Source organism: Halomonas marinisediminis (genome assembly GCF_004347715.1).
GTDB classification, from domain to species: Bacteria; Pseudomonadota; Gammaproteobacteria; order Pseudomonadales; family Halomonadaceae; genus Halomonas; species Halomonas icarae.
The window spans coordinates 55,738-100,671 of record NZ_SLTR01000013.1 but is presented as its reverse complement, the minus strand read 5'-3'; the positions used below and the strand labels follow the sequence as shown (position 1 = coordinate 100,671).

The 44,934-nt window shown below is 65.0% G+C and carries 43 protein-coding genes and 3 tRNA genes (1 of these 46 only partly in view); 21 read left to right on the top strand and 25 right to left on the bottom strand.

Annotation, left to right across the window (positions count from 1 at the left end; all coding sequences use genetic code 11):
* Positions 1-104: 104 nt before the first annotated feature.
* Entirely contained in the window at positions 105-2,867 is a 2,763-nt protein-coding gene (gene polA / locus E0702_RS10890; RefSeq protein WP_132043727.1) for a DNA polymerase I, read from the bottom strand.
* A 153-nt stretch (positions 2,868-3,020) separates the two neighbouring features.
* On the opposite strand from polA, the gene E0702_RS10885 reads away from it, so the two are divergent.
* The 3 genes from E0702_RS10885 to speA all read left to right on the top strand — a co-directional run bounded on the left by E0702_RS10885 (position 3,021) and on the right by speA (position 6,337).
* On the top strand, positions 3,021-3,314 hold the full coding sequence (locus E0702_RS10885) for a DUF2782 domain-containing protein (protein WP_132043725.1): 294 nt from the start codon (positions 3,021-3,023) through the stop codon (positions 3,312-3,314).
* Between the two features lie 144 nt (positions 3,315-3,458).
* Entirely contained in the window at positions 3,459-4,418 is a 960-nt protein-coding gene (locus E0702_RS10880) for a homoserine kinase (RefSeq protein ID WP_132043723.1), read from the top strand.
* A gap of 8 nt (positions 4,419-4,426) precedes the next feature.
* The gene (gene speA, locus E0702_RS10875) at positions 4,427-6,337 is read left to right on the top strand and encodes a biosynthetic arginine decarboxylase (protein ID WP_132043741.1); all 1,911 of its coding nucleotides are present in this window, start codon (positions 4,427-4,429) and stop codon (positions 6,335-6,337) included.
* 110 nt (positions 6,338-6,447) lie between these two features.
* On the opposite strand, the gene E0702_RS10870 is transcribed toward speA, so the two are convergent.
* The 4 genes from E0702_RS10870 to E0702_RS10855 form a co-directional block, all read right to left on the bottom strand.
* Complete coding sequence (locus tag E0702_RS10870) at positions 6,448-7,110, bottom strand: fumarylacetoacetate hydrolase family protein (protein WP_132043721.1); 663 nt, start codon at positions 7,108-7,110, stop codon at positions 6,448-6,450.
* Between the two features lie 123 nt (positions 7,111-7,233).
* A complete protein-coding gene (thpD, locus tag E0702_RS10865; RefSeq protein WP_132043719.1) occupies positions 7,234-8,235 on the bottom strand; it encodes an ectoine hydroxylase in 1,002 nt (333 codons plus the stop codon).
* A 168-nt stretch (positions 8,236-8,403) separates the two neighbouring features.
* Positions 8,404-9,897 (bottom strand): MFS transporter, encoded by a 1,494-nt coding sequence (locus E0702_RS10860; protein ID WP_132043717.1) that lies wholly within the window; start codon positions 9,895-9,897, stop codon positions 8,404-8,406.
* 109 nt (positions 9,898-10,006) lie between these two features.
* A complete protein-coding gene (locus E0702_RS10855) occupies positions 10,007-11,011 on the bottom strand; it encodes a GlxA family transcriptional regulator (RefSeq protein ID WP_132043739.1) in 1,005 nt (334 codons plus the stop codon).
* A gap of 101 nt (positions 11,012-11,112) precedes the next feature.
* Here E0702_RS10855 and tmpA point away from each other — a divergent pair, with 101 nt between their 5' ends.
* From tmpA to E0702_RS10800, 11 genes are all read left to right on the top strand, one after another.
* On the top strand, positions 11,113-12,231 hold the full coding sequence (gene tmpA, locus E0702_RS10850) for a 2-trimethylaminoethylphosphonate dioxygenase (protein ID WP_132043715.1): 1,119 nt from the start codon (positions 11,113-11,115) through the stop codon (positions 12,229-12,231).
* Positions 12,228-12,827 carry an HD domain-containing protein gene (locus E0702_RS10845; protein WP_132043713.1) on the top strand — a complete coding sequence of 200 codons (600 nt, stop codon included), beginning with the start codon at positions 12,228-12,230 and terminating at the stop codon, positions 12,825-12,827. Before tmpA ends, E0702_RS10845 begins: the two co-directional genes overlap by 4 nt.
* Positions 12,827-14,428, top strand: coding sequence for a 5-guanidino-2-oxopentanoate decarboxylase (locus tag E0702_RS10840; RefSeq protein ID WP_132043711.1), 1,602 nt, complete (start codon positions 12,827-12,829; stop codon positions 14,426-14,428). Before E0702_RS10845 ends, E0702_RS10840 begins: the two co-directional genes overlap by 1 nt.
* A 39-nt stretch (positions 14,429-14,467) precedes the next feature.
* Complete coding sequence (locus E0702_RS10835; protein WP_132043709.1) at positions 14,468-15,406, top strand: glycine betaine ABC transporter substrate-binding protein; 939 nt, start codon at positions 14,468-14,470, stop codon at positions 15,404-15,406.
* A gap of 11 nt (positions 15,407-15,417) precedes the next feature.
* A complete protein-coding gene (locus E0702_RS10830; protein WP_132043737.1) occupies positions 15,418-16,146 on the top strand; it encodes a class II aldolase/adducin family protein in 729 nt (242 codons plus the stop codon).
* A 25-nt stretch (positions 16,147-16,171) separates the two neighbouring features.
* Positions 16,172-17,398, top strand: a complete 1,227-nt coding sequence (locus tag E0702_RS10825; protein WP_132043707.1) for a pyridoxal phosphate-dependent aminotransferase — start codon at positions 16,172-16,174, stop codon at positions 17,396-17,398.
* Positions 17,395-18,198, top strand: a complete 804-nt coding sequence (locus E0702_RS10820) for an ATP-binding cassette domain-containing protein (protein ID WP_132043705.1) — start codon at positions 17,395-17,397, stop codon at positions 18,196-18,198. The genes E0702_RS10825 and E0702_RS10820 overlap by 4 nt, the downstream gene beginning before the upstream one ends.
* Before the next feature lie 32 nt (positions 18,199-18,230).
* Positions 18,231-19,004, top strand: a complete 774-nt coding sequence (locus E0702_RS10815) for a transporter substrate-binding domain-containing protein (RefSeq protein ID WP_165927515.1) — start codon at positions 18,231-18,233, stop codon at positions 19,002-19,004.
* Between the two features lie 79 nt (positions 19,005-19,083).
* Positions 19,084-19,791: an ABC transporter permease gene (locus E0702_RS10810; protein ID WP_132043703.1), complete on the top strand. Its 708-nt coding sequence runs from the start codon at positions 19,084-19,086 to the stop codon at positions 19,789-19,791.
* A gap of 2 nt (positions 19,792-19,793) precedes the next feature.
* The gene (locus tag E0702_RS10805; RefSeq protein WP_132043701.1) at positions 19,794-20,534 is read left to right on the top strand and encodes an ABC transporter permease; all 741 of its coding nucleotides are present in this window, start codon (positions 19,794-19,796) and stop codon (positions 20,532-20,534) included.
* Positions 20,534-21,979, top strand: a complete 1,446-nt coding sequence (locus tag E0702_RS10800; protein WP_132043699.1) for an aldehyde dehydrogenase family protein — start codon at positions 20,534-20,536, stop codon at positions 21,977-21,979. The genes E0702_RS10805 and E0702_RS10800 overlap by 1 nt, the downstream gene beginning before the upstream one ends.
* Before the next feature lie 86 nt (positions 21,980-22,065).
* Here the strand turns inward: E0702_RS10800 and E0702_RS10795 are convergent, their stop codons facing one another.
* Both E0702_RS10795 and E0702_RS10790 read right to left on the bottom strand, forming a co-directional pair.
* Positions 22,066-23,643 (bottom strand): DNA topoisomerase III, encoded by a 1,578-nt coding sequence (locus E0702_RS10795; RefSeq protein ID WP_132043697.1) that lies wholly within the window; start codon positions 23,641-23,643, stop codon positions 22,066-22,068.
* Between the two features lie 252 nt (positions 23,644-23,895).
* Positions 23,896-24,816 carry a LysR substrate-binding domain-containing protein gene (locus tag E0702_RS10790; protein ID WP_132043695.1) on the bottom strand — a complete coding sequence of 307 codons (921 nt, stop codon included), beginning with the start codon at positions 24,814-24,816 and terminating at the stop codon, positions 23,896-23,898.
* Positions 24,817-24,931: 115 nt separating this feature from the next.
* Between E0702_RS10790 and E0702_RS10785 the strand changes: the two genes are divergently transcribed.
* Genes E0702_RS10785 through E0702_RS10775 form a run of 3 tightly spaced genes read left to right on the top strand, consistent with a single transcriptional unit; the run spans position 24,932 to position 28,570 of the window.
* On the top strand, positions 24,932-26,161 hold the full coding sequence (locus E0702_RS10785) for a M20 aminoacylase family protein (RefSeq protein ID WP_132043693.1): 1,230 nt from the start codon (positions 24,932-24,934) through the stop codon (positions 26,159-26,161).
* A gap of 53 nt (positions 26,162-26,214) precedes the next feature.
* Positions 26,215-27,627 (top strand): YfcC family protein, encoded by a 1,413-nt coding sequence (locus E0702_RS10780; protein WP_240721717.1) that lies wholly within the window; start codon positions 26,215-26,217, stop codon positions 27,625-27,627.
* A gap of 4 nt (positions 27,628-27,631) precedes the next feature.
* Positions 27,632-28,570, top strand: coding sequence for a glutaminase (locus E0702_RS10775; protein ID WP_132043691.1), 939 nt, complete (start codon positions 27,632-27,634; stop codon positions 28,568-28,570).
* A gap of 250 nt (positions 28,571-28,820) precedes the next feature.
* Here the strand turns inward: E0702_RS10775 and E0702_RS10770 are convergent, their stop codons facing one another.
* From E0702_RS10770 to E0702_RS10700, 15 genes are all read right to left on the bottom strand, one after another.
* Positions 28,821-29,243 (bottom strand): single-stranded DNA-binding protein, encoded by a 423-nt coding sequence (locus E0702_RS10770; protein ID WP_132043689.1) that lies wholly within the window; start codon positions 29,241-29,243, stop codon positions 28,821-28,823.
* A gap of 18 nt (positions 29,244-29,261) precedes the next feature.
* Positions 29,262-29,717, bottom strand: a complete 456-nt coding sequence (locus tag E0702_RS10765) for a DUF3158 family protein (RefSeq protein ID WP_132043687.1) — start codon at positions 29,715-29,717, stop codon at positions 29,262-29,264.
* An 88-nt stretch (positions 29,718-29,805) separates the two neighbouring features.
* The gene (locus E0702_RS21735) at positions 29,806-30,462 is read right to left on the bottom strand and encodes a DUF2857 domain-containing protein (protein ID WP_132043685.1); all 657 of its coding nucleotides are present in this window, start codon (positions 30,460-30,462) and stop codon (positions 29,806-29,808) included.
* Entirely contained in the window at positions 30,459-32,345 is a 1,887-nt protein-coding gene (locus E0702_RS10755) for a ParB family protein (protein WP_132043683.1), read from the bottom strand. The genes E0702_RS21735 and E0702_RS10755 overlap by 4 nt, the downstream gene beginning before the upstream one ends.
* A gap of 75 nt (positions 32,346-32,420) precedes the next feature.
* Positions 32,421-32,657, bottom strand: a complete 237-nt coding sequence (locus E0702_RS10750; RefSeq protein ID WP_027962012.1) for a hypothetical protein — start codon at positions 32,655-32,657, stop codon at positions 32,421-32,423.
* The gene (locus E0702_RS10745; RefSeq protein ID WP_132043681.1) at positions 32,650-33,030 is read right to left on the bottom strand and encodes a DUF7673 family protein; all 381 of its coding nucleotides are present in this window, start codon (positions 33,028-33,030) and stop codon (positions 32,650-32,652) included. Before E0702_RS10745 ends, E0702_RS10750 begins: the two co-directional genes overlap by 8 nt.
* Positions 33,027-34,430 (bottom strand): replicative DNA helicase, encoded by a 1,404-nt coding sequence (gene dnaB / locus E0702_RS10740; protein ID WP_132043679.1) that lies wholly within the window; start codon positions 34,428-34,430, stop codon positions 33,027-33,029. Before dnaB ends, E0702_RS10745 begins: the two co-directional genes overlap by 4 nt.
* The gene (locus tag E0702_RS10735; protein ID WP_132043677.1) at positions 34,417-35,283 is read right to left on the bottom strand and encodes a ParA family protein; all 867 of its coding nucleotides are present in this window, start codon (positions 35,281-35,283) and stop codon (positions 34,417-34,419) included. Before E0702_RS10735 ends, dnaB begins: the two co-directional genes overlap by 14 nt.
* A 137-nt stretch (positions 35,284-35,420) precedes the next feature.
* Positions 35,421-35,496: transfer RNA gene (locus E0702_RS10730), tRNA-Thr, on the bottom strand.
* A 94-nt stretch (positions 35,497-35,590) separates the two neighbouring features.
* Positions 35,591-35,665: transfer RNA gene (locus tag E0702_RS10725), tRNA-Gln, on the bottom strand.
* Between the two features lie 6 nt (positions 35,666-35,671).
* A tRNA-Phe gene (locus tag E0702_RS10720) sits at positions 35,672-35,747 on the bottom strand.
* A 60-nt stretch (positions 35,748-35,807) separates the two neighbouring features.
* The gene (locus E0702_RS10715) at positions 35,808-36,080 is read right to left on the bottom strand and encodes an oxidative damage protection protein (RefSeq protein WP_132043675.1); all 273 of its coding nucleotides are present in this window, start codon (positions 36,078-36,080) and stop codon (positions 35,808-35,810) included.
* Positions 36,081-36,106: 26 nt separating this feature from the next.
* Entirely contained in the window at positions 36,107-37,198 is a 1,092-nt protein-coding gene (gene mutY / locus E0702_RS10710; protein ID WP_132043673.1) for an A/G-specific adenine glycosylase, read from the bottom strand.
* Between the two features lie 52 nt (positions 37,199-37,250).
* A complete protein-coding gene (locus E0702_RS10705; protein ID WP_132043671.1) occupies positions 37,251-39,593 on the bottom strand; it encodes an AsmA family protein in 2,343 nt (780 codons plus the stop codon).
* Positions 39,590-40,051 carry an acetyl-CoA sensor PanZ family protein gene (locus E0702_RS10700; RefSeq protein WP_132043669.1) on the bottom strand — a complete coding sequence of 154 codons (462 nt, stop codon included), beginning with the start codon at positions 40,049-40,051 and terminating at the stop codon, positions 39,590-39,592. The genes E0702_RS10705 and E0702_RS10700 overlap by 4 nt, the downstream gene beginning before the upstream one ends.
* A 187-nt stretch (positions 40,052-40,238) precedes the next feature.
* Between E0702_RS10700 and hisB the strand changes: the two genes are divergently transcribed.
* From hisB to hisF, 4 genes are all read left to right on the top strand, one after another.
* Positions 40,239-40,832 carry an imidazoleglycerol-phosphate dehydratase HisB gene (hisB, locus tag E0702_RS10695; RefSeq protein WP_132043667.1) on the top strand — a complete coding sequence of 198 codons (594 nt, stop codon included), beginning with the start codon at positions 40,239-40,241 and terminating at the stop codon, positions 40,830-40,832.
* A 31-nt stretch (positions 40,833-40,863) separates the two neighbouring features.
* Positions 40,864-41,505: an imidazole glycerol phosphate synthase subunit HisH gene (hisH, locus tag E0702_RS10690; protein WP_132043665.1), complete on the top strand. Its 642-nt coding sequence runs from the start codon at positions 40,864-40,866 to the stop codon at positions 41,503-41,505.
* 119 nt (positions 41,506-41,624) lie between these two features.
* Positions 41,625-42,371, top strand: a complete 747-nt coding sequence (gene hisA / locus E0702_RS10685; protein ID WP_132043663.1) for a 1-(5-phosphoribosyl)-5-[(5-phosphoribosylamino)methylideneamino]imidazole-4-carboxamide isomerase — start codon at positions 41,625-41,627, stop codon at positions 42,369-42,371.
* A 2-nt stretch (positions 42,372-42,373) separates the two neighbouring features.
* A complete protein-coding gene (gene hisF, locus E0702_RS10680; RefSeq protein ID WP_132043661.1) occupies positions 42,374-43,147 on the top strand; it encodes an imidazole glycerol phosphate synthase subunit HisF in 774 nt (257 codons plus the stop codon).
* Positions 43,148-43,158: 11 nt separating this feature from the next.
* Here hisF and E0702_RS10675 read toward each other — a convergent pair whose 3' ends face one another.
* The 3 genes from E0702_RS10675 to mnmH form a co-directional block, all read right to left on the bottom strand.
* Positions 43,159-43,740: a YjaG family protein gene (locus tag E0702_RS10675; RefSeq protein WP_132043659.1), complete on the bottom strand. Its 582-nt coding sequence runs from the start codon at positions 43,738-43,740 to the stop codon at positions 43,159-43,161.
* Between the two features lie 147 nt (positions 43,741-43,887).
* The gene (locus tag E0702_RS10670) at positions 43,888-44,181 is read right to left on the bottom strand and encodes an MGMT family protein (RefSeq protein ID WP_132043657.1); all 294 of its coding nucleotides are present in this window, start codon (positions 44,179-44,181) and stop codon (positions 43,888-43,890) included.
* A 95-nt stretch (positions 44,182-44,276) separates the two neighbouring features.
* Positions 44,277-44,934, bottom strand: partial view of a tRNA 2-selenouridine(34) synthase MnmH gene (gene mnmH, locus E0702_RS10665; RefSeq protein WP_132043655.1) — the 3' portion only. Its footprint extends 431 nt past the window's final position; only the last 658 of its 1,089 coding nucleotides appear in the window; the start codon falls outside the window, past its right edge; its stop codon occupies positions 44,277-44,279.

The window sequence follows — 44,934 nt, the reverse complement described above, 5'->3', positions numbered from 1 at the left end:
ATCCCGAGGCACCACCCTCGGGAACAGCGCCAGTCAAGGCGCTGCGCGCCATGCCTGGCGCACCACCAGAAACGCCACCGCAGCAGCGGTGGCGTTTTTCATGGTCAGTGCGCCTCGTCCCAGTTGGCCCCACTCCCGGCTTCGACAATCAATGGCACATCGAGCTCGGCGGCGGCCTGCATGCGCGCCTTCACCTGCTCACTGAACGCCTCTACCCGGGCCTCGGCCACCTCGAACACCAGCTCGTCGTGAACCTGCATCACCATCCAGGCATCCATCTCCCCCTCCTGCAGCCAGGCGGCCACCTCGATCATGGCACGCTTGATGATATCCGCGGCCGTGCCCTGCATGGGAGCATTGATGGCGGTGCGCTCGGCGCCCTGACGGCGGGCACGATTCTGGGAGCGGATCTCGGGCAGATGAAGGCGCCGACCGAACACCGTCTCGACGAAGCCATCCTCGGCGGCCTGGGCGCGGATGCGCTCCATATAGTTCGCCACCCCGGGGTAGCGGTCGAAGTAGCGGTCGATATAGACCTTGGCCTGACTCTGTTCGGTATGCAGCTGCCGTGACAGCCCCCAGGCACTCATGCCGTAGATCAACCCAAAGTTGATCGCCTTGGCGCTGCGCCGCTGATCTGCCGTCACCTTGTCGAGTGCCACGCCGAACACCTCGGCGGCGGTGGCGGCATGGATGTCACGCCCCTCGGAAAACGCCGCCAGCAGTCCCTTGTCACCCGAGAGATGGGCCATGATGCGCAGTTCGATCTGTGAGTAGTCGGCGGCGACGATGCGATAGCCGGGCCGGGCGATAAAGGCCTGGCGGATCTTGCGGCCCTCCTCGTTCCGGATCGGGATGTTCTGCAGGTTAGGATCGCTCGAAGAGAGTCGCCCGGTGGCGGTGACCGCCTGGTGATAGCTGGTATGCAGGCGCCCGGTGGTCTTGTTGACCAGGCGCGGCAGCTTGTCGGTGTAGGTGGACTTCAGCTTTGCCAGGCCGCGATGCTCCATGATCACCTTGGGCAGCGGATAGTCCAGGGCCAGCTCCTCGAGCACCGCCTCGGCGGTGGACGGCGCCCCCTTGGGGGTCTTCTTGAGCACCGGGATCTTCTGCTCCTCGAAGAGGATCTGGCCCAGCTGCTTGGGAGAGCCGAGATTGAACTCACGGCCGGCCAGCTCATGGGCACGGGCCTCCAGCTCGTTGATTCTCGCCTCGAGCTCACGGCTCTGAGCGTGCAGGCGCTGCGGATCCAGGGCCACGCCGGTCAGCTCCATCCGCGACAGCACCGGGATCAGCGGCAGCTCGACCGTCTCGAGCACCTGGCGCAGACGCCCCTGCCGCTCGAGCCTTGGGCGCAGCTCGTGGTGCAGACGCAGGGTGATATCGACATCCTCACAGGCGTAGGGCGCCGCCTGCTCCAGGGCAACCTGGTTGAAGGTGAGCTGCTTGGTCCCCTTGCCGGCAATCTCCTCGAAGGGGATGGTCTTCTCGCCCAGATACTTGAGTGCCAGGGAGTCCATATCATGACGGGTGGCGGTGGAGTCGAGTACATAGGACTCGAGCATGGTGTCCTCGAGTGGCCCGGCCACCCGAATGCCATAACCGGCCAGCACCGAGATATCGTACTTGAGGTTCTGCCCGATCTTGGTTCTGCCGTTGTCCTCCAGCAGCGGCTTGAGGGCGGCAAGCACGGCGTCACGATCGAGCTGCTCGGGGGCGTCGAGGTAGTCGTGGGCCAGGGGGATATAGGCGGCCTCCCCCGCCTCCAGCGCCAGTCCGATGCCGACGATCTGCGCCTCCATGTAGTTCAGGCTGGTGGTCTCCAGGTCGAAGCAGAAGGCCTCGGCGCTCTGTAGCCGCTCGAGCCAGGCGTCCAGCTCGGCCTGCTCGAGAATGACATGATCCTCACGTGGTGCGCCGCCGGCGGCGTGCTCCTCGGCGACCTCCGGAGTGCTGGTGCCACCGGCGACGTCGTCAACGCCCTCGTCCCGGCCCTCCAACAGCTCGGACAGCCAGGCCTTGAACTCGAAACGGCGATAGAGCTCGAGCAGCGTCTCGCGGTCCGGATGGGCGAGTTCCAGATCATCGAGCCCCACCGGCAGTTCGCAGTCGGTCTTGATGGTCGCCAGCCGATAGGAGAGGAAGGCCTTGTCGCGGTGCTCCTCGAGCTTCTTTGGCAGGGTCTTGGCGCCACGGAAATCAAGCGCCTTGACCGCCTCCAGATCGGCATAGATGGTATCGAGCCCGCCCTGAATGCCTTGCAATAGACCCAGCGCCGTCTTCTCGCCCACCCCGGGGACACCGGGAATGTTGTCCACCTTGTCGCCCATCAGGGCCAGGAAGTCGATGATCAGCTCGGGGGGCAGGCCGAACTTCTCCTTGACACCTTCGACGTCCAGGGTCTCGTCCTTCATGGTGTTGACCAGGGTGATGTGGGCATTGACCAGCTGTGCCATGTCCTTGTCACCGGTGGAGATCACCGCATCGCGACCCGCCTCGGTGGCCTGGCGAGCCAGGGTGCCGATGACATCATCGGCCTCGACCCCCTCGATGCACAGCAGCGGCAGGCCCAGCGCCCTCACGCAGTCGTGCAGCGGCTGAACCTGATCGCGCAGCTCATCCGGCATCGGTGGCCGCTGGGCCTTGTATTCCTCGAACAACTCATCGCGAAAGGTCTTGCCCGGGGCATCGAAGACCACCGCCATGGGGCTGTTCGGGTAGTCCTTGATCAGCCGCTTGAGCATGTTGAGCACGCCCTTGATCGCCCCGGTGGGTAAGCCTTCCGAGGTGGTCAGCGGCGGCAGGGCGTGGAAGGCGCGGTACAGGTAGGAGGAACCGTCGACGAGAACGATGGGACTATCGGCCATGGAGGCATCCATTGAAGCTGAGCGGAGAGTGATTCTGATCAACCATGATACGCATAGCGCAGCCGTTTTGCCGCGCCCGGTGGGCGCGAAGGCAACGACCCCTTACACTGGGGACACACACCATCTCACCGCCCCGGCGGACCGGAGATCATCATGAACACACTTCCCTCACTTACCGCCGCGCTGCTGACCATGAGCCTGTCGCTCGCCGCTGCCCTGCCGGCCCTGGCCCAGCCCAATGATGAGCTGGCACCGGATATCACCATCCGCCAGGAGGAGGAGCGCATCATCCGCGAGTACCGGATCAATGGGGAGCTCTATGCCATCGAGATCCGCCCCTCCAGCGGCCCCTCCTACTACCTGGTCGATCGCGACGGTGATGGCAACTTTGAACGCCAGCAGGGCGATCGCATCGCCGTGCCCGAATGGGTTCTGCAGACCTTCTGAATGATGAAAGCCGCTATCGCCGGTAACGCGAGAGGCGCCGGGGACAAGCCTCGAACGGTTCAATCCCCTGGCGGTTCGGCGAAGCGTGCATCACACTCGCAAGTCGCTACAATAGGCGGCTTGGCATACCCGGGTAAGAGACACATGGCCGTATTCACACCGCTGACCGAGTCCCAGATCGAGGCCTTCCTGAGCCGCTTCGACGCCGGCTCACTGGTCTCCCTGGAGGGCGTTCCCGCCGGCACCGAGAACAGTACCTTCTTCGTCACTACCGACCAGCGGGAGCTGGTGCTGACCCTGTTCGAACAGGGTGAGCATGAGGAACTGCCGTTTTTTGTCGAGCTGCTCGATTACCTCGATGAGCATCGCCTGCCGGTGCCCGGCCCCCTGCATGACCGTGAGGGCGTGGCTTTGCATAGCCTGGCCGGCAAGCCGGCACTGCTGTTCCCGAGGCTGCCCGGCAAGCACCCGCTCGATCCGAATCTGGCCCAGTGCCATGAGCTGGGCAGCGTGCTGGGACGCCTGCACGCCATCTCACAGCACTTCACCGGCCATCGCCCCAACCCACGCGATCTCCACTGGCTGGTGGCCCTTCACCCCAAGGTACATGGCTATCTTTCTGCGGCGGATCAGACGCTGATGAAGGATGAAGTGGAGACCTATGAAGATGTCTTCAATGGCGTTATCGAGCTGCCACAGGGGGCACTGCACGGCGATCTGTTCCGCGACAATACCCTGTTCGATGGTGATCGTCTGGGTGGCATCATCGATTTCTACAATGGCTGCACCGGCGACCTGCTGTTCGACCTGGCCATCGTCATCAACGACTGGGCCTGCAACGCGGACGGCAGCCTGAATGCCGAACGCCATGACGCCATCCTCGCCGCCTATCAAGCACACCGTCCGCTGACGGCGGCCGAGCGCGATGTCTGGCCGATGATGCTGCGCATGACCGCGCTGCGCTATTGGCTCTCGCGCCTGCTGGTGGTCTATGTGGACCCGCCGGCTCACGACCTGACGCCTCACGACCCCGAACGCTTTCGCACCATTCTCAAGGCGCGTATCGAGCAGCCTGCCCTGCCCCTACCGGAGGCAAGCCGATGACCCTACCCATGGCCAGTGCCAGCGGTCCCGCCCGGCGCGCCCGGCGCGTCTGGAACATCGACCAGTGGGGCAGCGGCTACTTCGATGTGGATGATGCCGGCCATGCCCTGGTGCGCCCCCTGGGCAGCGAGGCCGAGGGCCCGACCCTGCCGCTGAACGACCTGGTGAGCGAGCTCAAGGCCGCCGGCCTGCGCCTGCCGGTGCTGGTACGCTTTATCGATATCCTCCACGACCGGGTCGAGCAACTCTGCCACGCCTTCGATACCGCCATGCAAGAAGAATCCTTCGGCGGCGGCTATACGGCGGTCTACCCGATCAAGGTCAACCAGCAGCGCCGAGTGGTGGAGGAGATACTCGCCACTCCCGAGCGCGGTCGCGACCGGGTGGGGCTGGAGGCCGGCAGCAAACCGGAGCTACTCGCCGTGTTGGCGCTCTCCGGCGACGGTCCCTCTCTGATCGTCTGTAACGGCTACAAGGATCGCGAGTATGTGCGCCTGGCGCTGATGGGCGAGAAACTCGGCCACCGTGTCTATCTGGTGGTGGAGAAGCTTTCGGAACTGCCGCTGATCCTCGAAGAGGCCTCGGCACTCGGCGTCACACCACGCATCGGACTACGCGCCAGGCTAGCCTCCGTAGGACGCGGCCGCTGGCAGAACACTGGCGGTGAAAAGTCCAAGTTCGGCCTCACCGCCAGCCAGATCCTCGAGGTGGTGGAGCGACTGCGCGAGGCCGATGCCCTGGCCAGCCTGCAGCTGGTGCACTTCCACCTGGGCTCGCAGATCGCCAATATTCGTGACATCCAGCGCGGCCTGCGCGAGTGTGCGCGCTTCTACCAGAGCCTGGTGGAGCTGGGCGCCCCGGTGGATACCGTGGATGTGGGCGGCGGCCTCGGCGTCGACTACGAAGGCACCCGCTCGCGCAGCTTCTGCTCGGCCAACTACTCGATGCTCGAGTACGCCCGTAATGTGGTCTACGCCTTCCGCCTGGCCTGCCAGGAGAACGATCTGCCCCAGCCCCACCTGATCAGTGAGTCGGGCCGCGCGTTGACCGCCCACCACGCCGTCCTCATCACCAACGTGATCGGCGAGGAGCGGGTCAGCGATGCCTCTCCCGAACGCCGGGTCGAAGGCGACTCCCAGGTCGACGAGCTGTGGCGAGTCCACGACCTGCTCGGCGCCTCCCCCGACCAGCGCGGCCTGGTCGAGGCCTGGCATGACCTCGCCCAGGCCATGGGTGATCTGCATGAACGCTTCGTCATGGGGCTGACCGATATCACCGCCCGGGCCGAGGGTGAGGCGGTCTACTTCGCGGCCTGTGCCCGACTGCGCGCACGCCTGGACACGCGCAATCGCGTGCATCGCGAGATCGGTGATGAGCTAGCCGAGAAGCTCGCCGACAAGCTGTTCGTCAACTTCTCGCTGTTTCAGTCGGTGCCCGATGTCTGGGGGATCCAGCAGATCTTCCCTGTGATGCCGCTCACCGGACTCGACCAGGAGCCGGTACGCCGCGGGGTCATCCAGGACATTACCTGCGACAGCGACGGCCGCATCGACGGGTATGTGGATGGCCAGGGTGTGGAGACCACCCTGCCGCTGCCGGAGTGGCAGGAGGATGACGAGCGCCTGCTGGGCTTCTTCATGGTAGGCGCCTACCAGGAGATCCTCGGCGACCTGCACAACCTGTTCGGCGACACCGATTCTGTGGATGCCACCCTCAACGAGGATGGCAGCTGGAGCCTGAGCCATATCCAGCAGGGCGACCGTGTGGCCGACGTGCTGAGCTACGTCAACTTCGACGCCGAGGTGCTGCGCCGCCATCTGGCCGAACAGCTCGCCACCAGCGGCCTGGAAGAGGCCGAGCAGCAGCGCTTCCTCGACGATCTGTCCGAGGGGCTCTCCGGCTATACCTACCTGGAGTAGCTCGCCCCCTTCCGGAGACAGAACCAGAGACAGAGAGCGCCCCGTCGTTGATATCCACGGCGGCGCGCTTGTTCTCTGCGCTCTCACAACTTCCAACTTCTAACGTGCCCCTACTCCACCCGCGTGGTGACCTCCAGGCCACCGGTGAGGGTGAAGCGCAGCTCGGCACCGCTGACCAACGGGCCTACCCCGGCCGGCGTGCCGGTCAGCACCACATCGCCCGGCTGCAGGGTGAAGTGACGGCTCATTTCGGCCAGCAGGGTCGGAACGGGAAAGAGCATATCGGCCCCTTCGCCCTGCTGACGAAGCTCACCATCGATCTCCAGGGTAAAGGAGAGCGCGCTCCAGTTGGGTACCTGGGAGAGCGGCAGAAAGGATGACAGCGGGCAGGCGCCGTCGAAGGCCTTGGCGATCTCCCAGGGGTGCCCCTTCTCCTTGAGCCGCGACTGGACATCGCGCAGGGTCAGGTCGAGGGCCAGACCGATGCCTACCACGGCGCGCTCCGCGTCCCCGGCGGTCACGTAGCTGAGCTCCTCACCGATCAGTAGCGCCAGCTCCGTCTCGTAATGGACCTCACCGCGGGAGTGAGACGCCTCGATGGGCGACTCCAGTGGCACGGCGCTGGTGGCCGGCTTGATGAACAGCAGCGGCTCACTGGGCACCGGGTTGTCGAGCTCCCGGGCATGCTCGGCATAGTTGCGACCGACGCAGACGATCTTGCCAAGCCGCTCGGCATAGGCCTGTCCGTCGGTGAAGCGGGGCACAAAGCGCATGGCGCATCTTCTCCTTCTGTGAGTGTGCCGCGAACGCGACAGGCGCACAGTTTAGCGCAGACGGCGGCACACACTACACCGGAGCCGGCAGCGCGGCAGTACGATCGCAGATCGTAGCACCACTCAAGGCTGTTCCGGTGACCACGCCTCGTCGGGCTCATGGGCCAGAAAGCCCGGTCGCCGTCCGGGTGCCGCGAAGGGCGCCACACAACGGTTGTCGCGGCGGTTGTAGACGAAGAAGGCGTTGCTGCGCGGGTCTGGCGCCATATTGGCATTGGAGCCGTGCAGCACGTTGCAGTCGAACAGCAGCAGGCCGCCGGCAGCGCCGGTGGGCGCCTCGATACCATGACGCTCGACCAGCCGGGAGAGCGCCTCGCGGCTCGGCACCCCAAGCTCCTGATGTTTCAGCGACTGCTGGTGGTTGGCAGCCGGCGTCTCCCCGAGACAGGGAATGAACACCCGATGGGAGCCGGGAATCAGCATCAGCGGGCCATTGAAGTGATGGTTGTCGGTCAACACGATGGAGGCGCTGACCGCATGCATGGCCGGCATGCCATCCTCGGCGTGCCAGGTCTCGAAATCCGAGTGCCAGTTGAAGCCCTTGCCCTCGAAGCCCGGCTTGTAGTTGATGCGCGACTGGTGCACATAGGGCTCGCCGCCGATGATCTGGCGGGCACGCCCCACCAGGCGCTCGTCCTGGGCTAGTCGGGCGAAGCGTTCGGAGAGGAAGTGGATCGCGAACAGCGAGCGAATCTCCTTGCCGGAGGGCTCGGTGATGCTGAAGTCGCGGTTGCGGTAGTTGGGGTTCTCCAGCAGCACCGCCAGCTCTCGGCGCAGCTCCTCGAGCTCCTCGCCGGCGATGAAGTTGGGTTCGAACAGAAACCCCTTGCGGTCGAACTCGTCGAGTTGCTGCCGGCTCAGGGGGCCATCCTCGACACTCCCCTTTACCACCGCTTCTCGACGGTTGAGCCAGGGCATGTCGAAGGGCTCGGCGAGGCGCGTGGGATAGGGGTCATCCCCCGGGCGTGGCGCGCTCCTTACGCGGCTCTGGGGGTCCGGTGAATCGACGACATGATGCGGGTTGGTACTCTCCTGAAACCTGCGCTCGGATGTCTTGACTGACATTCAATCACCTCCTGTGAATCCGTGATCAATTTCAGCAAAACGCGCTGCCACGGCGAAACCGCCATGGCCGGCCTCGGGAAGAGGCCGTTTGAGGCTACCTTGGGATGGCCTCGAGGACTTTCAAGGCCTGCGGGGTGTGGGCGTCAACGAGGGGCTCTCACCGGATGCCTAGCTACGATGGGGGGTCTGCCAGGCTCTCGCTCGGTCGCGCTGGTCCTTGAACGCGACCCCGAGGGCGCCGAACATGACCAGCCCGATCAGGGCAAAGCCGAGCGACACGGCGATCGACCAGGAGGTTGCGCCAAGCGCTGCGAAGACCGCCGCCGTGATCACGGCGATGCCGATCGAGGTGCCGATACGCTGGCCGGTCTGCATGATGGCACCGGAGCTTCCCGCATATTGCAGGGGGACTTCTGCCAGGGTCAGCGTCTGGTTCGGACTGATCACGGAGCCCTGGGCCACCCCGATCAGCGATAGCGACAGCACCAACCACCACACGCTGAGATAGCCATCTTGATGCAGCAGGATGACGACGATACTCGCCGCAAGACCGGCGATGGCAAAAAACAGCCCACCAATGACCACCTTGCGGCCGTACCTCATCACCCGGCGACCGGCCCAGCGTGCCGCATAGGCGGAAATGAAGGCCGACGGCACACCGACCAGGCCGGCCTCGAGGGCAGACTTGCCGAGGCCCTGCTGCAGATACAGCGCCACCAGCACCCAGATGCTGGTCATGCCCGTGAAATAGAGCGTCATGATGAGCGCGCCGTTGGTGAAGCTGTGAGTGGAGAAGATATTCAGATCCACCATGGGGCTTCGCCCCAGGCGGGCATAGTAGCGCTCCCATCGCACCCAGGCCGCGACAAGCATGAGCCCCAGCGGCAGCAACAGCCAGGTAAGCGCCGAAGCGCGCGCCTCCATAAATGGAAACAGCACGGCGAAGACGGCGAGCCCCAGCAACAGGGAGCCAACGGGGTCCAGCTTGCGGGCCATATACAGGCTGGTACGCAGGGCACGCTGCGAGGCGCTTCCCGTCCTTCCCGGGACGCGATTGAACAGTGGCTTTGGAAACCAGGCAAAGGCCATGATGATGGTGGCAATACCGATAGGCACGTTGATCAGAAACGTCAGCCGCCAGCCCAGGTCAGCGCCGCCAAGCATGATCAGCAGGCCTCCAAGCACGGGGCCGATGCCTACCGATACTCCCACTGCACTGCCGAAATAGCCGAATGCCTTGGCACGCTCGGCGCCACGGAAGTACTGCTGAATCATGCCCACCCCCTGGGGATTCAGCAGCCCTGAGCCGACGCCCTGAACAAAGCGGGCAACGTTGAGCCAGGTGGCATCCGAGGCCAGCCCCGCGGCAATGGACGCCGCCGTGAATACCGCAACGCCGATAATGAAGATGCCGCCACGGCCCATGATGTCGCCGGCGCGGCCGGCCGGCACCAGTGCCACGCCGAAGGTCAACGCATAGCCGGAGAGCACCCACTGCAGGTCGGATTGAGTGGCTTCCAGCCCCTGCTGGATGGAGGGCAGTGCGACGTTGACGATGCTGACACTGATCAGTGACATGGCGATCGCGGCCAACAGCACCACCAGAATACGCCAACGCACCGAATCGGGAATGGCCTCGGCGCCTGCCTGACCTGAATCCATCTGACTCTGCACTTGCTCACAGCCTCCGTCCCTTGATCATCTGTGATGGCGCTCCAGCCACAATGACACCGTAGCACAGCCGGCGGGTACGCCCTTGCAGGGTCGGCTTTCAGCCCTGCCTGCGCTCTGCCGTCACACTGGGGGCCTCGCCGAACCGGCGACGATAGGCTCGCGTAAAGTGTGCCGGCTGGGTAAAGCCGGTGGCCAGCGCCGCCTCCGTGACCAGGCACTGGCTATCGGTGAGCAGCTGGCGGGCACGATCCAGGCGCATGCCCAGGTAACACTGCTGTGGCGTTTCCCCGAAATGGTGCCGGAACAGGCGCCCCAGCTGCCGCTGGGACTGCCCCACCATCCGGCAGAGTTCGGGGATCGACAGCGCCTTGCCGAGATTGGCCTCCATAACCGCCAGGGCACGGACCACCCCACGCGGCAGCTCACCGTAGCGTGGCTGCGGCTTTTCCCCCTCCCCACGGGGCCGCTGGTGGATCAGTTGAAGTCCGACAGCATCTGCCAGCGCCGGCCCATAGGCCTGTTCGATCCAGGTCAGCATCATGTCGATACCGGCGGCACCCCCCGACCCGGTGAGGCGCGTGTCATCCATTTCATAGCTGCCCCGACTGACCTCGAGGTCGGGAAACTCCTGACGGAACGCCGCAACACTCTCCCAGTGCAGTGCCACCCGATGCCCGGAGAGCACTCCCGCCCGGGCCAGGATAAAGGGGGCCGTGTCCAGACCGCCCAGCCATCCGCCATGGGCCGCAATGCGCCGCAATATGGCGCGATCCTGGAAACTGACCGTTGCTTCTGCATCGTACGACGACACCACCATCAGCCTCACCGCATCGTCCAGGGTGGCGATGGCGCCATCCACATCGATACGCACCCCATTGCTCGCCACGACCGCCTCGCCATCGGACGAGAGCAGCCGCCAGGCAAAGAGATCGCGGCCAAAGCGATTGGCCACCCGCAGCGGTTCCAGCAGGCAGAACAGGGTCAGCATGGAGAAGCGCGGCACCAGCCACACATTGAGCGTGTGCTCGGCCTGCTCCGGGGTCAGCAGGGGGGGCGAGTCGGGGCGTGGGTAGGGCCACAGCCCTTCGGCAGCATCCAACATGGCCAACATGGTCAACTTTATGGCCAATTTAATCAAGTCGCACGCCGCGGAGGGGCTTAGGGTAGAGGGCGACCTCTAGCACAGCCCGTGGAGATACCGCCATGACTCACGTCACGCCTCTTGCCAATCGCCGCCATCTGGCGATCGAGCATGACGGACACCAGCGCCAGTTCGCCGCCCTCTGGCTACGCGAGCGCAGCCCCGACGCCGACACCCTGGACCCGCGTACCGGTCAACGCCTGATCGAGGCGGCGGAGCTGCCGTTATCGCTGGCGATCGAGTCCGCGGAGGTAACCGATAACCGGCTCCAGCTGTGCTTCAGCGATGGGCATCGCACGGCCTTCGATCTCGACACGCTGTTCGGGGATATGCCCAGCGACCCTCCCAGGAGGCTGTGGGATGCCGCCGGCGCCCCGCTACCCCAGACCGACTTTGACGCGGCCCGCGAGGATGACGCGGCCCTTCTGGAGATGCTGGAAGCCCTCCATCGGGATGGCTTCGTGGTCGTCTCCGGGGTGCCGGCGCAGGTCGATGGGATGCAACCCCTGATCGACCGCATCGGCCCGCTGCGCCGCACCAACTGGGGTGGCATCGCCGACGTCAAGTCCGTGGCCAATGCCTATGACCTGACCATGACGCAGCGCGGCCTGGAGCCCCACACGGACAACCCCTATCGTGACCCCATCCCCGGCTACATCTGGCTGCACTGTCTGACCAATGCCGCCGATGGTGGTGACAGCACCCTGGCCGACGGTTTCATGGCGGCTCGCCTGCTGCGCGAGCGCGACCCCGAGGCCTACGCCACGCTGACCCGGGTCACGCCCGGCTTCCGTTATCACGATGCCGACACTGACCTGGAGAGCGAGGGGCCGTTGATCGAGCTGGACAGCCACGGCACTCCGGTGCGGGTACGCTACTCCAACCGCACCGAGCAGGTGCCTGCACTTCCCCCCGAGGAGCTCGAGGCCTATTACGCCGCACGCCAGGCCTTCTACCGGCTGATCAACGGTGAGGAGCTGACCCTGCACCTCAAGCTCGACCCCGGCCAGATGTTGATCATGGACAACTACCGCCTGCTCCATGGGCGTAGCGCCTTTCAGCTCGCCGGCGGCGTACGTCATATGCGCCAGGGGTATGTGGACCGGGACAGCACCGCCAGCCGACGCCGCACCCTGCGAGAGCGTCTCGCCACTTCACAGGTCAAGGGAGAGCCCGCATGAAACAAGCTCGCTTTCGAAACTTCGGTGAGGCCCAGCGCGACGAGTGGGCCCTGATCGACGCCCGTTTTCGCGACTATATCGACGATGCCCCGCGCCGGGTGCTGGCCCATCTGCACAACCTGGCGGGCGACCACCACGGTTACCCGGTGGATCGCTACGAACACTGCCTGCAGACCGCAACGCGTGCACTGCGCGACGGTGCCGATGAGGAGATGGTGGTCTGCGCCCTGCTCCACGACATCGGTGACGACCTGGCACCGACCAACCATGCCGAGGTCGCGGCGGCCATTCTCGAGCCCTTTATCGATCCGCTCAATGCGTGGATGATCCGTCACCACGAACTCTTTCAGGGCTATCACTACCGGCACTTCTTCGGGCAGGACCGTCACGCGCGAGAGCAGTACCGCGATCACCCGGCCTATGAGAGAACCGTGCGTTTCTGTGATGAGTGGGACCAGGCCAGCTTCGATCCCGACTACGACAGCCTCCCCCTCGAGCACTTCATCCCGATGGTGGAGAGGGTGCTCGGTCGAGTCCCCCGCGGCGGGCTTCCCGAGCCACTGCCCGAGGAGTCACTGTCCGAGGAGACGCCGTAATGAGCCAGACCTGTGCTCAGCAGCTCTTGAGCCTTCTCGAGGCGCATGGTGTCGACACCGCCTTCGGCATCCCCGGGGTACACACCGTCGAGCTCTACCGTGCGCTGGGCCAAGGCCGGATCCAGCATGTCACCCCCCGCCATGAGCAGGGGGCCGGTTTCATGGCCGACGGCTATGCCCGGGCCAGCGGCAAGCCGGCGGCCTGCTTCATCATCACCGGCCCGGGCATGACCAATATCGCCACCGCCATGGGCCAGGCCCTGGCCGATTCGGTACCGATGCTGGTGTTTTCCAGCGTCAATCAGCGCCATACCCTGGGGCGCGGCCAGGGGCGGCTGCACGAGATGCCTCACCAGAGTCAGACCCTGGCCGGCGTCAGCCTCTTCAGCCACACCCTCCTCGACCCGGCAGCACTGCCAGAGGTCCTTAACCGCGCCTTCGCGATCTTCGCCTCCGCACGGCCGGGCCCGGTGCATATCGAGATTCCGCTGGATGTGATGACCGCCCCGGCGCCGCAGGCACCTGCCGTTCCGGCACGGACCTTCCCCCCGGCCCCGGCCCCCGCCGCGCTGGAGATGGCCGCCGACTGGCTGGCTACCGCGCAGCGTCCGCTGCTGCTGCTCGGGGGCGGCACCGCGGCCTCGCCGAAGGCCGCCCGTCGACTGGTCGAGCACCTCGATGCCCCGGCCCTTACCACCATCAACGCCAAGGGTGTGCTGGGCCTCGACCACCCCCTCGATCTGGGGGCTACCGCGAGCCTGCCCGCCGCGCGCCGACTGGCCTCCCAGGCCGATGTGGTCGTGGCGATCGGTACCGAGCTGGGCGAAACCGATTACGACATGTATACCGATGAGGGCTTCCGGCTCGATGGCCGTCTGATTCGCATCGATATCGACCCCCAGCAACTGGGCCGTAACCAGGCCGCCGACCTGGCCATCCTGGCCGAGGCCGGCCAGGCGATGAACGGACTTCTCGAGCATCTGCCGGCAGCCACCCGCCGCGACGGTGCAGCCCGGGCCGACGCCGTACGCCACGAGCTGGCACTCGCCGAGGACCCGGAACTCGCCCCCTATGTGCCGCTCTATGCCACTCTGCGCGAGGTGCTGCCCGAGGCCATCCTGGTCGGCGACTCCACCGGCCCGGTCTATGCCGGCAACTTCCTGGCCTCGCTGCCGGCCCCGCGACGCTGGTTCAATGCCGCCACCGGCTTCGGCACCCTCGGCTACGGTCTGCCCGCCGCCCTGGGGGCCGCCCTGGCCCAGCCGCAACACCCGGTGGTGGCACTGGTCGGCGACGGCGGGCTCCAGTTCGTGCTCGGCGAGCTCGGCACCGCCCGCGACCTCGGTCGCGCCGTGGCCATGGTGATCTGGAACAATGACGGTTATGACGAGATTCGGCGCTACATGTCGATGAGCGAGGTGCCCCACCTCGGGGTCGACCTGGCAGCCCCGGACTTCGAGGCGCTGGCCACCGGCTACGCGTGCCGCTACCGGGGCGTGGGTGACCCCGCCACCCTGGGACAGGCCCTGGCAGAGCTCGATGCGGATGATTCACCCCTGCTGATCGAGGTGGATGCCACGGCCTGGGTCGCCGCCCTGTAACCCGTGACCGCTATCCAATAACACTTGAGGAGACCTGACATGCGTAAGACAACCCTAGCCACCAGCCTGGCTTTCGCCGGCCTGCTGCCTCTCTCGGCCCAGGCGGCGCAGGACGCCAACGAGGAGTTGCGCCTGATCGTGCCACCCTGGCCCGGTGTCACGGTCAAGTCAGAGATCTTCGCCCAGCTCGCCGAGCCCCTGGGGTACCGGGTCGACGCCCTGGAGGTCAGCTCCACGGTGGGTTACCAGGTCCTGCAGAGCGGCGAGGCCGACGCCTTCCTGGCCGGCTGGCTGCCCGCCCAGCAGGAGAGCTATGACGCCGCCATGGAGAATGGCGCCATCGTCGACCTGGGTAACAACGTCAATGGCGCGCGCATGGGCTTCACGGTGCCGGACTATGTCGCCGAAACCGGCCTCACCAGCGCCGAGCAGCTCGCCGACCCGGAGATCGCCGAGCGCTTCAACCGCAGCGTCTACAGCATCGAGAACGGCTCCACGGTCACCGACATGCTCAATGCCGCCATCGACGCCGACATCTACGGGCTGGGTGACTGGGAGGGCAAGCCCTCCTCGACGCCCGGCATGCTCAGCGAGGTGAAGGGGGCCGTCCAGGAGGAGCGCTGGATCATCTTCTACGGCTGGACGCCCCACTGGATGGTACCGGAGTACAACACCGTGATTCTCGACGACCCCGAGGGGGTCTACGGCGACGACAACGGTAGCAGCGACGTCAAGACCATCGTCTCCAGGGCCTACGCGGAGGCCAACCCCAACATGCTCAGGCTGCTCGATCAGTTCGTGCTCTCGGCCGACGAGCAGAGCGAGTTCATTCGCGCCTACAGCCTGGAAAACGGCGACCTCGAGGAGGTGGCTCACGACTGGCTGGTCAACCACCCCGAGCGCGTCGCCACCTTCCTGGAGGGCGTGACCACCCGCGACGGCGACAGCGCCCTGAGTGCGGTGGAGCAGAGCCTGTGAGCGGCCACCATATGGACGAACTCGCCATCCGTCGCGACCTGGCCGCCGCCTACCGGCTGATCGCGCTGGACGGCATGGACGATGGCATCTCCACCCATGTCTCCGCACGCCTGAGCGACGATCGCTTCCTGCTCAACGCCTTCGGGCTGCGCTTCGAGGAGGTGCGAGAGGACAACCTGGTCACGGTGAGTGGCGATGGCGAGGTGCTCGACGACCCCACCGGGCTGGGCATCAACCCGGCCGGCTTCACCATCCATAGCGCGCTCCACGCCGCCCGTCCCGGGGTCGAGTGCGTTCTGCATACCCATACCGTGGCCGGCGTCGCCCTGTCATGCCTGGAGGAGGGTCTGCTGCCGCTCAACCAGTGGGCGCTGCAGTTCCACGACCGGCTGGCCTATCACGACTATGAGGGCATCGCCCTGGACCTCGACGAGCGCGAGCGCCTGGCCGCCGACCTCGGTTCCCACCGCGCGATGATCCTGCGCCAGCACGGCCTGCTGACCTGCGGGCGCAGCGTCGGCGAAGCCTTCCTCGTGATGCGTGACCTGGAGCGCAGCTGCCAGGCCCAGCTGGCCGCCCAGGCCACCGGCCGACCGCTGCGGACGGCCTCACCGGCAATGGCCGAGCACGTCGCCCGCCAGTACGAGGCCTGGGCCGATAGCCCGGCAGGCATCGGTCGCGCCTGGCAGGCCGAGTGTCGGCGCCTGGCCGACCGCACACCAGACCCGCAGACCCTCTAGCCCGACCGACAATAACGAGATCGAGATGCGCTATTCCAAACTGACCGAACGAATCGCCGGCGAAGGCGCCGCGGCCTGGGATATCCACTACCGTGCCCTGGCGCGTCAGGCCAATGGCGACGATATCACCATCCTCTCGGTGGGTGACCCGGACTTCGATACTCCGGGTGCGATCGTCGAGAGCGCGGTGACCAGCCTGCGCGGTGGCGCCACTCACTACTCGGATGTGCAAGGCAAGCTGGCACTGCGACAGGCCATCGCCGACGACTACCGCCGTCAGGGGCTCGAGGTCGGCCCCGACAACCTCATCGTCACGGCCGGTGCCCAGTGCGGCCTCTACGCCGCCGCCCAGTGCCTGCTGGATCCCGGCGACGAGGTGCTGGTCCCCGAGCCCTGCTACGTCACCTACGAGGCGGTGCTGCGCGCCACCGGTGCCGAGATGGTACAGGTACCCATGGATGGCGAGGCGGGCTTCCGTCTCGATCCCGCCGCGCTGGAGGCGGCGATCACCCCACGGACTCGGGCTCTGCTGCTCAACAGCCCCCACAACCCCAGCGGGCAGCTGATCGACGCCGACACCTGGGCCGCCATCGCCGAGCTGTGCCGTCGCCACGACCTGTGGCTGATCTCCGATGAGGTCTACGCCGAGCTGATCTTCGAGGGCGAGCACCTCTGTCCCGCCGGACTGCCCGGCATGGCGGAGCGCAGTGTGGTGATCAGCAGCCTGTCCAAGTCCCACGCCATGACCGGCTGGCGCCTGGGCTGGGTGCTGGGGCCCGAGGCGCTGATCCAGCATCTGAGTCATCTGGCCCTGTGCATGCTCTACGGCTGCCCCGACTTCATTCAGGACGCCGCCTGCGATGCCCTGAAGACGCCTCCCCATGAGCTGGCGGAGATGCGCGAGACCTACCGGACTCGCCGCGATGTCGTCTGCGAGGCCCTGGCCGGGTGCCCGGCGGTCACCGCGGTCCGCCCACCGGCGGGCATGTTCATGATGGTGGATATCCGCGCCACCGGCCTCTCCTCTCAGGCATTCGCCGACCGCCTGCTCGATGAAGAGGGCATCTCGGTGCTTTCCGGCGAGGCGTTCGGCCCCTCGGCGGCCGGCTTCGTGCGCCTCGGCCTGACGGTGGACGCCGAGCGTCTCGCCGCTGCCAGCCGACGGCTGGCCTCCTTCGCGGAGCGCGCCCTGCGCGAGCGCGACCCGCATGCCCTGCCACCGACCCCGGCCTCGGAGGCCGATTGCCTATGACATCATCGCTCAATGCCGCTTTCCCTGACCGCACCACCACCGCGCCGGCGGTGGCGGTGGCGGCCCATCAACTGATCAAGCATTTCGGCGAGCTGGAGGTGCTCAAGGGCGTCTCCCTCGAGGTCGCCGAAGGCACCGTCACCTCCATCATCGGCGCCAGTGGCTCAGGCAAGAGCACCCTGCTGCGCTGCATGAACCTGCTCGAGCGCCCCGACCAGGGCGAACTGACCATCGCCGACGAGGCAATTCGCTTCACCCGCAACCCCGAGGGCGATATCACTGGACTCGATCGTCAACAGCTCCAGCGGCTGCGGGCCAAGGTCACCATGGTCTTCCAGCAGTTCAACCTCTGGCCCCACCTGACCGTGCTCGGCAACGTCATCGAGGCCCCCATGCGAGTCAAGGGACTCTCCCGCCGGCGAGCCACCGCGCTAGGTGAACACTATCTCGAGCGGGTCGGCATGGCCGACCGCCGCGATGCCTACCCCGCCTTCCTCTCCGGGGGCCAGCAGCAGCGGGTCGCCATCGCCCGGGCCCTGGCCATGGAGCCGCGCCTGCTGCTGTTCGACGAGCCCACCTCGGCACTGGACCCCGAGCGCGTCAACGAGGTGCTCGGCGTGATCCGCGGCCTCGCCGACGAGGGCCGCACCATGCTGCTGGTCACCCACGAGATGCACTTCGCCCGCGAGGTGTCGGACCAGTTGGTCTACCTCGACCAGGGCCTTATCGCGGCTTCGGGTACGCCGGAAGCCGTATTCGAGGATCCGCGCTGCAGTCAGTTCGTCGCCCCCGCCGCCTGATGGCGTTCCCACAATAACGACAGGAGACCCCCATGAAAGTCTCGATGATGATAGCAACCGCCATGACCGCCTTCGGCCTCGCCCAGGCCACCCAGGCCGCCGACCCGCTCAAGGTCGGCATCTCCGGCGAACCCTATCCGCCCTTCAGCTTCAAGGCCGCCAGCGGCGACTGGAGCGGCTTCGAGGTGGAGCTGGCCCGCGAGATCTGTGACGCCATGCAGCGGGAGTGCGAGATAACACCGACGGGCTGGAGCGGCATCATCCCCTCGCTCAAGGCCGGACACATCGACATGATCATGAACTCGATGTCGATCACCGAGAAGCGCCAGCGGGTCATCGACTTCACCCGCCCCTACTACTTCACGCCGGGTGCCTATGTCGCCGCCAGCGACCTTTCGCTGACACCCCCCGATGATCTCGACGGCCTGGTAATGGGGGTGCAGGCTGCCACCACCAACGCCACCTATGCGCGTCGCGCACTGCGCGACAGCGGCGTCGATATCCGCCTCTATGACCAGGCGGAGCAGGTCAACAACGACCTGCTCTCCGGTCGCCTGGATGTGATCCTCGCCGACCAGATCGCCATGGCCCAGTTCCTGGCCCGCGACGAGGCCGAGGAGTTCGAAATGAAAGCCACCGCACCTCACCACGCGGCCTACGGCGAGGGTGTCGGCATCGGCCTGCGCCAGGAAGACGACGAGCTTGAGGTGGCCCTCAACCAGGCCATCGCCGCGGTGATAGAGGACAGCACCTGCGCCAGCCTCTCCGAGCAGTACCTGGGCACCGACGTCTGCGTCTACGACTGAGCCGCCGATGCCGCTGTCCTTCCCCCGGCGCCGGCAGCGCCGGGGCACTCTAGTTGCGTGACCAAGGAAAACCTCGACCATGACTTCGATGACACCGGAGGGGCTGGTCGACTGGGCCGGCCCCATCCTGAGCGGGGCTCTGACCACGGTACAGATCGCCGTGCTGGCCTACGCCATCGGCCTGCTGCTGGGCCTGCTGGGTGCCGGCGCCAAGCTTAGCCCCTGGCCGCCCCTGCGCGCTCTGGCCACCGCCTACTCCACCCTGATTCGGGCGATTCCCGAACTGCTGCTGATCATCCTCCTCTACTACGCCGGGGCTCAGGCACTGGACGGCCTGCTGGCCCGCCTGGGCATGGAGGGCGCCGTTCAGATCACCGGCTTCGCCACCGCCGTCGGCGTGCTGGCCTTCGTTCAGGGTGCCTACATGACCGAAGTGTTCCGCGGCGCCATCCTGGCCATTCCGCGGGGCCAGCTGGAGGCCGCCGATGCCTTCGGCTTCTCGCGCTGGGACCGTTTCCATCGCATCGTGCTGCCGAGCATGCTGCCCAATGCCCTGCCCGGCATGTCCAACCTGTGGCTGATACTGATCAAGGACACCGCCCTGATCAGCGTGATCGGCTTCAATGAGCTTTTCTTCACGGTGCAGCAGGCCGCCGCCAGCAGCCGCGCTTACTTCCTCTTCTATGCCGCCGCCGGCGTCATCTATCTATTGATGACCGTCAGCTCGACGGCGCTGTTCGCCCGCCTCGAGCGCCATGTGCGCCGCGGCCAACCCACGGAGGCCTGAGTATGGACTTTTCCTGGCTGAGCGATCCCTTCTATCAAGGCTATCTGTGGGAAGGCTTCGTCAATACGCTATGGCTACTGCTGGTGTCGGCGGTGGGTGGCCTGCTGCTCGCCGTGGGGGTCGCTCTGGCCCGCCTGCGCGGCCCACGCCCCCTGGCCTGGCTGACCTGGGCCTTCACTACGGTGATCCGCGGCACGCCACTGCTGGTGCAGCTATTCTTCTTCTATTACGGCGTGGGCCGCCTGCTGGAGGGTGTGCCCGGCATCCGCGAGAGCGTGCTGTGGCCGCTGCTGCGTGACCCCTTCTTCTTCGGCGCCCTGACCTTCATCCTCAGCGTGGGTGCCTACTCCGGCGAGATCATCCGCGGCGCCATGCAGAGCGTGCCGCGTGGTGAGCTGGAGGCTGGCCGCGCCTTCGGGCTGTCCTCCTTCCAGGTTCTTGTCCGGCTATGGCTCCCCCGGGCCCTACAGCTCTGCCTGCCCACCCTTACCGGCGAAATGATCCTGCTGCTCAAGTCGATCCCGCTGGTCTCCACCATCGCCCTGATGGACCTGCTGCAGGCCGCCAATATCATTCGCGACGAGACCTTCCTGGTCTACGAGCCGCTGATGCTGATCGCCGGTATCTATCTCGCCACCACCGTCGTGCTGACGCTGACGCTTCGCCTGGTCGAGCTTAACTTTCCCGGCATGCGCCCGACCCGTCGACGCTGGCTGACCACGCACGGAACAGGAGTCCACTGATGCAGCGCCTGAACGAGCAGTTTATTGATAACCAATGGGTTCCCAGCCACGGCGATACCCGGCTGACGATCGTCGACCCTTATCACGAGACACCGCTGGGCGAGATAACACGCGGCGACCCCGCCGATGTGAACGCCGCCGTAGCCGCCGCTCGGCGGGCCCTTCCCGGCTGGCGTGCCACGCCGGCGGCCCGGCGCGGCGAGCGGCTCTCGGCCATCGCCGCGGGGCTCGAGCGGCGTCGCGAAACGCTGGCCACGCTATCGAGCCGCAACAACGGCAAGCCGCTGAGCGAGGCACGCCAGGACCTCGACGATGCCATCGACTGCTATCGCTACTACGCCGAAGCGGCGGCGGCCCTGGGCGAGCGCCAGGGCCGCCGCGAGGATGTCGGCCAGCCGGGACTGGCGGCCTATCGCTACTGGGAGCCGGTCGGGGTCGCCGGCCTTATCACGCCCTGGAACTTCCCCCTGGTCAGCAGTGCCTGGAAGCTGGCACCGGCACTCGCTGCCGGCTGCACGGTGGTATTCAAGCCCACGGAAGTAGTGCCCCTGCCGGAGCAGGTACTGTGCGAGATCGTGCTGGAGGCCGGCCTGCCACCCGGGGTGTTCAACCTGCTGAATGGCGATGGCCAGGGGATCGGCGCGCCCCTGAGTCAGCACCCCGGCATCGACAAGCTCTCCTTTACCGGCAGCAATCCTGTGGGCGAAGCCGTGATGCGGGCCGCCGCCAGCGGCGTTCGGCCGGTCTCGCTGGAGCTCGGCGGCAAGTCGCCGATCGTGGTCACCGAGGATGCCGACCTGGTCCTCGCCCGTGACCTGGTGATCGCCGGCATCTGTTACAACGCCGGCCAGATGTGCTCGGCCACCAGCCGCCTGATCGTTCACGAGCGCCTGGCAGACCGACTCTACGCTGCCGTCGATGCCGCCATGGCGGAGCTTCAGCCGGGAGATCCCCTCGCGGAAGGGACCACCCTGGGGCCCCTGGTCAACGCCGCTCAGCAGAAGCGAGTCAGCGACTATCTGGCCCAGGCCGAGGCGGAGGGGCTGCACAGCGAGACACCCGCCCCGCCCATGCCCGAGCGTGGATGCTTCGTATCGCCTCGGCTATATCGGGATGTTCCCACGACCAGTCGGCTGTGGCGGGAGGAGATATTCGGCCCCGTGCTCTGCGCGCGCCGGGTTGCCAGCGACGAGGAGGCGATCTCGTTGGCCAATGACAGCGACTACGGCCTTGCGGCCACCGTGGTATCGGGAGATCCGGACAGCGCCGACGCCATCGCCCGGCGACTGGAGGCGGGCAATATCTGGTGCAACAGCGACCAGCTGGCGCCCCCCCAGGGCAACTGGGGAGGCATGAAGCGCAGCGGCATCGGTCGGGAGCTGGGCCAGGAGGGCCTGGAGGCGTATCTCGAGACCAAGCGCATCACCCGTCCGGTTCCTCGCTGAACCTGGTGGCCCCTCGCGCCCTCTCGGTGCAGGGGGTGTGTCCTTCCGAAAATAGAGTCCTGACAGACAGAAGCCCGGGTGACTGATCACCCGGGACCCGACACGGTACCGATCCCAGCAGTCTCCTTGAGGCGGGCCTTCAGACGCTCATCTGTCACGAAGCGAGCTGCATGCTTCATGGCAGCGATCAGGGTGCCCTCGGTGAACGGCTTGGGTGGTGTCGTCTGCTTGGCCAGCACCTCAAGCTGCTGAGCCTGGCAGGACTCTCCCTCGCTCAGCACCGGCAGCGGAGTCGCTTCCCGCTCCTCCTCATCGCCCTCTCCAGCAGCCGCCCGGGGAAAGAGCACGCGCCATCCCTCCACACGCACCTGCCGCCCTGAGGCTACAAACACTTCCCCCTCCAAGCCTACCCGCACTTCGGTCTGATCATACGCGTGAGCCGGCAGAAACTGGGCCAGGTAGTGGCGACGAATCAGGTCATAGACGTTGCGCTCGGCATCGCTCAGCTTGGCCAGATCACATGCCGCCGTCGGGATGATGCCGTGGTGGGCAGTGATCTTGCTATCGTTCCAGACACGGCTCTTGCGATTCATGTCCAGAAGCTGGCGAAGCGGCGACAGCGCCTCGTCCGAGTACAGCAGCATCGTCACGATTCGGTCGGCATCCTCAAGCTGCGACTCCGGCAGATACCGACAGTCGGTGCGCGGGTAGCTTGTGGCCTTGTGGACTTCATAGAGTGACTGGGCAATATCCAGTACCTGCTGGGCGCCGTAACCAAAGCGTCGTGAGGCTTCCTGTTGCAGTGATGACAGATCCATCACCAGCGGCGCGGTCTCCTTCTTGCGGCTCGTTTCAAGATGGTTGACACTCCCCTGCTGCCCGGTAACTCGCTGAGCCAGCGACCGGGCGGCTGCCTCGCTGATACAGCGCCCTGCGACATCCTGGATCGAGGCGTCATGCGGCTGCCACTTCGCTTGGAAGGTGCCACTAGACGCCTGCAGATGCGCCATGACTTCCCAGAAGGGCTGGGGGACGAAGTTGGCAATCTCACGGTCGCGATCCACGACCAGCCGCAGCGCTGGCGTCTGCACACGTCCCACCGAGAGCACTCCCTGATGGCCCTGTCGCTGGGCCAGCACCGTGTAGGCCCGGGTCAGATTCATCCCGACCAGCCAATCGGCCCGGCTACGCCCAAGCCCAGCCAGGTAGAGCGGGTAGGTCACCTCGCCGGGCCTGATGCCGGCCAGCGCCTTGCGGATCGAGGCGTCGTCCAGGGCCGAGAGCCACAGACGGGTCACCTTCCCCCGATAGCCGCAGTAATCCAGCAGCTCACGGGCGATGGTTTCCCCTTCCCGGTCGGCATCGGTGGCCACCACCACTTCGGTCGCCTGGCTCAACAACTTCTTCACCACACCGAACTGCTTGCGGCCGCTCTTCTTGATCTCCATCTTCCAGGTCGAAGGCAAAATCGGCAGCGCCTCCAAGGACCAGCGCTTGAGCGCCGGGTCGTACTGCTCCGGCGGGGCCTGCTCGAGCAGGTGCCCGAACCCCCAAGTCACGACACACCCCTCGCCCTTCAGAAAGCCCCCGCTGAGCTGGCCGGCGCCAAGCACGCGGGCAATATCCCGGGCCTGCGATGGCTTCTCGCACAAGAATAGACGCATTGGCACACCTCCCTCAGAAGCGTGGAAGGCAGCATGGCAAGGCGATGGGTGCGAACGAAGAGAGAAAGGGAACGTCGACAACGAGGCTTTGCGCTAACGGAACGCCGTGCGGAAACACTGCTCGTGCGCTGCGCCCATGGCATTCCCCTCGTGCCTGGCATTGGGCTGAACGTACCGGCATTCGGAGACCCGTTGGTTTGTGTCAGGCTACCACGCCCGTGGGGTGGAGATTAGCTCGCTGAGCCAACTCACTCATTGACTCGATGGCCGGCGCGATAGGTTCAGCGCGGAGATATGGCGCCTGAACAGGGTCGCGAGCTGCTCGGCACCGGGGTGGAGGGGCACGCCGCGCAGCTTGAGCAACCCGATGGTATAGGCCGGAAAGGTGGCCAGGGTGTCGAAGCAGGCCAACCCACGGCCGGAAAGCGGATCGTCGACAAAGAACCGCGGGCCGAAGCCGATCAGATCAGTGCGTCGCATCAGCTCGACCATCATGATTGGAGAATCGCACTTCACCACCCGCTGCGAGATCGAGATGTCTTGAGCCTCGAGCCAGTCGATCAGCCGCTGTGCCGAGCTGCCGACCGCCAGGTTCAGCACCCAGCGCGCCTCAGCCATCTGCGACCAGTCGGTGGCACCCAGCAATGCGTGACCTTCACGCGCCATGGGTTCCGAGAGCAGCTCGGTCAGCGGTTCGAAGGTGATCTCGTGGGGTAGCTGATCCGCCTCGGCCACGGCGATGGCGAAGTCGATGCGTCCCTCCATTAGGCCCGGTAGCACCGTGCTCATCATGCCTTCCTCCAGGCTGAGGCTGGCATCAGGCTGCTCGCGCTCGAACTCCCGAAGCACGGCGGGCAGAGACGTGGTCGCGATTGCGGTGGTCACCGCCACCGTGACCTGCACGCCCGAGCCGCCGCGCAGCCAACGTATTTCATCCCTGGCCTTGTCCAGGGTGGAGAACGCCAGGCGCGCCCGTTTCAGTAGCACCTTGCCCGACGGTGTGAACTCGACGCCGCGGTAGCTGCGTATCAGCAGCTCCGATCCAAGGTCGGCCTCCAGTTCGCGCAGCGCGCGGGTCAGGGCGCTCTGACTCAGGTGCAGCGCCCTGGCGGCCCCTCGAATCGACCCTTCTTCGGCCACCTTCAGCAGGGCCCTCAAATGGTGGTTTTTCATCTCAAGTGAACACCTATGCGTGTCATCAAGTAGATTTTATCGTCTTTTCGATATCAGTCACCACTGACAACATCGGTTCTATTGACGCAAATTCCAATGCTAAGAGGCGAAGCCAATGACAGCCCATTCGACGATCACGCCAGATATCGACCAGATGCAGGCCTGCCGCCGCCATATCCATCAGCACCCTGAGCTCGGTTTCGAGGAGTTTGCCACCAGCCAGCTAGTGGCAGAGCGGCTGGAGGAGTGGGGCTATGAGGTTCACACCGGCATCGCCACTACCGGCGTGGTTGGAGTGCTGCGCTGGGGCGACAATTCGGGCCCGCGACTCGGCCTGCGCGCCGATATGGATGCCCTGCCCATCCAGGAGGAGACTGGCTTGCCCTGGGCCAGTCAGGTACCCGGCAAGATGCACGCCTGCGGCCATGACGGCCACACCGCCATTCTACTGGGTGCTGCCGAGGCCCTGGCCCGCCGGCATCGTGAGCAGGGGCTGCCCGGCAGCGGCACCCTGAACCTGATCTTCCAGCCCGCTGAGGAGCTGGGTGGCGGCGGTGGGGCTCTGTGCATGATCGAAGACGGCCTCTTCGAGCGCTTCCCCTGCGACGCCCTCTTTGCGCTGCACAATTTCCCCGGCAAGCCCGTGGGCCACCTGTGTTTCCGGGAGGGTGCCTTCATGGCTTCCTCGGACACGGTCACGCTGACCTTCATTGGCAAGGGCGGCCACGGGGCCCTGCCGCAGCTGGCCGCCGACCCCACTCTGCCAGCAGCTGCCACCGTGCTGGCACTGCAGAGCATCGTCGGGCGCAACGTCGATCCCAACCTCGTCTCGGTGATCAGCGTAGGCCGGATGCAGGCCGGCTCCAGCGCCAACGTCATTCCCAACAGCGCCGAGCTAGAGCTCAGCGTGCGTACCCTGGACCCCGAGGTGCGAGATACCCTCGAGCGCCGCATTCGCGCCCTGGCCGAGTCCCAGGCAGAGTCCTTCGACTGCCGCTGCGAGATCGACTACGTGCGCGGTTATCCGGTGTTGATTAACACCCCGGCCGAGACCCAGCTTGCCATCGACACCGCCCGAGAGATGTTCGGCGACGAGCGAGTCGAAGCGCCCACCGCGCCCCTTACCGGCAGCGAGGACTGCGCCTACTTTCTCGAGCAGGTGCCTGGCTGCTACTTCATCGTCGGCAACGGCGATAACGGCCACGACGAAGGGCTGCCCCTGGGACCATGCAGCGTGCACAACCCGCACTACGACTTCAACGATGACTGCATGGGACCCGCCGCCACCTTCCTGATGGGCCTGGTGTCCCGCTACTTCTCGCAGGGAACTTCCCGCTCCGAGTGATCCACAACCCACGACAACTCCAACGAGATCGCGCAGCGATCCAAAGGGTGACCATGAGCCAACAACAGTCCGATGACCGCAAGCCTGCTGCTTCCCGGAAACGTCAGTGGTTCCGTGAGTTTCCAGACCCCATGGTCCTGATCTTCATGGTGCTGGTGGTCGTCTATGCGATGACCTTCTTCGTGCCCGCCGGCGAATTCGCGCGGGAAGTGGTGAATGGCCGGAGCCGGGTAATTCCAGGCTCCTTCGAGTACCTATCCGATATTGCCAATTTGCACTTCTTCCGTGTCTTCGTGGCTATTCCCGAGGGCATGATCAACGCCGCCCAGTTCCTTTTCATCGTTTTCATCGCCGGCGGACTCTTCCACATCCTCAAGGGCACCGGGGCGCTGGAAAACGCCATAGGCATTGCTGCCTACAGGATGGGCGCGGGCAACAGCATCAAAAGCCGCAACCTGATTATCACCGCGGGCACCTTCATCTATGGCTTCTTTGGCATGGCTGTGGGCGCCGAGAACAACATTGCCCTGGTACCAGTCGGTGTGCTGATCGCCGCGGCCATCGGCTGCTCGCGCCTGGTGGGCGTGACCATGGCCGTGGGCGGTATCGCTATCGGCTTTGCGCTCTCGCCCATCAACCCCTACACCGTGGGGGTGGCACAGAGCATTGGCGAACTGCCGCTGTTTTCCGGCTGGTGGCTGCGCACCCTGATGATGCTGACCTGCCTGGCGACGCTTGCCGCCTATATCTGCCTGCGCGTGGTCAACATCGAGTTCAAGGACGACCAACCGGTGGAGATGAGTCGGAAGCTCAAGGACTACGCCCTGTCGCGCAACAACCTTGCCGTCCTCGGCATCTTCCTGGCCGGCCTGGTGATCATGCTTTTCGGCGTCTTCATCCGCGGCTGGTACATCAAGGAGATCGCCGGCAACTTCCTGCTCATGGCCATCCTGATCGGGCTGGCCAGCGGTCTCAGCGCCAACCAACTGGTCCAGCGGATGATGGAGGGCGCCTCCTCCGTGACCTCCGGCGCGCTGGTGATTGGTCTTGCCGCTTCGATCCAGGTCATCCTCAGCGATGCCCACATCATCGACACTATTGTTCACTCGCTTAGCGCCATCGTGGGGGACATGCCGGTGGCACTGGCCGCGGTGGTGGCCAGCGTCATCCAGGGCGTGATCAACCTGTTTATCCCCAGTGGCTCGGCCCAGGCGCTAGTGACCATGCCGATCCTGATCCCGCTGGCCGACCTCGTCGACATGAGCCGGCAGCTGATGATTACTGCCTTCCAGGTGGGCGACGGGCTGACTAACCTGTTCACTCCTACCGCCGGTGGCATCCTGGCCATGCTGGCCCTGGGCCGTGTTTCCTATGCCCAGTGGCTGCCCGTGATCCTGCCGATCATGGTGCCACTCTACGCTATGTGCTGGATTGCTCTGGTCGTGGCTCACTACATCGGTTACTGAGGCCATGCAATTTCTCGCCGACGCCGACCTCTCGCTTCCCCAGGCCCTTCGGGATATTCACCGGCTGGCCGTGGAGCAGCCCATCGAGGGCAAGGTAGCCGACTACATCCCAGCCCTGGCCACGGCCGACGCTATACGCTGCGGCATCGCCTTCGCCACCCTGGATGGGGAGGTCCATACCGCCGGCGATGCCGAGCTTCCCTTCTCGATCCAGAGCATCTCCAAGGTGTTCGGTCTGGTGCTGGCGATGCAGCGGATGGGCGACGGTCTGTGGCGCCGGGTCGGCATGGAGCCATCCGGTCAGCCGTTCAACTCCATCGTCCAACTGGAGTGGGAGCACGGTATTCCCCGTAATCCCTTCATCAACGCCGGCGCCATTCTGGTGGCCGATACCCTGGTCGCGCATTTTTCGTCCTCTCGCCAGGCCTTTCTCAGCTTCGTGAGACGCCTGGCAGGCAGCGAGTACTGCGACGTGAATGACGAGGTGCTGGCCTCGGAAACCCGCCACGGCAGCCGCAACGCCGCCCTGGCTTACCTGATGAAGAGCTTCGGCAACCTCGAGGCCGAGGTGGACGAGGTGCTGGCCCACTACTTCTTCCAGTGCTCGGTGGAGATGAGCTGCAAGGAGCTGGCCACTAGCCTACTGTTCCTCGCCAACCAAGGTATGCATCCGATCACCGGCGAAAAGGTAACCTCGCCGCGCGACGCCCATCGCGTCAATGCCATCCTTTCCACTAGCGGTATGTACGACCAGTCCGGCCAGTTCGCCTTTGCTGTGGGTCTGCCAGCCAAGAGCGGCGTCGGCGGCGGCATCGTGGCCATTGTTCCGGGCCACGGCGTTATCGCCGCCTGGAGCCCGCCCCTCAACAGGCATGGCAACTCCACCCGCGGGCTCTCGATGATCACCGAGTTAGCGAGCCGTCTTGGGCTGTCGATCTTCTAATCACACAACTAGGGCCAGCGTATATAGAGACTGATTCTGACTGCAGGCCAAAGCAGATCACTCGGGCCGCCTTCCACGGTTGAATATATACTCATTCTTACGGAGGTTCGTATCATCGAGACCAAAATTTGCCGACCTGGCTGTATTAGTATAACTGGTATCGTGCGCATGCCAGCCTGAATTATTGGCCTCTTGTCAGTCAGCTGGTCTTTTCCGTGAAAAAACTGGTGGCTTTACACAGCTAGCTCCCTTAGCCTTCCTGGTTCGCCTCCGGGCTACTGGCATGTTGCTCCTCAGGCTGCTGTTTCTGGGGGGCATCCATGATTACCTGAACCATCCGGTGAGGCAAAATAGCCACCCGCTCGGCAAGCACCTTGAATGCCGTGCGCTCCTCGCCGTTCTGCTCCCAGCTGTCCTGAACCATCTTGCCCATCACCACGATCCGCATGCCCCTCTGGTACAAGCGCGACCAGCGCTCGGCGTCACGATGCCACCATTCCACATCTGCCCAGAATCCACCGCGATCCACGATTTCCCCATCCTTTGGAACCAGGTTATCGAAGCGAACATTGAGCCTGAGCAGCATGCGGGGCGGCTGGTTGTCACGCACCGGAAAGGTCCTGACCTCAGGGTCCGTTCCGATATTCCCTTCACCGTAGAAGCGTGTCCCCATGAGTGTTCTCCTTGGTCGTTATCGCTGAAAAGAGACTGCGTGCTGGATATCTGTCAGCGCCTTGCTGATACGCTTGAGCGACCCGTTAATCGTGGCCGCCTTGGCGTTGAACACACAGCGTTCAACCTCCAGGTCGATGACGGACTGCCGCACCGCCTCGGATATATCGTCTCGTGACAAGAATGCTTCCAGAAGCCAAAGACCCATTCTCCTCTGCCTGTTATCGCGCCACTGTAGTGTTCTGGTAGGGACACCTGATTTTCCCCATGGGGTTAGCCAGAGTCCGGTCGATTTCAGCAGACTTCCATTTTCCTGAGAGGCCGTATCGATCGCCTCTTGTCGCGCAGCCCTCGCTGCCTCTTCCAGTTCATCACGCAGCCGAACCAGCTCCCCCTTACCCTTAAAGGGTTTTAAAAAACCCTTTGCGTAGCTGATGAATGCGTCATTGCCATAGCGATTCGATGCGATATTCACTCTGCCCCCTCATGCTCTTGCCGTGATTCCAGTGGAATCAGCCCTGGAGTCACCTTCCGACATCGCTGCCCAAGTGATGCCACTGGCATCACCCCGAAGCCCCCCTCCGGCACCGCTGCTCAAGTGATGCCACTGGCATCACCCCGGAGGCACTATCCGGCAACTCTGCCCAGGTGATTACAGTGGAATCACCCGGGGTGAGCGACACGCTACTCCTCAGCGGACGTTGCATGGTCACTCTCCTCTCCGTTGCCACGACCCGCAGGCCTGGCCTCCGCCAGCTTGGCAATCGGTGGCGCAAACTCGCTGCGCCGCTCGCCGGAGAGTACATCGTCGGGGAGTGAACCGAACTTCTCGATGGCATCGCCAGACGACCCTGGCGCGGTGCTATGCCTAGCAGCTGGCGACGAGTCGAGCAGTCGTTGCCGGTCAGGCCGAAGAAGGCTCCCATCATGCTGACACTGGCCCCCAGCCTCAGGCAGCGATCAATCAAGGTCTCACGATCCTGGTCACGATCGATGCGTGCCAGAACACCACGCAGGGCGGCATGGTCCACCGAAAAACGTGCCACCACCGGCCCTGCGCAGGCCAGCGAGTCGATATCGCTCGCTCTCAGCCGTCGCAAGGTGCGTAGCTCATCCTCGCTGAAACCGAGGGCCAGCGCTCGGCGCATATTGCCCTCCCGAAGAAACCCCATGACCTGACTGAGCAACGCCTGATTCAAGCTTGCAGATGAAGAACTCATGACTGGGTCTCCTGCTGTCCCTGAAGATGTTCACGAAGGCGGCGGATCAACCGCACCAGACGAAAGAAACGAAGCAGTACCGAGTCGTCCCAGACACTCTCATCGCCCTCTTCCCGATGGGTGCCAAGCAGCGCTCCCCATAGGGTGGCATCCGCGGGATACTCGGGATTGAGCTCACCGCGAAGGCTCGCCAGCGCCTGCCGGGCGATGCGTGAACGACGGTCGGCGGAATCCGGCAACGGGTTGAGGTCGAAGCCGATACTCTCGTCATCGGCGACCACCACATCGCTGCCGCCGAAGCCACCCCAACGCGCAATCACCTGCACCAGTTCACGGATACGAATACGCAAAGAGCGGGGCTCATCCTCTACCCCCTCGATAAACCAGACGTCGGCAATGGGTGGGGTAATCTCGCCGGAGAGTACCGGTGCCGCCAGAGGGGCCAGCTGCTCGAAGTCGAAGCTCGGCACCCCGAGCTCGCTGGCCAGATGGTGGCGATAGCCGCGCTTTCCCGGGCTCTCTTCCCAGCTGGACTGAGTCAGCCCCTCCAGACGGGCGCCCCGTTCAACTTCTGTCCGAGCGGCCCCCTCTGGCCAGTCGACCGCCTCCTCTGCGGCCGCGGCCATGAGTACAGGCCCAGGTTCCGAGACTGGCTCATCAAACTCAGGCATTACAGCGGCCTGCGATTCGCTCAGCCGCTTCTTTTCACGCTCCAGCGCGGCAACCTGCTCACGAAGTCGGAGCAACTCGGCACTCTCCACCCTCTCGCCATCGGCAGGCGCCTCTCTACCAAGAGTTCGCGGCGATGGCAGCTGCTCTACTTGTGGTTCAGAGCCAGGCACGGGCTTCTGTGCCTTCGACGCACTATCTGCAGAGGAATCGGCAGCGCTATCAGGTAGCGGTGGATAGAGTGAGGGCGGCTGGGCATCAGGATCGCGCATCTGCTGTAATTCAACGTCCAGGGCCTCGAAGGCTTGGTGCTCTTCCAGGTCCCAGCGGCGCTTGCGATAGGTGACGATATTGTCGAGCGTCAGTTCGCAGATGTTGAAATGGACCCCGGTATCATCCGACAGCATGCCGCACAGCCGATCCACCACGATGCTCCAGTTCATCTCGGTCTGGCCCTCGTCATCGAACCAGGCCATGGTCTGGTGCCAGGCTTCGGCAAAGCCTTCGGGTGCGACTTCTTCGGTACAGCGCTCCCAGATCAGCCGGCAGGCTTCCCGGTAGCTGATCAGTTTCTCGACCTGTGGCCGCCCCAGGCCGCTGTAAAGGGTATTGGGCAGTGTGGGCAGCAGGTGCTCGACGGTGTAGAGCATCTTGCTGATGTGACTCTGGGCAACCTGATAGCCATCCTCGGCAAGGCGCTTGACCAACTCACGCTGCGAGAGCGTGTCACTGCTCTCTTCCTCATACATCACCTTGGCATCCACCACGCCCTTGGCACGCTCGATCCAGAGTAGCTGGCCACGATTGTCGTTCTCGCTGAGATGCCCCGTCAGCATCTTCACTTCCGACTGCCAGGGTCTGTAGAGGGCATAGAAGGCATGGAAGTGCGAGTCACCGGTCTCCTCATAGAGCTCGCGCAGGATCTGCAGGCGGGTATTGCCTCCATCACAGATCGTGTATTGCTTCTCGCCCGGTCGCTGGGTGACAGGTGGCTTATGCTTGAGACCCGCAGCGCGGATCGACGCCTTGATCTCCTCGTACTTGGGGTTCTGGACCTGCCGGGGGTTGTGCTCGTAGGGCTTGAGCATATCCAGTGTGACCCAGACGGCCATCTCCTGATCAGGTGGTGTCACGGCCTCCACGGGCTGCCCCTGACGCCTGGGGCCCGGCTGCATCAAGCGTTCGCGGAGCTGCTGGTCGGTAGGACGTTTCATTGACTGATTTCCTTGGTGACGGTGCTGACAGAAGCGATGCCGGCGGCCGGCATCTGACTGCTGATGACAGTGGAATCACTCGTCATGACGGCACCTCTGCTGCCACTCCGCCCGGCGCAGCTGGGAACGTGCATTCAGCTCGGCCCGGCGATCCTTGGTGGTGAAGGAGGTGAAGACCGGGGCACAGCCCGGCTTGCTGAATCTCAGGTGCCCACCGCTGGTACGCTGCACTTCCCAGCCACGAGTTGCGGCATAGCGCACCAGACGCTGCATCCCCTTGCACCCACGTGCTGCTGAGAGCGACTTATTCATCGTTGGCCTCCTCGATCTCCCAGAAGCACTTCAACAAGGCATCACCGTCCTCGACGAAGGTGTGGATCTCATGGCCGCTGTAGGTAGCCATCTGAATCACCGCGAGGGCAGCCTCCTGCAGGTCCACATCGAGCCCACGCAGGCGTTGCATCTCGAAGGGCCAGCGGTAGCCGTTGTAGAGTCCGAGGAGGAGGCGTCGCAGGTGATGAGACTGGCCGCTATGGCCCTGGGCCGCATGGATCAAGTACTCAAGAGCGGCAAGGCCTTGCTGCTCGGCCTCGAGCTGACGCAGACGGGTCTCATTCATGACCTGAGCCAGTGCCTGTGAAAGACGGGAGCGATGCTCGGGTGTACGCACGCGATACTGGCTCATGAGGCTACCTCCTGATGCTGCCAGGCTAACGGCTTGAAGCACGCCGACTCCCCTTGGAACGTCAGGTGAACGGTTCCAGTAGGCCCGTTGCGCTGCTTGCCCAGAATCAGCTCGGCCAGGCCGTGACTCTCCTCGTTGTCGGGGTGATAGACCTCGTCGCGGTATATGAAAGCGATGACATCGGCGTCCTGCTCCAGCGCACCACTGTCACGCAGGTCGGCCATGCAGGGACGCTTGTTGGGGCGGGTTTCCAGGGAGCGGTTGAGCTGCGACAAGGCAATCACCGGGGCGCGCAGCTCCTTGGCGGTCTCCTTGAGAATGCGACTTATCTTGCCCACCTCGAGAGTGCGGTTTTCGCTGCCCGGCTCCTGAAGCAGTTGCAGGTAGTCCACCAGGATCATGGAGGGCCGCCCGAAGCGCCTCGTCATGCGGCGAGCACGAGCCTTCAGGCTGGAGGCGGTGATCCCGGAGGCATCATCGATCAGCAGCTTCCCGTCCAGCTGAGTGAGCCGACTGACCGCAGCGGTTACCTTGGGCCAGTCCTCGTCTACCATCTTTCCGGTACGCAGCTTCTGTAAGGAGACATCACCGAGGCTGGCGATCAGCCGCAGCATCAGCTGCGATTCGGGCATCTCCAGAGAGAAGATAAAAACCGGACCTGCTACCTGCTCTGCCGTCAGCGCATGCTCCGCGAAGCCGAGCCCCATGGCGGTCTTGCCCATGGAGGGGCGGCCGGCCAGGATGATGAGGTCTCCGGGCTGCCAGCCCGCTGTCATGGCGTCCAGCTCACCAAGCCCGCTCGGAAGGCCCGTCACTCCACCCTGGGCATTGAAGGCCTGGTCAATGACGTTGATGGCCTCCCCCAGCATCTCCTTCATGGAGCTCAGCCGCTCATGGCGCTCCTCCGTCAATGCGAAGAGCTTCTGCTCCGCTTCCTCGATCAGCTCGGCGGCCGAGCGGCCTTGGGCACTAAGGGCCTTCTGGTTAAGCGTGAAGCAGGTGTGAACCAGCTGACGCAGTGCATGGCGGTCACGCACGATCTCTGCATAGGTCGTTACATTGGCCGCGCTGGGCGTATTGCGAGCCAGCTCGGCCAGGAAAGCGAGCCCTCCCACCTGTTCCAGCTGGTGGGCTTCCTCCAGCGCTTCGGAGACGGTCACCACGTCCATCGGCTGGTCACGCTCGGCCAGCCCCTGAATCGCCTGGAACACCAGACGATGGGCCTGCTGATAGAACATCGCCGGCGCCAGGCGGTCGGCGATTTCATCCCACATGGCGTTATCCAGCAGCAGGCCGCCCAGCACTGACTGTTCGGCTTCCAGGCTGTGGGGAGGCAGGTAGCCGGTTTCGGGTCGCTCTTCGGCTATCCGAAGGTCGACCAGGTTCTCAATGGCACTCATCGTGGCAGCCCCCCAGCATGGTGGTGGTAATGACCATGGCGTCGATCAGCCGCTGCCAGTCGGCGTTGAGCTCACAGGCCATCAGCTTGACCTGATCGGCAGCGGCGGGCGACTTGCGGCCGGCAGGCTTGCGCGGTTCGAACTGGTGAGCCGGCAGACCAGCACTGGCCGCCTGTCGGAAGGCGACTCCTGCGCGGATAGTGCTCTGCATGACGGTGACGCCCTGATCGCCGGCGGCGAACATCTCCGCCAGCGTCTGGTGGATGCCCCGCGCATCGGCGGTTTCATCCAGGCGGTTCACAAGCACGGAAACGGGGGGAACAGAAAGGTGGGTGAACTGGCTGAGCGCCTCGAGATCGCGTAGCAGACCAACGGTGCCGCGCACGAACTCACGGGCGGAAAGCAGCTCGGGGGTGATGGGAGAGAGGGCATGATCAGAGGCCAGGACCGCCATCTCAAGGGTGATCGAACGTGCCCCCTGGGTGTCGATCAATAAGAGGTCATAGTCCAACATGCTGGAGAGCAGCTGGGCGAGTCGGAAGCGCCCATCCGGGGCGTTGAGCAGCAGTTGGGGGAGCTGACCGGCATGATCGTTGGAGATCACCACATCCAGGTTGGGATGGGCCGTCTGCGATATGACGCGGTCAGGAGCCGTATCGCTGAGTGCGATCAGCTCGTAGGTGCCGCCAGGGGCTTCGGTACGAAGGGGATAGTAACTGGAGAGCGTGGGTTGGCTGTCCAGGTCGATGAACAGGACCTTGAGGCCCGCATCGGCCAACAGGCCACCCAGGTTGGCGGTGACGGTGGTTTTACCCACGCCACCCTTGGTCGAAACAACGGATACAACGCGCATAACCTCACCTCGGCTCCAGATGGAAACAAGTGTGAGGCTGATGATCTGTCTCTATTTCACGAAGCTGCCGGCGCTAAGCCGCCCTGACAGAGCTTCCTTATCGTGCTGCCAAGCCGATGATTTTCAAGGCTTTCAAATGGTGCCGACACCAGGAGTCGAACCCGGGACCTACTGATTACAAGTCAGTTGCTCTACCAACTGAGCTATGTCGGCAATAGCCGCACTGAAGGCGACATGGAGGACCACTCCTCCTGGCGAGGAAAACCGTGAACTCGGGTCCACGGTCTTTCGAAAACAAGGTTGGCGATGGCTGGGGTACCAGGATTCGAACCTGGGAATGCCGATACCAAAAACCGGTGCCTTACCACTTGGCTATACCCCAGCAGCTTGGTGGCCAGAGAGGGAATCGAACCCCCGACACGGGGATTTTCAATCCCCTGCTCTACCGACTGAGCTATCTGGCCCCTTGCCAACGGTGCGTATTAAACCCCAACCGGCTTTTCGCGTCAACCCCTTTCTTATCATCAAGATGAGGGCGGCACGTAACCTTCGGCCTGATCGGTCTCCTGGTTGTCGAAGAAGCGCTCCATCTGCTCCATCAAGTACTCGCGGGAGGAGGGTTCGAGCATATTGAGGTGCTTCTCGTTGATCAGGCGGGTCTGCAGGGCCTGCCACTCTTCCCATGCCCGGCGCGAGACATTGGCCTGGATCTCCTGGCCCTTCTTTCCAGGCAGCGGGGGAAATGGCAGGGCATCGAGCTCCTGCTGATACTTGCGGCAGAACACGGTCTGACTCATGAGACGTCTCCTAGGCAGATGGAAGCTCAGGGCCCCGGCGGCATGTCCAGGGTGAAGGTCGCCAGGCTCGCCAGCAGGGCCTTCACCGGGGCCGCCAGGCCCACGGCATCGGGATTATCGGGATCGTACCAGCGGCGCGCCTCTCCGATCGAATCGAGGCTCCCGATCCGCGCCGGCTGGGGCGTGATCTCCAGACGGAAATGGCTGAAGACATGGGTAAAGGAGGCGCCCGGGGCATCGAGCCGGCTGCCTGGCGCATGGATGTCGAGCCAGGCCTGCAGGGCCAGCGCGTCATCGAACTGCGGCAGGCTCCAGAGCCCACCCCACAGGCCGCTGGAGGGTCGCTGTTCCAACAACACCCTTCCCCGCGCATCGCGCAGCAGCAGCATGCGAGTGGTTCGCGTGGGCAGCGCCTTCTTCGGTTTGGATTCCGGGAAGCGGCGCTCCTGACCGCGTGCATGCGCCACACAGACATCGCTGAAGGGGCAGCGACCACACTCGGGGGTGCCACGCCGACACAGGGTGGCGCCCAGGTCCATCATCGCCTGGGTGTAGTCGGCCAGGCGATGGTCCGGCGTATAGTGATCGGCCAGCGCCCATAGCCTGCGCTCCACCGCCGGACGCCCCGGCCACCCCGCCACGGCATGCAGCCGGGTGAGGCTGCGCTTGACGTTGCCATCGAGGATCACCGCCCGCCTCCCCTGGCTCTGCGCGATGATGGCGCCGGCAGTGGAGCGGCCGATACCGGGCAGGGCCGCCATCTCGTCGAGGCTGTGGAGTGGAAACGCCCCGCCATGCTCCTCGACCACCACCCGGGCGGCCTTGTGCAGGTTGCGTCCTCGGGCGTAATAGCCGAGCCCCGTCCACAGGTGCAGCACCTCATCCTGCTCCGCCGCCGCCAGGCGGCGCAGGTCGGGAAAGCGCGCCATGAAGCGCTCGAAGTAGGGGATCACGGTGGTCACCTGGGTCTGCTGCAGCATGATCTCCGAGACCCACACCCGGTAGGGCGTGCGGTCTTGCTGCCAGGGCAGATCATGGCGGCCATGCTGATCGAACCAGTCGAGCAGACGCTGCTGAAAGGTGGCGGGCGCGAGTACGGGTGTCGGTGTATCGGTCATTGAAGCTCAAAAAAAGGCGCCGGCACGAGGCCGACGCAGAGACTGACTTTGCTCACTCGAAGAGACCCCTCAAGGAGTCACGAAGTTCCTTGCCGGCACCCTCGCCGAGGCGTTCCTCGAGCTTGTCGAGGGCCCCCTCCAGCTGCTGCTCCACGGCATTGCCGGCACGCTCGCCAAGCTCATCGCGCAGTGCCTCGCCGATGGCCGCCTGGAAGCCGTTGCTGTCGAAGCGGCACCATTCGGCGCTATCGCCGTCGAGGCTGCCCTCGCAGCGTACCGGAAGGGGCAGGCGCTCGAGGCGACGATTGACCTTGCAGGCCATATCGGCGGTATCCACCACTCGCGCCGCGGCACGCAGGTCGAAGCGCTCGCTGGTCAGGTCGAGCCAGCCCTCGCCGCCCACGTCGATCCCCGGCAGGGTAACAACGAGGTCATCGCTCTCCACGACGCCGTCGCGCACCTCAAGGGTGGCCTCGGCACGCTCGAAGCGCGTATCCGGCGCCCACTCGCGCTGGGTCGTCTCCCCCTGCAGGGTCGCCACGGCGCTGCACAGCTCCCGGGAAACATTGACGTCGAGGATGGCGCCATCGCCCAGTCGCGTGGCGAGGCGCCCATTGAGGCCGCGCTTCATCACCGGCCAGGCATTGCCATGGGTGGTCAGCTCGCCGTCGACAAAGGCTTGGCCCCGCAGCGGCGCCCGCGCATCTCCCTCGCCCAGCGCCTCCAGCAGAGTGTCGACACGCACCCGCTCCAGGCGCGGCGCTAAACGCCAGGCGATGGGGTCACGAGTCAGATCAAGCTCGCCCGTGGCGGCCAGACTTCCTTCGTAGAAGGCCGACTCCAGCGACGCCAGTCGCAGTCGGCCATCCTCACCCTCGAGCGCCAGCGAGGCGTCCTGAAAATCCAGGCCACCTAGCCGCAGTTGGCTCAGGGTCAGGCTGGCGTCCAGCGACAGGTCACGCAGCCAGTCGACGGGCAGCATCTCGCCCTCCTGGGCATAGGCGCGACCGATGCCGGGCGACCAAAGACCCGCGCCGTCCGGGGCGGTCCCCGAAGCGGCCGGCAGATAGGCGTCAAGGTTCAGGCTATCGCCCTGCAGCTCGGCCTCCAGGCTTTGCCCGTCGAGGCCCGCCGTCAACCTCCCGGTGAAGGTGCTGTCATCGAGCACCAGGGTCATGCCGCTAAGAGCCACCTGCTGGAGGTCGCCCTCCAGGGGGGTCGTCAACGCCACATCGGAGAACGCTTCGGGATCGGCCGTGGTCGGCAGGCTGCCGAAGCGTTCAAGCCATGGCCGCAGCGAGGTCGGCGCCAGGCGCAGCTGACCGTCGTAGCGTGGTTCATCGTAGAGAGCGGCAAGATTGAGATTGCCGCTCAGGCGCAGGCCATCATTACCACTCAGCGTCAGATCATGCAGTTGGGCGCTGCCGTCGGCAATATCTGACTCCAGGGCGAACTCCATGACCAACGAGAGCGGAGCCTCCCCGAGCACGGCATGCTCGAGTGTCGCATTCAGCGTGCCGCGCTCCAGGCGCAGCTGGCGCTCCCTCGCATCGATCACCAGTCGCTGGCCACTCAGCTCCAGCTGCTGTGGGCTCTTCACACCGGCCAGCTGGTTGCGGGTGACCAGGGAGAGGTCCTCGAGACTATAGCGGCGTTCGGCCAGGGCCAGGGCGAGGCGCCCCTGCAGGGTGACGTCACTGGCCAGCTTCGGCACGGTATCACCGGCACCCGTCGGGGTATCGTGGCCAAATAGCTGGAAGCTGGTCGTGAAGGGGAAGGGACGCCGCGGGTTGACGTTGCGCCCGGTGACCGAGAGCCCCTTGAGGTGCAGCGAGCGGCCGATGGCCTGGTCGGTGTAGTTCACCTCGCCGTCCTTGACCTCCACCCGGGCGATATTGAAGGCCACGGAGGGCCCACTGCCACTCGGTGTCGGTGCCGTGGAGGCACTGGCCGGTGTCGGCAGATCCTCATCGTCATCGGCCAGGCGCTCGAGCAGCGTCTCCCAGTTGCCCCGTCCGCGCTCGTCGCGCGACAGGTTGAGGCGCAGGCCATCCAGGGCCATGCCGTCGATGGCCATCTCTCCGCGCAGCAGCGATGTGAAGGCCAGGCTCACCTCCGCGCGTCGAAAGGCCATGAAGGCCATGTCCTGCTCGATGGACTGCTCCGGCAGCCAGGCCTCGGCCTGCTCAACGCCGACCCCCAGTCGTGGATAGAATGACCAGGAGAGGGGGCCCTTGAGGTCCAGGATCAGGCCGGTGCGCTCCTTTACCACCTCCTCCAGTTCCGGCTTGAGGTCTTCAGGGTCGAGGAAGGTGGTAACGTAGATCACCGCCCCCACGGCCAGCACCGCGAGAATGCCGATGGCGGCCAGCAAGGTGCTCAACATACGCTTCATCGTGGCAACTCCTTGGAATGACGGCCCGAAAGAGCGAGTTCGTAGTGATCGCCACTGCGATCGAGACGATAACCGAGCCGCGAGAGCATCAGCTGATCGGCCATCTGCAACTGGGCCACCTCGACACGCAGCGGCTTGCCCTCAGCACTGGCGGCCTGGGCAACCAGTGTCAGCAGGCGCGAACCGACGCCTCTGCGGCGCGTCGGCTTGCGAACGCAGAAGTGCGACAGCCACCAGGCCTCACCGTCATCCCGCAGCGCTATGGCGCCAATCAGGCGGTCATTGAAGCGTGCACACAGGAAATTCCCCCCAGAGTCCAGGTGCGCTTCGATGAAAGCATCAGGCGCTGACGGCAGACGCTCGGCGGGCGCATCGGCATAGATACGAACAAGGTCGGTTCGGGCCTGAGCGTCCATGTCACAGGCGCCCCGGTCGACGGGGTGCAGTGTCACCGGCATAGCTGATCTCCTGGGCCGGGGCAGCGAGGTTCGCCACCGCGGAGGGGGCATTGTAGCGGATGGGGTCGGCGATTCTCTATAATGGCAGTTTTACGGTGACGGGCGAGCCCTGCCACCATCCTGTTTCCGCGGGCCGCCTCCATCGGTAGTCCGCATCGACATGCGCCCAGGCGCTGGAGTTGCCTCAATGTCCGAGCGTATTGCCACGGTCAGCCGTGACACCCAGGAGACCCGCATCAGCGTCACCATCAACCTTGATGGAAGCGGCAAGCTGAGCTGCGAGACCGGTGTGCCCTTCCTCGATCACATGCTCGACCAGGTGGCCCGTCATGGCCTGGTCGACCTCGATATCAAGGCCGATGGTGACCGCCATATCGACGACCACCACACCGTCGAGGACCTGGGTATCACCCTCGGCCAGGCCTTCGCCAGGGCCATCGGTGACAAGCGCGGCATTCGCCGCTACGGCCACGCCTATGTGCCACTCGACGAGTCGCTATCCCGGGTAGTCATCGATTTCTCGGGGCGCGCCGGTCTGTTTATGGACGTGGAGTTCACTCGCGCCGCCGTGGGCAGCCTGGATACCCAGCTGTTCTGGGAGTTCTTCCAGGGCTTCGTCAATCACGCCATGGTCACCCTGCATATCGATAACCTGAAGGGGTTCAACGCCCACCATCAGGCGGAGACCATCTTCAAGGCCTTCGGTCGTGCCCTGCGCATGGCCCTGGAGCCCGATCCGCGCATGGCCGGACAGATGCCTTCCACCAAGGGCAGCCTGTGAGCCCCACGCACCACCCCACGAGGAGCGCCCCATGACCATTGCCGTCATCGATTACGGGATGGGCAACCTGCATTCCGTCGCCAAGGCACTGGAACACGTCACCCACGAGAACGTGGTGGTCACCCGCGACCCGCGCCGCATCCTCGGCGCCACACGCCTGGTGCTGCCCGGCCAGGGTGCCATTCGCGACTGCCTCGGCGAGCTGGAGAAGACCGAACTGCGTGGTCTGGTGGAGGAACTACTGGCCAGCCAGGAGAAGCCGCTACTGGGCATCTGCGTGGGCCAGCAGATGCTGCTCGACCATAGCGAGGAGAACGGTGGCATCGACTGCCTGGGCTTCCTCGGCGGTGAGGTGAAACGCTTTCCCGCCGATATGCGCGACGACCTGGACCAGCGCCTCAAGGTCCCCCATATGGGCTGGAACCTGGTACACCAGCAGCGCGATCACCCACTGTGGAAGGGCATCGATCAGGATGAGCACTTCTACTTCGTGCATAGCTACTATGTAGCGGCCAGTGACGATGCCACGGTGTTCGGCACTACCGACTACGGCCGCACCCAGGCCCATGTGGCCATCGGCCGCGACGCCACCTTTGCCGTGCAGTTCCATCCCGAGAAGAGCTCACGCGCAGGCCTCAGGCTGCTCGAGAACTTTATCAACTGGGCGCCCTAAGCCGCGCCGGGATCAACTGGGCGCCTTATCCGCGCCGGGATCAACTGGGCGCCTTATCCGCGCCAGGATCAACCGGGCGCCTCGGGCGGTGCCCGGCCCCGAATCCATAGGAGTCTGACATGCTGGTAATTCCCGCTATCGATCTCAAGGATGGTCAGTGCGTGCGCCTCAAGCAGGGCCGCATGGACGATTCCACCACCTATGGCGATGATCCGGTGGCCATGGCCGAACGCTGGGTCGCCGCCGGCGCTCGTCGCCTGCATCTGGTGGACCTCAACGGCGCCTTCGAGGGCAAGCCGGTCAACGGCGAGGCAGTCACCGCCATCGCCCGACGCTACCCCGACCTGCCGATCCAGATCGGCGGCGGCATCCGCTCCGCCGAGACCATCGAGCACTATCTTACGGCCGGGGTCAGCTACGTGATCATCGGTACCAAGGCCGTCAAGGAGCCCGAGTTCGTCGGCGAGATGTGTCGCGCCTTCCCGGGCCACGTGATCGTCGGCCTCGACGCTCGTGACGGCTTCGTGGCCACCGACGGCTGGGCCGAGGTCTCCGAGGTCAAGGCCGTTGACCTGGCGAAACGCTTTGCCGACGACGGCGTCTCGAGCATCGTCTACACCGATATCGCCCGGGATGGCATGCTGAATGGCGTCAACGTCGAGGCGACCGCGGCGCTTGCCCGCGACGGCGGGCTGCCGGTGATCGCCTCGGGCGGAGTGACCAACCTCGATGACCTGCGCGCCCTGGCAGACGCCCGGGAACCGGGCATTCTGGGCGCCATCACCGGGCGCGCCATTTACGAGGACACCCTGGACCTGGCCGAGGGCCAGCGGCTGTGCGATGAACTCGCCGGAAAAGGTAACTGAACATGGGACTCGCTAAGCGCATCATCCCCTGCCTCGACGTCGACGCCGGCCGCGTGGTCAAGGGCGTCAACTTCATCGGCATCCGCGACGCAGGCGATCCGGTGGAGATCGCCCAGCGCTACAACCAGCAGGGCGCCGATGAGATCACCTTCCTCGACATCACCGCCAGCCACGAGGACCGCGATACCACCGTGGAGATGGTCGAGCGCATCGCCGGCGAGGTGTTTATACCGCTGACCGTGGGCGGTGGCATTCGCAGCTGTGATGATATACGCACCATGCTCAACGCCGGTGCCGACAAGGTCTCCATCAACACCGCCGCGGTCACCAATCCCGAGTTCGTTCGCGAGGCCAGCGAGCGCTTCGGCAGTCAGTGCATCGTGGTGGCCATCGATGCCAAGCGGGTTTCCGCCGAGGGCGAGGCGCCGCGCTGGGAGATCTTCACCCATGGCGGGCGTCGCCCCACCGGCCTGGATGCCGTGGAGTGGGCGAAGAAGATGGTGGAGTACGGCGCCGGCGAGCTGCTGCTGACCAGCATGGATCGCGACGGCACCAAGGCCGGCTTCGACCTGGGGGTGACCCGTGCCATCGCCGATGCCGTCAGCGTACCGGTGATCGCCTCCGGCGGGGTCGGCACCCTCGACCACCTGGTGGAGGGCGTACGCGAAGGAGGAGCCGATGCGGTGCTCGCCGCCAGCATCTTCCACTTCGGCGAGTACACCATCCCGGAGGCCAAGCGCTATATGGCCGAGCGCGGAATAGAAATGCGCCTCTGAGCCAGCCGGCGTCAGTCGGCCGACAGGCCGAGATTGCTGACGCCCTCGTTGTGCCCCAGGCGGCGCAGGGCCTTGAGGGCGTCGCGGTCCAGTACGCCCTCTTCCACGGCTTCCAGGGCTGCATCCTGGAAGCCATTCTCGTCCTCCATCAGCGGATGCTCGCGCACCAGCGCCGCAAGGCGCTCGCCATCCTCCTCGCCCTCGGTCAGCTCGATAAAGGCCCGCACGCCGCCCCGCGAGGCGCGGCTCACCTCCAGCACCGCCTCCGGCGCCTCGCCCTGCAGGGTATCGAGCAGCGCCGAGAGAGCCGCCACGGCCTCGGTGGCACGCCGGGCCCCGAAGCTGTCATCATCCTCCGGCGGCGCCAGCTCGGCCAGCTTCTCGGCCTGTCGCTCGAAGTCGATCTTGGCCCCGGCAATCGCCAGGCGCTCCCACACCAGATCGAGAATGGCGCGCAGCCCCGCCGGGTTGCCCTGGCCGGCCGTCTGGGCATAGAGCGCATAGTTGGGCAGCAGTCGCTCACACAGCGCCGCCATAAAGGCCTGCTGGCGGCGCGGCTCGAGACCCTGCAGACGCTGAAAGAAACCGCTCATGGACTCTCCTTGGGCTTACATTATCAAAATCTCGCTGAACCACGAGGGGCGTCGGTGACAGGTCGCAGGGACGGGTTCACAGCGCCTCCCCGATGGTCCGACACTTCGGGGCCTGTCCCCGAGAAAGCCCCGTTTGAGCGATATAACTCACGGCCACATTCGCTCCGCCGGAGCACGACCACGGGCATCCAGCAGCACCCCCTCGGCGGCCAGGCGCTTGCGCTGCTCCGCGGCACCGGGATGATCGGCCAGCCGGCGCGAGGCGGTGATGATGCGATACCAGGGCAGCCCGTGCCCCTCGGGCAGGTCGCGCAGGGCGCGGGCCACCAGCCGTGGCGTGGCACCCTCGGCCATGGCGGCGATGCGCCCATAGGTGGTCACACGGCCGTGGGGAATCTCGGCGATCACGGTCAGGACCTGCTCCCTCCAGCTAGCCTGCATGTTACCTCCGTCCGACGCCTCATCACCCTCTGCTGGACAGGGCTCCCCATGCCCTGTTCCCGCTCTACCTTTCCCGTCCTGCCTCATCCTCTCCGCTACTGCGCCGACCACTCCCTCGCGAACGCAAGGCAGCTCTCCCAGTCACCCACATGTAGAAAGTCGCCCGGGTCGCGCTTCTCCAGCTGGTGACGATACATGGGGTCATAGTATTCGGTCAGCAGTGGCGCCAGCCACGCCTCGTGGGCCTGGGAGTTGCCCCGCACATGCTCGCGAAAGGCCAGCTCCTGGAGCCGTTGCAGCCGAGCCAGGCGCGCGCTGCCGAGACGCTTGTGCAGCTTGGCCAGAGACTCCTCCAGCTGCTTGCGCATCAGGGCCCAGCCCAGCCACTCGCCGAACTGTCGGTGATAGACCGTCCACAGCTCCTCGATATAGTCACGGTGGATCTGCGCCAGGCGCCAGTCCAGGGACATCTCCACGCGTATCCGCGGGGCGCGCTGCATCCCCTCCCAGAAGGCCTGGGGCAGGTTGGAGCCACCGATATGGCGAGACTCATCCTCCACCACCAGCGGGCCCGGCAGCGCCAGCAGGCGCAGGCCCATGGCGTGCTCGAAGTCGATCTGGCTGGGAGCCTGAAGTGGGTGGCGGCCGAAGGCGGACCCCTTGTGACGCGCGCACCCCTCCAGGTCCAGGCCGTTGTCCAGCGCCAGCACCAGATCGGTCTTGGCGCAGCCGGTGAGCCCGCCCACCACCAGC

Bases quoted from the DNA above. Each gene is read 5' to 3' on its own strand.
- polA (WP_132043727.1), bottom strand. From the start codon at position 2,867: ATGGCCGATAGTCCCATCGTTCTCGTCGACGGTTCCTCCTACCTGTAC.
- E0702_RS10885 (WP_132043725.1), top strand. From the start codon at position 3,021: ATGAACACACTTCCCTCACTTACCGCCGCGCTGCTGACCATGAGCCTG.
- E0702_RS10880 (WP_132043723.1), top strand. From the start codon at position 3,459: ATGGCCGTATTCACACCGCTGACCGAGTCCCAGATCGAGGCCTTCCTG.
- speA (WP_132043741.1), top strand. From the start codon at position 4,427: ATGGCCAGTGCCAGCGGTCCCGCCCGGCGCGCCCGGCGCGTCTGGAAC.
- E0702_RS10870 (WP_132043721.1), bottom strand. From the start codon at position 7,110: ATGCGCTTTGTGCCCCGCTTCACCGACGGACAGGCCTATGCCGAGCGG.
- thpD (WP_132043719.1), bottom strand. From the start codon at position 8,235: ATGTCAGTCAAGACATCCGAGCGCAGGTTTCAGGAGAGTACCAACCCG.
- E0702_RS10860 (WP_132043717.1), bottom strand. From the start codon at position 9,897: ATGGATTCAGGTCAGGCAGGCGCCGAGGCCATTCCCGATTCGGTGCGT.
- E0702_RS10855 (WP_132043739.1), bottom strand. From the start codon at position 11,011: ATGTTGGATGCTGCCGAAGGGCTGTGGCCCTACCCACGCCCCGACTCG.
- tmpA (WP_132043715.1), top strand. From the start codon at position 11,113: ATGACTCACGTCACGCCTCTTGCCAATCGCCGCCATCTGGCGATCGAG.
- E0702_RS10845 (WP_132043713.1), top strand. From the start codon at position 12,228: ATGAAACAAGCTCGCTTTCGAAACTTCGGTGAGGCCCAGCGCGACGAG.
- E0702_RS10840 (WP_132043711.1), top strand. From the start codon at position 12,827: ATGAGCCAGACCTGTGCTCAGCAGCTCTTGAGCCTTCTCGAGGCGCAT.
- E0702_RS10835 (WP_132043709.1), top strand. From the start codon at position 14,468: ATGCGTAAGACAACCCTAGCCACCAGCCTGGCTTTCGCCGGCCTGCTG.
- E0702_RS10830 (WP_132043737.1), top strand. From the start codon at position 15,418: ATGGACGAACTCGCCATCCGTCGCGACCTGGCCGCCGCCTACCGGCTG.
- E0702_RS10825 (WP_132043707.1), top strand. From the start codon at position 16,172: ATGCGCTATTCCAAACTGACCGAACGAATCGCCGGCGAAGGCGCCGCG.
- E0702_RS10820 (WP_132043705.1), top strand. From the start codon at position 17,395: ATGACATCATCGCTCAATGCCGCTTTCCCTGACCGCACCACCACCGCG.
- E0702_RS10815 (WP_165927515.1), top strand. From the start codon at position 18,231: ATGAAAGTCTCGATGATGATAGCAACCGCCATGACCGCCTTCGGCCTC.
- E0702_RS10810 (WP_132043703.1), top strand. From the start codon at position 19,084: ATGACTTCGATGACACCGGAGGGGCTGGTCGACTGGGCCGGCCCCATC.
- E0702_RS10805 (WP_132043701.1), top strand. From the start codon at position 19,794: ATGGACTTTTCCTGGCTGAGCGATCCCTTCTATCAAGGCTATCTGTGG.
- E0702_RS10800 (WP_132043699.1), top strand. From the start codon at position 20,534: ATGCAGCGCCTGAACGAGCAGTTTATTGATAACCAATGGGTTCCCAGC.
- E0702_RS10795 (WP_132043697.1), bottom strand. From the start codon at position 23,643: ATGCGTCTATTCTTGTGCGAGAAGCCATCGCAGGCCCGGGATATTGCC.
- E0702_RS10790 (WP_132043695.1), bottom strand. From the start codon at position 24,816: ATGAAAAACCACCATTTGAGGGCCCTGCTGAAGGTGGCCGAAGAAGGG.
- E0702_RS10785 (WP_132043693.1), top strand. From the start codon at position 24,932: ATGACAGCCCATTCGACGATCACGCCAGATATCGACCAGATGCAGGCC.
- E0702_RS10780 (WP_240721717.1), top strand. From the start codon at position 26,215: ATGAGCCAACAACAGTCCGATGACCGCAAGCCTGCTGCTTCCCGGAAA.
- E0702_RS10775 (WP_132043691.1), top strand. From the start codon at position 27,632: ATGCAATTTCTCGCCGACGCCGACCTCTCGCTTCCCCAGGCCCTTCGG.
- E0702_RS10770 (WP_132043689.1), bottom strand. From the start codon at position 29,243: ATGGGGACACGCTTCTACGGTGAAGGGAATATCGGAACGGACCCTGAG.
- E0702_RS21735 (WP_132043685.1), bottom strand. From the start codon at position 30,462: ATGAGTTCTTCATCTGCAAGCTTGAATCAGGCGTTGCTCAGTCAGGTC.
- E0702_RS10755 (WP_132043683.1), bottom strand. From the start codon at position 32,345: ATGAAACGTCCTACCGACCAGCAGCTCCGCGAACGCTTGATGCAGCCG.
- E0702_RS10750 (WP_027962012.1), bottom strand. From the start codon at position 32,657: ATGAATAAGTCGCTCTCAGCAGCACGTGGGTGCAAGGGGATGCAGCGT.
- E0702_RS10745 (WP_132043681.1), bottom strand. From the start codon at position 33,030: ATGAGCCAGTATCGCGTGCGTACACCCGAGCATCGCTCCCGTCTTTCA.
- dnaB (WP_132043679.1), bottom strand. From the start codon at position 34,430: ATGAGTGCCATTGAGAACCTGGTCGACCTTCGGATAGCCGAAGAGCGA.
- E0702_RS10735 (WP_132043677.1), bottom strand. From the start codon at position 35,283: ATGCGCGTTGTATCCGTTGTTTCGACCAAGGGTGGCGTGGGTAAAACC.
- E0702_RS10715 (WP_132043675.1), bottom strand. From the start codon at position 36,080: ATGAGTCAGACCGTGTTCTGCCGCAAGTATCAGCAGGAGCTCGATGCC.
- mutY (WP_132043673.1), bottom strand. From the start codon at position 37,198: ATGACCGATACACCGACACCCGTACTCGCGCCCGCCACCTTTCAGCAG.
- E0702_RS10705 (WP_132043671.1), bottom strand. From the start codon at position 39,593: ATGAAGCGTATGTTGAGCACCTTGCTGGCCGCCATCGGCATTCTCGCG.
- E0702_RS10700 (WP_132043669.1), bottom strand. From the start codon at position 40,051: ATGCCGGTGACACTGCACCCCGTCGACCGGGGCGCCTGTGACATGGAC.
- hisB (WP_132043667.1), top strand. From the start codon at position 40,239: ATGTCCGAGCGTATTGCCACGGTCAGCCGTGACACCCAGGAGACCCGC.
- hisH (WP_132043665.1), top strand. From the start codon at position 40,864: ATGACCATTGCCGTCATCGATTACGGGATGGGCAACCTGCATTCCGTC.
- hisA (WP_132043663.1), top strand. From the start codon at position 41,625: ATGCTGGTAATTCCCGCTATCGATCTCAAGGATGGTCAGTGCGTGCGC.
- hisF (WP_132043661.1), top strand. From the start codon at position 42,374: ATGGGACTCGCTAAGCGCATCATCCCCTGCCTCGACGTCGACGCCGGC.
- E0702_RS10675 (WP_132043659.1), bottom strand. From the start codon at position 43,740: ATGAGCGGTTTCTTTCAGCGTCTGCAGGGTCTCGAGCCGCGCCGCCAG.
- E0702_RS10670 (WP_132043657.1), bottom strand. From the start codon at position 44,181: ATGCAGGCTAGCTGGAGGGAGCAGGTCCTGACCGTGATCGCCGAGATT.